The sequence below is a fragment of the Sporosarcina sp. P29 genome (genome assembly GCF_002743265.1).
Lineage (GTDB): Bacteria > Bacillota > Bacilli > Bacillales_A > Planococcaceae > Sporosarcina.
In genome coordinates this window covers 1-57,671 of record NZ_PDYX01000007.1, presented here as the reverse complement: position 1 = coordinate 57,671, position 57,671 = coordinate 1, and the positions used below count along the sequence as shown (strand labels likewise).

Annotated in this window: 57 protein-coding genes (1 of these 57 running past the window's edge); 15 read left to right on the top strand and 42 right to left on the bottom strand. The window is 40.8% G+C overall.

The annotated features are described in order from the left end of the window. The 9 genes from CSV68_RS08080 to isdC form a co-directional block, all read right to left on the bottom strand. Positions 1 to 219: the start of an alpha/beta hydrolase gene (locus CSV68_RS08080; RefSeq protein WP_099661871.1), read on the bottom strand. It extends 531 nt beyond the left edge of the window; the window shows 219 of its 750 coding nt (coding positions 1-219); its start codon is at positions 217 to 219; its stop codon lies off the left edge, out of view. A 19-nt stretch (positions 220 to 238) separates the two neighbouring features. Next, positions 239 to 859: an NUDIX hydrolase gene (locus CSV68_RS08075; RefSeq protein ID WP_099633716.1), complete on the bottom strand. Its 621-nt coding sequence runs from the start codon at positions 857 to 859 to the stop codon at positions 239 to 241. Between the two features lie 109 nt (positions 860 to 968). Continuing rightward, positions 969 to 1,742, bottom strand: coding sequence for a class B sortase (gene srtB, locus CSV68_RS08070; protein ID WP_099661870.1), 774 nt, complete (start codon positions 1,740 to 1,742; stop codon positions 969 to 971). An 11-nt stretch (positions 1,743 to 1,753) separates the two neighbouring features. After that, positions 1,754 to 2,524: an ABC transporter ATP-binding protein gene (locus CSV68_RS08065; RefSeq protein ID WP_099661869.1), complete on the bottom strand. Its 771-nt coding sequence runs from the start codon at positions 2,522 to 2,524 to the stop codon at positions 1,754 to 1,756. A gap of 6 nt (positions 2,525 to 2,530) precedes the next feature. Next, positions 2,531 to 3,496, bottom strand: coding sequence for a FecCD family ABC transporter permease (locus CSV68_RS08060; protein ID WP_099633719.1), 966 nt, complete (start codon positions 3,494 to 3,496; stop codon positions 2,531 to 2,533). 33 nt (positions 3,497 to 3,529) lie between these two features. Then, the gene (gene isdE / locus CSV68_RS08055) at positions 3,530 to 4,408 is read right to left on the bottom strand and encodes a heme ABC transporter substrate-binding protein IsdE (protein ID WP_099633768.1); all 879 of its coding nucleotides are present in this window, start codon (positions 4,406 to 4,408) and stop codon (positions 3,530 to 3,532) included. 48 nt (positions 4,409 to 4,456) lie between these two features. After that, entirely contained in the window at positions 4,457 to 5,668 is a 1,212-nt protein-coding gene (locus CSV68_RS08050; RefSeq protein ID WP_099661868.1) for an NEAT domain-containing protein, read from the bottom strand. 89 nt (positions 5,669 to 5,757) lie between these two features. Then, positions 5,758 to 7,140, bottom strand: coding sequence for an NEAT domain-containing protein (locus tag CSV68_RS08045; protein ID WP_099661867.1), 1,383 nt, complete (start codon positions 7,138 to 7,140; stop codon positions 5,758 to 5,760). Positions 7,141 to 7,142: 2 nt separating this feature from the next. Beyond that, positions 7,143 to 7,799 carry a heme uptake protein IsdC gene (gene isdC / locus CSV68_RS08040; RefSeq protein WP_233192890.1) on the bottom strand — a complete coding sequence of 219 codons (657 nt, stop codon included), beginning with the start codon at positions 7,797 to 7,799 and terminating at the stop codon, positions 7,143 to 7,145. A 337-nt stretch (positions 7,800 to 8,136) separates the two neighbouring features. Here isdC and CSV68_RS08035 point away from each other — a divergent pair, with 337 nt between their 5' ends. Beyond that, positions 8,137 to 8,625 (top strand): hypothetical protein, encoded by a 489-nt coding sequence (locus CSV68_RS08035; protein ID WP_099633723.1) that lies wholly within the window; start codon positions 8,137 to 8,139, stop codon positions 8,623 to 8,625. A 51-nt stretch (positions 8,626 to 8,676) separates the two neighbouring features. Here the strand turns inward: CSV68_RS08035 and CSV68_RS08030 are convergent, their stop codons facing one another. Further along, positions 8,677 to 9,453 (bottom strand): TatD family hydrolase, encoded by a 777-nt coding sequence (locus CSV68_RS08030; protein WP_099661865.1) that lies wholly within the window; start codon positions 9,451 to 9,453, stop codon positions 8,677 to 8,679. A 121-nt stretch (positions 9,454 to 9,574) separates the two neighbouring features. Here CSV68_RS08030 and CSV68_RS08025 point away from each other — a divergent pair, with 121 nt between their 5' ends. After that, entirely contained in the window at positions 9,575 to 10,363 is a 789-nt protein-coding gene (locus CSV68_RS08025; RefSeq protein WP_483315672.1) for a DUF817 domain-containing protein, read from the top strand. Between the two features lie 131 nt (positions 10,364 to 10,494). On the opposite strand, the gene CSV68_RS08020 is transcribed toward CSV68_RS08025, so the two are convergent. From CSV68_RS08020 to CSV68_RS08010, 3 genes are all read right to left on the bottom strand, one after another. Beyond that, positions 10,495 to 11,178 carry a peptidylprolyl isomerase gene (locus tag CSV68_RS08020; RefSeq protein WP_099633725.1) on the bottom strand — a complete coding sequence of 228 codons (684 nt, stop codon included), beginning with the start codon at positions 11,176 to 11,178 and terminating at the stop codon, positions 10,495 to 10,497. 51 nt (positions 11,179 to 11,229) lie between these two features. Continuing rightward, on the bottom strand, positions 11,230 to 11,742 hold the full coding sequence (locus CSV68_RS08015) for a YehS family protein (protein ID WP_099661864.1): 513 nt from the start codon (positions 11,740 to 11,742) through the stop codon (positions 11,230 to 11,232). Positions 11,743 to 11,816: 74 nt separating this feature from the next. Further along, positions 11,817 to 12,179 (bottom strand): winged helix-turn-helix transcriptional regulator, encoded by a 363-nt coding sequence (locus CSV68_RS08010; RefSeq protein ID WP_099661863.1) that lies wholly within the window; start codon positions 12,177 to 12,179, stop codon positions 11,817 to 11,819. Positions 12,180 to 12,304: 125 nt separating this feature from the next. Here CSV68_RS08010 and CSV68_RS08005 point away from each other — a divergent pair, with 125 nt between their 5' ends. The 4 genes from CSV68_RS08005 to CSV68_RS07990 all read left to right on the top strand — a co-directional run bounded on the left by CSV68_RS08005 (position 12,305) and on the right by CSV68_RS07990 (position 18,503). Further along, positions 12,305 to 13,423, top strand: coding sequence for an S-(hydroxymethyl)glutathione dehydrogenase/class III alcohol dehydrogenase (locus tag CSV68_RS08005; RefSeq protein WP_099633728.1), 1,119 nt, complete (start codon positions 12,305 to 12,307; stop codon positions 13,421 to 13,423). Positions 13,424 to 13,427: 4 nt separating this feature from the next. After that, complete coding sequence (gene fghA / locus CSV68_RS08000; RefSeq protein ID WP_099633729.1) at positions 13,428 to 14,261, top strand: S-formylglutathione hydrolase; 834 nt, start codon at positions 13,428 to 13,430, stop codon at positions 14,259 to 14,261. Between the two features lie 241 nt (positions 14,262 to 14,502). Continuing rightward, complete coding sequence (gene gshAB, locus CSV68_RS07995; protein ID WP_099661862.1) at positions 14,503 to 16,764, top strand: bifunctional glutamate--cysteine ligase GshA/glutathione synthetase GshB; 2,262 nt, start codon at positions 14,503 to 14,505, stop codon at positions 16,762 to 16,764. A gap of 887 nt (positions 16,765 to 17,651) precedes the next feature. Then, entirely contained in the window at positions 17,652 to 18,503 is an 852-nt protein-coding gene (locus tag CSV68_RS07990; RefSeq protein ID WP_099633770.1) for a 5'-methylthioadenosine/S-adenosylhomocysteine nucleosidase, read from the top strand. Between the two features lie 199 nt (positions 18,504 to 18,702). On the opposite strand, the gene rlmH is transcribed toward CSV68_RS07990, so the two are convergent. The 14 genes from rlmH to rpsF all read right to left on the bottom strand — a co-directional run bounded on the left by rlmH (position 18,703) and on the right by rpsF (position 32,823). Beyond that, positions 18,703 to 19,182, bottom strand: coding sequence for a 23S rRNA (pseudouridine(1915)-N(3))-methyltransferase RlmH (gene rlmH, locus CSV68_RS07985; RefSeq protein ID WP_029054359.1), 480 nt, complete (start codon positions 19,180 to 19,182; stop codon positions 18,703 to 18,705). A 411-nt stretch (positions 19,183 to 19,593) separates the two neighbouring features. Then, positions 19,594 to 20,838, bottom strand: a complete 1,245-nt coding sequence (locus CSV68_RS07980; RefSeq protein ID WP_233192889.1) for a S1C family serine protease — start codon at positions 20,836 to 20,838, stop codon at positions 19,594 to 19,596. Positions 20,839 to 20,944: 106 nt separating this feature from the next. Next, complete coding sequence (locus tag CSV68_RS07975) at positions 20,945 to 21,733, bottom strand: MBL fold metallo-hydrolase (protein WP_099661860.1); 789 nt, start codon at positions 21,731 to 21,733, stop codon at positions 20,945 to 20,947. A gap of 11 nt (positions 21,734 to 21,744) precedes the next feature. Next, the gene (locus CSV68_RS07970; RefSeq protein WP_099633733.1) at positions 21,745 to 22,557 is read right to left on the bottom strand and encodes a two-component system regulatory protein YycI; all 813 of its coding nucleotides are present in this window, start codon (positions 22,555 to 22,557) and stop codon (positions 21,745 to 21,747) included. Then, positions 22,544 to 23,878, bottom strand: a complete 1,335-nt coding sequence (locus CSV68_RS07965) for a YycH family regulatory protein (RefSeq protein ID WP_099633734.1) — start codon at positions 23,876 to 23,878, stop codon at positions 22,544 to 22,546. The genes CSV68_RS07970 and CSV68_RS07965 overlap by 14 nt, the downstream gene beginning before the upstream one ends. Beyond that, a complete protein-coding gene (gene walK, locus CSV68_RS07960) occupies positions 23,869 to 25,692 on the bottom strand; it encodes a cell wall metabolism sensor histidine kinase WalK (protein WP_099661859.1) in 1,824 nt (607 codons plus the stop codon). Before walK ends, CSV68_RS07965 begins: the two co-directional genes overlap by 10 nt. A gap of 6 nt (positions 25,693 to 25,698) precedes the next feature. Then, entirely contained in the window at positions 25,699 to 26,409 is a 711-nt protein-coding gene (gene yycF / locus CSV68_RS07955; RefSeq protein WP_099633736.1) for a response regulator YycF, read from the bottom strand. A gap of 278 nt (positions 26,410 to 26,687) precedes the next feature. Beyond that, entirely contained in the window at positions 26,688 to 28,037 is a 1,350-nt protein-coding gene (dnaB, locus tag CSV68_RS07950) for a replicative DNA helicase (protein ID WP_369802918.1), read from the bottom strand. Positions 28,038 to 28,061: 24 nt separating this feature from the next. Continuing rightward, positions 28,062 to 28,508: a 50S ribosomal protein L9 gene (gene rplI / locus CSV68_RS07945; protein WP_099633771.1), complete on the bottom strand. Its 447-nt coding sequence runs from the start codon at positions 28,506 to 28,508 to the stop codon at positions 28,062 to 28,064. Beyond that, positions 28,508 to 30,481, bottom strand: coding sequence for a DHH family phosphoesterase (locus tag CSV68_RS07940; RefSeq protein ID WP_099633738.1), 1,974 nt, complete (start codon positions 30,479 to 30,481; stop codon positions 28,508 to 28,510). The genes rplI and CSV68_RS07940 overlap by 1 nt, the downstream gene beginning before the upstream one ends. A gap of 11 nt (positions 30,482 to 30,492) precedes the next feature. Beyond that, a complete protein-coding gene (locus CSV68_RS07935) occupies positions 30,493 to 31,449 on the bottom strand; it encodes a DUF2232 domain-containing protein (protein WP_099661858.1) in 957 nt (318 codons plus the stop codon). Between the two features lie 234 nt (positions 31,450 to 31,683). Beyond that, on the bottom strand, positions 31,684 to 31,920 hold the full coding sequence (rpsR, locus tag CSV68_RS07930) for a 30S ribosomal protein S18 (protein WP_029054370.1): 237 nt from the start codon (positions 31,918 to 31,920) through the stop codon (positions 31,684 to 31,686). Between the two features lie 45 nt (positions 31,921 to 31,965). Further along, a complete protein-coding gene (gene ssb, locus CSV68_RS07925) occupies positions 31,966 to 32,487 on the bottom strand; it encodes a single-stranded DNA-binding protein (protein ID WP_099633740.1) in 522 nt (173 codons plus the stop codon). A 48-nt stretch (positions 32,488 to 32,535) separates the two neighbouring features. After that, the gene (gene rpsF / locus CSV68_RS07920; protein ID WP_029054372.1) at positions 32,536 to 32,823 is read right to left on the bottom strand and encodes a 30S ribosomal protein S6; all 288 of its coding nucleotides are present in this window, start codon (positions 32,821 to 32,823) and stop codon (positions 32,536 to 32,538) included. A 155-nt stretch (positions 32,824 to 32,978) separates the two neighbouring features. On the opposite strand from rpsF, the gene CSV68_RS07915 reads away from it, so the two are divergent. Beyond that, positions 32,979 to 33,521, top strand: a complete 543-nt coding sequence (locus CSV68_RS07915; RefSeq protein ID WP_099633741.1) for a DUF3267 domain-containing protein — start codon at positions 32,979 to 32,981, stop codon at positions 33,519 to 33,521. Positions 33,522 to 33,708: 187 nt separating this feature from the next. Here the strand turns inward: CSV68_RS07915 and ychF are convergent, their stop codons facing one another. The 3 genes from ychF to CSV68_RS07900 form a co-directional block, all read right to left on the bottom strand. After that, positions 33,709 to 34,809: a redox-regulated ATPase YchF gene (gene ychF / locus CSV68_RS07910; RefSeq protein ID WP_099633742.1), complete on the bottom strand. Its 1,101-nt coding sequence runs from the start codon at positions 34,807 to 34,809 to the stop codon at positions 33,709 to 33,711. Between the two features lie 94 nt (positions 34,810 to 34,903). After that, positions 34,904 to 35,101, bottom strand: coding sequence for a DUF951 domain-containing protein (locus CSV68_RS07905; RefSeq protein WP_083034454.1), 198 nt, complete (start codon positions 35,099 to 35,101; stop codon positions 34,904 to 34,906). Beyond that, complete coding sequence (locus CSV68_RS07900; protein WP_099633743.1) at positions 35,082 to 36,017, bottom strand: mechanosensitive ion channel family protein; 936 nt, start codon at positions 36,015 to 36,017, stop codon at positions 35,082 to 35,084. The genes CSV68_RS07905 and CSV68_RS07900 overlap by 20 nt, the downstream gene beginning before the upstream one ends. A gap of 113 nt (positions 36,018 to 36,130) precedes the next feature. Between CSV68_RS07900 and yyaC the strand changes: the two genes are divergently transcribed. Next, positions 36,131 to 36,772 carry a spore protease YyaC gene (gene yyaC, locus CSV68_RS07895; RefSeq protein ID WP_099633744.1) on the top strand — a complete coding sequence of 214 codons (642 nt, stop codon included), beginning with the start codon at positions 36,131 to 36,133 and terminating at the stop codon, positions 36,770 to 36,772. Here yyaC and CSV68_RS07890 read toward each other — a convergent pair. From CSV68_RS07890 to rpmH, 11 genes are all read right to left on the bottom strand, one after another. Beyond that, entirely contained in the window at positions 36,683 to 37,387 is a 705-nt protein-coding gene (locus CSV68_RS07890) for a DUF554 domain-containing protein (RefSeq protein WP_099633745.1), read from the bottom strand. The genes yyaC and CSV68_RS07890 overlap by 90 nt on opposite strands. Before the next feature lie 71 nt (positions 37,388 to 37,458). Next, on the bottom strand, positions 37,459 to 38,292 hold the full coding sequence (locus CSV68_RS07885; protein WP_099633746.1) for a ParB/RepB/Spo0J family partition protein: 834 nt from the start codon (positions 38,290 to 38,292) through the stop codon (positions 37,459 to 37,461). After that, positions 38,285 to 39,046, bottom strand: coding sequence for a ParA family protein (locus CSV68_RS07880; protein WP_099633747.1), 762 nt, complete (start codon positions 39,044 to 39,046; stop codon positions 38,285 to 38,287). The genes CSV68_RS07885 and CSV68_RS07880 overlap by 8 nt, the downstream gene beginning before the upstream one ends. Before the next feature lie 194 nt (positions 39,047 to 39,240). Then, the gene (gene noc, locus CSV68_RS07875) at positions 39,241 to 40,113 is read right to left on the bottom strand and encodes a nucleoid occlusion protein (protein WP_099633748.1); all 873 of its coding nucleotides are present in this window, start codon (positions 40,111 to 40,113) and stop codon (positions 39,241 to 39,243) included. A 77-nt stretch (positions 40,114 to 40,190) separates the two neighbouring features. After that, complete coding sequence (rsmG, locus tag CSV68_RS07870) at positions 40,191 to 40,913, bottom strand: 16S rRNA (guanine(527)-N(7))-methyltransferase RsmG (RefSeq protein WP_099633749.1); 723 nt, start codon at positions 40,911 to 40,913, stop codon at positions 40,191 to 40,193. A gap of 51 nt (positions 40,914 to 40,964) precedes the next feature. After that, the gene (gene mnmG / locus CSV68_RS07865; protein WP_099633750.1) at positions 40,965 to 42,854 is read right to left on the bottom strand and encodes a tRNA uridine-5-carboxymethylaminomethyl(34) synthesis enzyme MnmG; all 1,890 of its coding nucleotides are present in this window, start codon (positions 42,852 to 42,854) and stop codon (positions 40,965 to 40,967) included. A gap of 30 nt (positions 42,855 to 42,884) precedes the next feature. Continuing rightward, positions 42,885 to 44,270, bottom strand: a complete 1,386-nt coding sequence (gene mnmE, locus CSV68_RS07860; protein ID WP_099633751.1) for a tRNA uridine-5-carboxymethylaminomethyl(34) synthesis GTPase MnmE — start codon at positions 44,268 to 44,270, stop codon at positions 42,885 to 42,887. A gap of 453 nt (positions 44,271 to 44,723) precedes the next feature. After that, positions 44,724 to 45,521, bottom strand: coding sequence for an RNA-binding cell elongation regulator Jag/EloR (jag, locus tag CSV68_RS07855; protein WP_099633752.1), 798 nt, complete (start codon positions 45,519 to 45,521; stop codon positions 44,724 to 44,726). Continuing rightward, positions 45,518 to 46,294, bottom strand: coding sequence for a membrane protein insertase YidC (yidC, locus tag CSV68_RS07850; protein ID WP_199168421.1), 777 nt, complete (start codon positions 46,292 to 46,294; stop codon positions 45,518 to 45,520). The genes jag and yidC overlap by 4 nt, the downstream gene beginning before the upstream one ends. 94 nt (positions 46,295 to 46,388) lie before the next feature. Then, positions 46,389 to 46,727, bottom strand: coding sequence for a ribonuclease P protein component (rnpA, locus tag CSV68_RS07845; protein WP_099633753.1), 339 nt, complete (start codon positions 46,725 to 46,727; stop codon positions 46,389 to 46,391). Positions 46,728 to 46,858: 131 nt separating this feature from the next. After that, entirely contained in the window at positions 46,859 to 46,993 is a 135-nt protein-coding gene (rpmH, locus tag CSV68_RS07840; protein WP_029054388.1) for a 50S ribosomal protein L34, read from the bottom strand. A 505-nt stretch (positions 46,994 to 47,498) separates the two neighbouring features. On the opposite strand from rpmH, the gene dnaA reads away from it, so the two are divergent. From dnaA to CSV68_RS07805, 7 genes are all read left to right on the top strand, one after another. Then, the gene (dnaA, locus tag CSV68_RS07835) at positions 47,499 to 48,848 is read left to right on the top strand and encodes a chromosomal replication initiator protein DnaA (RefSeq protein ID WP_099633754.1); all 1,350 of its coding nucleotides are present in this window, start codon (positions 47,499 to 47,501) and stop codon (positions 48,846 to 48,848) included. 171 nt (positions 48,849 to 49,019) lie between these two features. After that, positions 49,020 to 50,156 carry a DNA polymerase III subunit beta gene (dnaN, locus tag CSV68_RS07830; protein WP_099661857.1) on the top strand — a complete coding sequence of 379 codons (1,137 nt, stop codon included), beginning with the start codon at positions 49,020 to 49,022 and terminating at the stop codon, positions 50,154 to 50,156. A gap of 120 nt (positions 50,157 to 50,276) precedes the next feature. After that, positions 50,277 to 50,516, top strand: a complete 240-nt coding sequence (gene yaaA / locus CSV68_RS07825) for a S4 domain-containing protein YaaA (protein WP_099633756.1) — start codon at positions 50,277 to 50,279, stop codon at positions 50,514 to 50,516. Further along, a complete protein-coding gene (gene recF, locus CSV68_RS07820) occupies positions 50,506 to 51,624 on the top strand; it encodes a DNA replication/repair protein RecF (RefSeq protein ID WP_099633757.1) in 1,119 nt (372 codons plus the stop codon). Before yaaA ends, recF begins: the two co-directional genes overlap by 11 nt. A gap of 48 nt (positions 51,625 to 51,672) precedes the next feature. Next, positions 51,673 to 53,595, top strand: coding sequence for a DNA topoisomerase (ATP-hydrolyzing) subunit B (gene gyrB / locus CSV68_RS07815; protein WP_199168423.1), 1,923 nt, complete (start codon positions 51,673 to 51,675; stop codon positions 53,593 to 53,595). A gap of 69 nt (positions 53,596 to 53,664) precedes the next feature. Next, entirely contained in the window at positions 53,665 to 56,199 is a 2,535-nt protein-coding gene (gyrA, locus tag CSV68_RS07810) for a DNA gyrase subunit A (protein WP_099633759.1), read from the top strand. A gap of 142 nt (positions 56,200 to 56,341) precedes the next feature. Continuing rightward, positions 56,342 to 57,454 carry an HD-GYP domain-containing protein gene (locus tag CSV68_RS07805; RefSeq protein ID WP_233192894.1) on the top strand — a complete coding sequence of 371 codons (1,113 nt, stop codon included), beginning with the start codon at positions 56,342 to 56,344 and terminating at the stop codon, positions 57,452 to 57,454. Here the strand turns inward: CSV68_RS07805 and CSV68_RS17410 are convergent. Then, positions 57,441 to 57,671, bottom strand: a 231-nt coding sequence (locus CSV68_RS17410; RefSeq protein WP_233192888.1) for a hypothetical protein, incomplete at its 5' end; no start/stop codon positions are given. The genes CSV68_RS07805 and CSV68_RS17410 overlap by 14 nt on opposite strands.

Below are 57,671 nucleotides of genomic sequence, written 5' to 3'. Positions count from 1 at the left end.
GAAAATAAAACCTATATTTTTCTTATTTGAAGTAGGTTCAAACACCAGCTCTTTACCATTCTCAACGGTTACATCTGAATCTGATTGTATATTTTCTTTCGCGTAAGCCTGCGCGGTATAATAAGAACTAGCGAATAGGAAGAAACCAACTGCACTCATTAACAGGAGAATTGCTAGCCCGACGAACAGCTTGAATTTCCACGTCCTCTTTTGTTTCATACTTGATCCTCATTCCGGTTTATTTCTTCACGATATCAATGAAATGTTTTAACACTCTAGCCGTTAATCCCCAAACTGTATAATTACCATATTCATAAAACCATTCTTCAAGCGAATGACTTCTGAACTTATACTGGTCTCCGTTCATAATTTTTTCAAAAGGGAAATTATCTGGCGGGGCTATTTCAATCGATACCAAATGCATATATGGCTCATGTTCCATCAGCCATTTGAGCGGAATGGTAAACACCTCTTCCACTTCTTCTTTATTATAACTTCGAATAATTTCATGATAGTCAATGACCGCCACAAACGGATAGACGACGAATGAAGGCGATGCAATATATGGGCTTAACTCCTCTATCATCTGTACCGTCTTCGGATCAATTCCGAGCTCTTCATGCGTCTCCCGTAAAGCTGCTTCCATAGGTGATGCATCCGTTATGTCGATTTTTCCACCAGGGAAACTGATGTCGCCCGGCTGTTTCCTCATCGTGAAAGCACGTACCTCAAACAGCACATGCCATTCGCCTTCCGCTTCTACTAATGGAATAATTACAGCGGAACGGAATGCAGTATCTTCTCCAATGAATAAAGATTTATTTTCATACAATTTATTTTGCAGTCGATCCAAGTCCATGAAGTCCCCCACCTCATCGTTTTATCCTATCGTATCATTACCAGACGAATCGTTAAAGAAATTAAAGGAGCTACCCTGTAAGAGCAACTCCTCATTCTATCCATATACGTTAGCGCTTCACTAATTTGCCTTGCACTACATAGCGTTTATCTTTACTATTCACCGAGTTATTGCAAGTCGATAATGTAACAATTCGATCGTCCGCCCCTACTTCAACTGGCATATCAATTAGAGAACGTGACTCGACTTCCCCGAGAAATTCTGAAAATTTTTCGGTCGTCTGAAAGTCTGTCTCAATATAATAAAAGTCGATCGTCGTTTCGTATGCTGCAAACACTTCAATATCATACCCCTCATACAATGTATCCATGTAAATAACCGGATGTTCATCTGCATAGTCTTGATCACCAAATTTCTTCAAGCTACCAAACATCGTATCGTTTCTCATCGCATGACCATAAAGGACCGTGTTGTGGCTCATATTCGTAATATCATTCCGGTAGTCCATGAAGACACTGCCTGCACGACTACTTTCTCGTGCGAAGTTACGATTTAAATAAAAGTCGTTGTCTGTAGCCTGCAAGATGGGGTTATGCAAATTGGTACCTTCCACTGAAATCCAACCCACGATATCTTGATTCACTTTATTTAATTCTTCAAACTCTGGACGCATCGAATCATCTTCCAAGAGATCTTCTTTGGCGTCTCCCGTTACCGCAACCTGAGCTGTATTTTCTAACGCCGTCTCATACATCTCTTGCGTTTCCTTCAATGAGCTGGCTGATTCCACGTATGTATATACATACTGCACGAGTAAATAGCCTGAGTAGAGAAAGACTGCCAGATAAATGAAAGGCATCAGTTTCGACAGGCGTTTTTTCATCAGCTTACCTCCTAAATACCAAGCGACAACATATAAAGACCTAATTCGTCATCTTCCTTGAAGATAGCGTTGACTCCATATACTTCTTTGATGATATCCTTTGTAATGATTTCACGCGGCGGACCTTCTGCAATGATTCGACCATTCTTCATCATAATAATCTCATCACTGTATCGAATCGCCTGATTGATATCATGCAACACCATGACAATCGTCAATCCATAGTCTTCATTTAGTGATTTCACGAGCTCCAATAATTCAATCTGATAATATATATCCAAATAAGTTGTTGGTTCATCCAGGCACAGTATTTCTGACTGTTGTGCCAGTGCCATCGCAATCCATACACGCTGACGCTCTCCACCCGATAATGCTTCTAAGTCATTATGGCGTTTGTCAGTTAGATTCGTCACGGATAACGCCCAATCTATAGCCTTACGATCCTCTTCCTGGTTCCGCTGTAATAACGTTTTATGTGGCAACCGACCAAAGCTGACTAGTTTTTCAATCGTCAAATCTTTTGGCACTTCATTCTGCTGATACACAATCGCTAATTTCTTCGCAAATTCTTTTGGCTTAAACATCACTAAATCACGATTCTCCAGTGAAGCCGTTCCTGAAGTCGGCATATTACTTCGTGAAAGTACACTGAGTAATGTCGATTTTCCACAACCATTCGGCCCGATGATTGTCGTCACTTTCCCTTTAGAAATAGACGTCGAGACATCATCCAAGTGATTGGTGATATTATCATGCGATACAATAATGCGCTTCATTTCCATAATAGGTCACTCTTTTCGCAGTAAGAATATTAAGAACGGTCCACCGATGATCGCCATCAGCGTCGAAGCAGGTATTTCAAGCGGAGCCACAATCGTTCTACCGAGCGTGTCAGCCAGCAAGATAATCAACGCCCCTAAAAGCGCTGTGAACGGTATGAGCACCTTATGGTCATAGCCAACTAATCTGCGGGCAATATGCGGTACAAGTAATCCGACGAATGAGATCACACCCGCCACTACGACCGAAATCGCTGCTAATAAAACTGCCACTGCCGCAATGAGTAAACGGGCACGCGCGACATGAAAGCCAATACTTTTTGCCGTCTTATCTTGTAGCACTAATAAATTACACCAGCTATACAATGCAAATGCCAGAACCAATCCGATAGTTCCATATGTCGCAATGGTCGATACATCGCTCCACGTACGCATCGTTAAATTCGAACCAATCACACTTGAGGCTGAGACATTCAACGAACCCCCAAAGCTAATAAACGCTTCGGTGAGACCTGTGAACATCGCGTTAATCGCAATTCCCACAAGAATTAATTTTAACGGGCTAAGACCTGATTTCCATGACAATGCAAAGACGAGAAAACAAGCGAAAGCCCCACCCATAAACGCAAATAAAGGCGTCATGAAAAAGAGCGCCGGAAAGAACGAAATAATGAATAACTGCACAAATGCCGCACCGGAAGATATCCCGATAATCCCCGCATCCGCAAGGGGGTTACGCATGACAGACTGCAACAAGACACCCGATACCGACAATGCCGCGCCTGCAAAAATTGCCACTATCATTCGTGGAAAGCGCAAGTCACGAATTGCTTCTATCTGACTGTTGTCCTGTTCAAAAAGCGCACCGAAAAATTCAAAGAATCCCATTTTAATACTGCCTGTCGTAGCCGAATATACGATGGTTACAACAAGCAGCAGGGAAACGATTACATAACTAGCAATTCTTTTTCTCATGACGGCCTTCCTTTTCAAACGAAATTCATCGAGTTATCGATAGAAAATCTTCATTAGCTCACTTAATGCTTCAGGTACTTGCAATGAAGCCGTTGTGCCGAATAGCTCTTCTTCCAAGTCATAGACTTTACCATTTTTCACCGCGTCAAAATGCTTCCATACATCATTTGTTTGAAACTCTTCATTAAACATTTCCACGACCTCATCTGGCATACCATGCGATAAACGTAAGATAATATCTGGATTACTATTATGAAGATACTCAGTATTGGACGATAAGTACTCAGGATCCTGACCTTCCATGACATTTGTTCCACCCGCACGTTTTACGAGATCACCCGCATAGGAGTTTTCCGTCGCGACTAAGTAACTGCCTGGGATACCTAATAATATCAATACACTTGGTCCTTTACGATTTGCCGCCACTACTTCGGCCGCTTCAATCTTTTTCTGTAAGTCCCCTACTAATTTATCCGCTTGAGTTGTACGATCATAGCGCTCTCCAAGACCTTGGATTTCTTGTATCATCGAGTCCACACTTTGGAAGTTTAAAAATGTTGTCGGGATATTCAATTGTTCAAATCCCGCTTCGAGGTCATATTCCAATGTAGATACGGATAAAAAATCTGTTGGATCCATTGACTTCACAATTTCCATATCCGGTGTCATAGCATTACCGATAGTTGGAAGCCCATCAAAGCGGCTCGCCATTTGTTTTTCTGTTTCAGGAATGGCGATGGCATCTATATCTAACTTATCTAGAATGTCTGCGATGACTACAGTGCCCGCAATAATTCGCTGATCACTAGTTTCTGCGGTTTCACTTTTCTCCGCAGTATCTGCTAAAACAGCTTTCTCTTCTTTATCATTGCCGCACCCTGCGATTATTGCTGCTGTCATAACTGCCAACATTAGCAATACATATCTCCACTTTTTTTGCACGATGTAATCCTCCACTCATTATTCATTACGCATAACATGATTTTTCTTCAGTAGTCGACGTATCAATAAGACACCCGACAAACTACATAATGTGAACAGTATTCCCATTTTCATTATATCAAAGGGAATCGTTTGTTTATCTTGTACAGGGGGTTCCAGTTCTTGCGGTTCGCTTGCTACTTGCGTGACGACCTCAGCTGGTTCTTCCTTCACATCATCCACCGTACGATCAAATTCCAATTGCACTTCAGGAAGATGAGGCGGTAACTCGTCTTGCTTTTGTACTTTTTCTACGGTCGACTTTTCTATCTTCTTTTCTTTTTCATTCGTGGTTTGTTTAGTTGGAGTAGTGTTTTTTTCAGGTTGCTCAGTTCGCTTAGTCAATGAAGATATTGCTTTGTTATCTGAAGGTACTTTGCTCAAATACTTCGCTATCTGTTGCTGACTGTAAGCAATTTGTAAAAACTCTTCCTGTACATGCGAGTTCTCAGACTCCTTCACTTTCAACCAGATACGGGTCCCTTTCTGGAAATCTTCTACTTCAAACTCCACAATACGTGACTTGTTTTGCGATATCACTTTTGGTTCTACTAAATTCCCTTGTTGCTCTACTGTGAAGCCTTTAACCTTACTCGGTTGAATAATCTCTAACTGGGCAAAATATTGATTGTCACGTGTTACAATGCGCAGTACTGGATTGACGTATTCATTCATTGCCGAAGGTTTACCGTCTGACAGCAATCGGTAGTGTATCGTATCATCACCTGACTGAATGGACTTCACTGGTTGAACGTGTTCAAATGCCGGTAAGGACTGCTCCTCGATCAACACTTCATATGAAAAGGATTGCAGTGCATGTTCTTTAGGCAAACGATATGTGCCCGTAAGTTCAATCTTGTGTTGCACATCCTCTATATCAAACTGAACTAAGTTTTCTGCTCGATCCAGTCGCGTGCTCGTTTTGATTCCTTGTTGCACGGCAGTGATTTGCGTTAGGATGTGATCATTCTTCGCCGCAATGGATAATGTATAGCGATCTTCCTTAACAGTTAACGTAGCCTGCTTAGTAAATAAAACATTTGTATCCTCGGCTTCATGTGATAAAAAACTTAGTTCAACTTGATACACATCATTTACGACTTCTTTCCGTTCGTTTGCGGTTACAGAATGAAAAGGAAGCCACGCAGAGATGAGTAGCAAAAGTAGAGGAAACAAAACCATTCTTTTCATTTCAGACGTACACTCCTTTACATATCATGTAAAACGACAGGAACTTCCTCCCGCTTTTGAAAAGCGAAAGGAAGTATCTGTATTTGATCTTATTTATTCATAAATTCTAATGAACCATATAGAATTTTAGCCATTTGTGTACGTTGTAATGAACTGCCTGAGCTGATCAAGACTTTACCGTTTGACTGAGGAGCACCTGTCATGATTTTTTCTGCATATAATAATGCAAATGCTTGCTTCGCTTCAGGATCTGTAATTGCTTTTCCATCTGCATAGAACGGAAGAGTTGTATCCCCTTTTTTGATCTCTTTACCTTCTGCAAATTGAATCGCACGGTATAGCATCAAAGCTCCTTGCTGACGAGTCAATGTATCGTTCGGGTTGAACTTTTCATTAGATTGTACAATTTTTGCTTCTGCAAGGGCATTGATTGCGCTTAGTCGTTCTTTATCCGTAATTTTATCTAAATCTTTAAATCCTGCATCCTTAGTCGATTCTAAGTTTAATGCACGTGCAACCATCAATGCGAACTGTGAACGTGTGATGTTGTTGCGTGGGTTAAACTTGTCCGCGCTTTTTACAATACCTTTATCAAGCAATGCAAGGATCGCTTCTTTGTTACCGTCTTTGTCGATATCTTTAAACGGGTTTACAGTTGGTTTAGCACCATCAAGGCCAATTTGCACTTTGTGGTTTGAATCATATTTGATGGGTCCTTCATTTACTATAACGTGAAGATCCGCATTTACTAACTTCGTTAGATCCGCTACCTTGAATGTATATGTGCGTACGCCAGTTGATTTATCATCTGTTGCTACAGATACATCCTTACCAGCGATTTTGAATCCGTGGATATAGCCACCTTTAGGGAAAGTTACTGTTACTTCATTACCGTCCGTTACTTTCTTTACAGACGCAACCGGTGACATATAAGTATTCATAATAGACTCTTCATTCGTTCCATCCTTAAAGACCTTAACGCTTACATCCTCAATTACTTCTGCTTCATAATCAAATTCATACCACATGTCATGTCCTGGAACTTGAACGTGCATCTTTCCAGAGTTGACCTTATTTAACTCGACCGGAAAACTGTACAATACAGATCCATCTGTGTTCTCAACTCCTGGTGTGGTAACAAATTCATTGCCTTGCTTTGTTTGCACTTCTGAAATCATGAATGCTGACTTAGCGATGACTGTCAGATTTGCAAATGTCTTACCCTCTTTTTCTACAATTGTTACTTGAGGCAAAACATGTTTGCTAATCGCAGGTTGCGGTTCAGTTGTACCCGATTTATAAATCTTCAAATCAACTGCTTTATCCACCGCTACCAACTGTGTCAAAGCCGATGCCGCTCGGTCGCTCGTGCTAATCGGGTTAGCCGATGCTGCTGTTGGAATAGCGATTGAAGCTGCTAATAATGAAGCAAGTACTACTTTCGTTGCGCGAGATGAAGTTTTTTTCGTCATAATTATTGTTCCCCCTGTTTTCTCTGGAATCTAGTTTTATACAATAAAAATGCAGAACCTGCTAATACAAAGATTAATAGGTACGGCGTTGAGTCACTGGTTTGTGGATTCTTAACTGGTACTTGAGTAGTTGGTTTTTTTGTGACTGTACTGGTACTAGTGTTGGTATTTGTGTTCGTGTTAGTACTAGGTGGTGGGGTAGTAGTAGTTGCAGGTGGTTTTACTGCCGGTGGTGTCACGGCACTCTTGTCCTCGAATACTAAATCAACTGTATACTCGTGGTGGTAATTAATATGCTCTACGTCCACTTTCATTGGAATCTTCACTGGCTTTGAAATATCACTTACGCTAAACTCTACAACACGTGTATCTGCCTTTAGATCTTCATTGACTACTTCTGCTCCGCCTGCAGGCTCAAACTTCGTAATCCAAGAACTGTTCTTCAGCGTAAGCTGTACGATGGCAGAACCATTCGTTACCGTTACGAGTGCCGGTTTTTGGAAGTAATCATTCGCAATAGATGCGTTAGTGCTGTCCGGCTGATTGACTTGGTAATTTAATTGCTGGGTACCGTCTGCTATTTTAGCGGATGCTTGCGGCAGACCTATTGTCAGCACGAAAAAACTTACAACTAAAAAGTATAAAAATGCTTTTCTCACTTGGACATAATCCCCTCTCACTTGTTCATTTTCATACTACATAAATCCACCGATTGATTTCCAGCCACTGGATATATTTCCACTTCTAAATTATCTCATAAATTGCCCCATACATGAATCATAGCAACTTACCATCTAGTAGATTATGACAAACATGTGACGTTTATAACATACAAATGAGAACAATTATCATTTAATATATCCTGTTTTGTCAGTAATGTCAATCGATTTTTGGAAAATTATTTCAATTTGAACTGTGTATCTTTCCATTAGTCACTAAATTGAAAGCCCTGCATAGTCTAGATAGATATGATTTATGGACGAAAGGGGTATTACGATGAATCTTCAGTCTTTTAGTGGTGTCGTCATGGTAATAAATGATTTCTATACGGGGCAAACTAGTGACGCGGGTTGCTACCTATTGATGACAGTAGATAATGGTCAAGGAAATGTCGTCAACTTTGTAGTGGAGCCGACAACTTATTTCGTCAATCACGTGAAAGTTCATGTAGGTGATCGCGTTACAGGATTTTATGATGCTGATGCTGCCACACCAATGATCTATCCGCCTCAATTTAGAGCGGTGGTTATGTCCAAAGATTCTAGGCGTGAAAACGTCAAAGTCGACTACTTCAATCGTCGCTTGCAAAGTAGTGATGGAACGCTTCAACTTAACCTGTCTCCACAAACTGAAATACTTTCGACGAACGGCCAGTATTTCACAGGAAATATAGCAGAGCGAAACTTGATAGTTATATATGGGGCCACTACAAAAAGCATCCCTCCACAAACTACACCACATAAAATCATTGTCATTTGTTTATGAGTTTTGTACTTAGAGAATATAGAGACACGTGGCTTGACGCGTGTCTCTATTTCATATGGAAAAGAATTGTTGTGTCGTCTTATGGATTTTTTTATATGCTTCTTCAACAGGTATACCTTTAATTTCAGCGATCCTATGCATACTTCTGTGGATCATAGAAGGATGTGTTAACTTTCCTTTGAAAATATGTTCAAAAGGCCACGGTCCATCTGTCTCTACCATTAACTGAGTTAACGGAACTTGTTTAACAATATGCTGAATCTTTTCTCGATACGTAACTTCCGGAGTTACCGATACTACATAACCGTTCGAAACAATTCGCTGCAATATTATATCGTCTCCTTTGAACCAGTGAAAGTGTGCTTTCGTAATTGAATACCGCTCTAACATCTCACACACCCTATCCGCATCTTCATAAACGGCATGTAATGTAATTGGCAAGTTATATTCAGCCGCCTTCCGAATAAAGTATTCCAACATATTTTTATATAGCGCTACGTCCACATTAGGTTGTTCTTGTCGCAAATAATAAGGTAGCCCCACTTCCCCAATTGCCGTGAGACAATCTGCATGGTCATCGATCAATCGAAGAATAGCTGAAAGCTCACTTTCACTCGGAAGAGCTTGTTCGGGATGATAACCTATAGCAGGTTTGATGCGTCTATCTCTCTTTGCAAACTCCATTTGCTTAACGGAAGATGTAAAATCATTTGATACCGCAACTATTGCCGTCACATCATGTACTTCTAATTCGCTCAAAATTTGAAGCCGCTCTTCCTCTTCATACATATCCAAATGAATATGTGCATCAATTATCTGTCTACTCAAAACTGATCACTCGCTTCCACTATACTGCTATGTTTCACGTGAAACATTTATCCTTAAATGAACCTAAACTATTATCTGAGCGTCATACTAATTTCCATTATGAATAAGTAGGCGGTGACATATGAAGGTATATATATTCCATTTGAAAACAATGAACACTACCCGACAACTCTTGAATTTCGGATGGCAACAAGCTTTAGCTTGCGTTTTTCCTGTTATCATCTTCATCTCACTGGCACTTACACAAATTATACCTTTACCTTTCCTGCCACGATACGACTGGCTACTCCTCATTTTTATCGGAACTCAGTGGTGGATGGTACGATCTGGAATCGAGACACGTGATGAACTGAAAGTGATTACGTTATTTCATATCATTGGTCTAACTTTAGAGATATTTAAAGTACATATGGGTTCCTGGTCTTACCCTGAAGAAGGTTTTTTCAAAGTTTTCGGTGTTCCTTTATACAGCGGCTTCATGTATGCGAGTGTGGCAAGCTATTTATGCCAAGCTTGGAGAAGATTACACGTCACCCTAATTCAATGGCCACCGCTCTGGGCAGTTGTTCCGCTTGCCATCGCAATATATGGAAACTTCTTCACACATCACTATTGGATCGATATTAGATGGTGGTTGTCCGCGTTCGTACTAATTATTTTTTGGCGTGCTTCGGTTAGTTATTGGGTATGCGGAACACAGTACCGTATGCCCTTATCTCTATCATTTATATTAATCGGCTTTTTCGTTTGGGTAGCTGAAAATATTGCTACTTTCTTCGGGGCTTGGAACTATCCCAATCAAAGCGAGACATGGCATCTCGTTGGTATAGGTAAATTAAGTTCTTGGTTATTATTAGTCATCGTCAGCTTCCTCATCGTAGCCACGTTAAAACAAATAAAAAAGAAATAGATATGTATATAGTAACAGGCTAATACTTCTCTATGTACATTCTCTCGGAAGAGTGTATTCCACGGGAAATAAATGAATATGCACTATGAAAAACGCAGCAGGCTCAATAGCCTACTGCGTTTCGTTACTGATTAATGTGTAGTTGGTTTAGGGTAGTCAAAGCCTTTTGTATCTACTTCAACTGTCTTCATTTTCTGCTCTTTTATAGGCTTATCCATAGCATCTGTTTCATTAGCTACAATAGCATCCACGGTCTCCATGCCTTCCGTCACTTTACCGAAAGCTGCATACTCGCCATCAAGTGAAGTGTTGTCGTCCGTCATGATAAAGAATTGTGACCCTGCAGAGTTCGGCTCTTGCGTACGTGCAGTTGAAATGACACCACGCTCATGCTTCATATTATTTTCAAAACCGTTTGAAGAAAACTCCCCATCAATAGAGTATCCTGGTCCACCTGATCCATCACCTGAAGAATCTCCGCCTTGAATCATAAAGCCTGGAATTACACGGTGGAAAATCAAACCATCGTAATAGCCATCTTCAATTAAAGAAATGAAGTTTGCTACTGTATTCGGTGCAACAGTCGGCTCTAGTTCTAAGACGATCTGCTCATCGTTTTCCATCGTGATTGTCACGATAGGGTTCTCTTTTATATCTGCCGAGTAATCAACCGCTGCTTCTTTAGGTTGCTCTGTAGGTTCTTCTTTTGGTGTCTCCGCTGTTTTTTCTTCAGTTGCTTTGCCACACCCTACTAGAAAAATGGCCAATGCCATCACACTTATTAGGAAATACCATGCTTTATTACGCTTAAACATATGTTTCTAACACTCCCTATTATTTTATATCTGCAATTACCTATAAATCATTTACTGCTCACGGTAGCGTAATGCTAATCCTTTTAGGAAGTTTCGAGCGTATCGATCGCCACACGGTTTATAATTTCGGTGGCCTTCTTTACGAAGAACAGCACTCAATTCATTTTTAGAAATCGTAACACCTGCATTTTCTAATATATCGAGCATATCTTCACTTGTGAGAGATAATGCAATTTTAACTTTCTTCAGCAAAATGTTATTGACATTCCGATGGCCTTCCTCTGACATGAGGAATGGTTGCGGACCGTTTTCAGCATTCTCCGGTACTCCTCTTTTGGAGCTGATTAAACCATTTAGAAATGACTCTAACGTGATATTGTCGATTTCCTTGGCATATTCATTCATCTGCATTTCATCCGTGCTATCCTCATTTGTTTTCGTTAGCATCTCTTTAACTTCTGCTCTGTTTGTCTTTAGTCCGCCTAACGCAAACATTTCTACAACTGCTGAATCTTTTAGATCCAACGCATAGCGTAATCTACTTAAAATATCATTATTATTCATGTAATCACCTGTATCCTCTCTAGTCTATTGCCGTGATTCTTAGTATAGCCTGATTCGTTATAATTTGTCTTCATTCAATCGATTGAAGTTGCTTCTGTCTCATTTTCAATTGTTTGTATAAACTGATCACCGAAATCACAAATCGATGTAACGACTGGTTCCAATAATAAACCGATATCACTTAATTTATACTCCACTTTCGGTGGCACAACAGGATAGACGTAGCGTGTAATGATTTTGTCCTCTTCCAATTCACGTAACTGTCTGATTAGCATACGTTGATTCGCATCAGGAAGCTTTTTCTGCATCTCGCTTAGTCGTAATGGCGATTCGTGTAGCAAGCACCAGATAATTGCAATTTTCCAACGTCCGCCTATGACGGATAGAGCTAAATCCTTACTAGTGAAATACTGCTTATCTTTATAATGAATGACCATATTGCTTCACTTCTTTCTATACTATTCATGTTCATAGTGACAAAAGAGTCAGTATTGCATGGTGAATTATAATATGTAATGATAGAAATGTAAACACTATAAAGTAATAGAAAGAAGGGCTTCATTTGAAAAGTAGAGCAGCTGTAGCATTCAAACCTGGAGAACCACTTAAAATTGTAGAAATCGATGTAGAAGAACCAAAAGCTAATGAGGTATTAGTCAAAATTCTTTACACTTCTGTCTGTCACACAGACGCATATACATTATCCGGCGATGACGCAGAAGGAGTATTTCCTGCTGTTTTAGGTCATGAAGGCGCTGGTGTCGTAGTTTCAGTAGGTGAAGGTGTCACTTCTGTTAAACCTGGTGATCACGTGATTCCACTATACACACCTGAATGTGGGAAATGTAAGTTCTGTCTATCCGGTAAAACTAACCTATGTGGCGCAATTCGTGAAACACAAGGTAAAGGATTAATGCCTGACGGTACTACACGCTTCTCTTACAACGGAGAGCCTATCTATCACTACATGGGAACAAGTACATTCAGTGAGTATACTGTCGTGTCTGAAATCTCCCTAGTGAAAGTAGAAGACCACAACGTACCTCTTGATAAAGTGTGTCTATTCGGATGTGGCGTCACTACGGGTATTGGAGCTGTTCATAAAACAGCGAAAGTAGAAGAAGGTGCTGTTACGGCTGTCTTCGGTCTAGGAGCTATTGGTTTAGCCGTTATTCAAGGACTTAAGCAAGCTAAAGCAAGCCGCATCATTGCAATCGATCTCAATGAAGATAAATTTGAACTGGCGAAGAAGATGGGCGCAACCGATTTCATCAACCCTTCTAAATTCGACAAGCCAATTCAAGAAGTCATTGTAGACATGACCGACGGCGGTGTAGATTACAGCTTCGAATGTATCGGTAATGTCGAAGTCATGAAAGCTGCTCTTGAATGCTGCCATAAAGGTTGGGGGGAGAGCATCATCATTGGTGTCGCGGGTGCCGGTAAAGAAATTCATACACGTCCATTCCAACTAGTTACAGGTCGCGTATGGCGCGGATCTGCATTTGGCGGAGTAAAAGGAAGAACTGAATTGCCAGGGATGATTGATGACTACATGGACGGTGAAATTGATTTAGATTCGTTCATTACACACCAACTAAACTTTACCGATATCAATGAAGCATTTGATTTACTGCATAAAGGTGAATCAATTCGATCAATACTAACATATGGAGAGTGAGATCATGAATGTAGAACGCGTTGAGCAAAGACGATCTTTTGGTGGGGAACAAAACAAGTACAACCATTATTCAGAAGTCCTCAAGTGTGATATGACATTTAGTATCTTCTTACCGTCAAATACAGAGCAAAAAGAAATACCTCTTATTTGGTTTTTATCGGGATTAACATGTACGGATGATAACTTCAGTCAAAAAAGTGGTTTCCAAAGCTTGGCTGAAAAACATCAAGCAGCAGTAATAATTCCAGATACATCACCACGCGGAGAAGACGTAGCAGATGATGAGGCATTCGACCTTGGACAAGGTGCAAGCTTTTATCTAAACGCAACACAAGAGCCATGGGCAACGCATTATCAAATGTATTCGTATATAACGCAGGAGTTAAGTGAACTTGCTGCTACTCTTGTGCCTAACTTCTCAGGTAACGAAAGCATCATGGGTCACTCGATGGGTGGTTATGGAGCATTGATGATTGGAATGAAGAATGCAGATCGTTTTAAAGCGATTTCCGCGTTCTCTCCGATTTCAAGTCCAAGTGATGTTCCTTGGGGAATCAAAGCATTTACGACGTACCTAGGCGAAGACAAAGCGACCTGGAAAGAGTGGGATACTGCTGAGCTAGTGAAGGAAGCAGGTATTCCCCCCATTCTTATTACGCAAGGAACTGCAGATGGCTTTTATCCCGAGCAGTTGAATGAGAAACCGTTCCTTGAAAATGCGAAGCAGCATAATCAGGCAGTGGAATATAACAAAGTAGATGGCTATGACCATAGCTATTTCTTCATCTCTTCTTTCTTGGAAGAACACTTTGATTTCCATATGAAGAACTTGGGATAACTTGAATTCATGTAGATAGTTGAAGACTGTAGAAGGGGGTGCTTACTATAGGCCGTGGTAAGCCACGCCTATGGGAATGCGTCCCCCTGCAGTGTCTATCAACGTTACATCTTCCTATTGCATTCACCTACATTGACGAATGTCCACATTGTTTATGATGTGGATGTTTTTGTTTTTAAGAGCATATGAACTAAGATAGAAGGAACGTATTAAAATCTATTACATAGGAGGGACAGTTACGATGGATCTAAAGAAAATGTTAGCCGATGAACGTGTGAAGCCGTATGTTCTGAAAGCTCGGTACGGTATTGAAAAAGAAGGCCAACGCGTGGATCTGGCAGGAAATTTAGCGAAGACAGATCATCCTGCAAGCATTGGAATGGCAGATGAACATCCGTATATTCAGCGGGACTTCTCGGAAACGCAAATGGAATTGATCACGCCTGTCCTGAACACACGGGACGAATTATTTAATTATCTATCAGCTATCCATGACGTGGCATACCGCTCCATGGGCAAGGGTGAAATGTTATGGCCATTAAGCATGCCACCTGCACTTCCCGAAAAAGAGGAAGATATCAAGATTGCCAAATTGGAAAACTTCGAAAATGTTCTGTATCGACGCTCGTTGGCTAATTCATACGGTCGCCGGAAACAAATGATTTGCGGGATCCATTTTAACTTTGAATTCAGTGATGAATTGCTCGAGAAGCTATTTGATTTACAGTCCGAGATCGATAATTATCAGTACTTCAAAACAAACATTTATTTAAAGCTCACTAGAAATTACTTATACTACCGCTGGCTTGTGACGTACTTTTACGGTGCCTCCCCTACTAGTGATGAGAACTTCTATGGTTGTGATGACCAGCCTAATGAACCGGTTAGAAGTATTAGAAGCAGTAGATTTGGCTATGTGAATCACGATGAAGTGAAAGTTTCATTCAGCTCAATAGAGAGGTATATTGAGGATTTATCTTGTGTTGTAAATAGAGGTTTGCTTGTGGAAGAAAAAGAATTCTATACCGCAATGCGCTTACGTGGAAGCGAGCGTGTAGAGGAGTTCTTGACTGAAGGTGTTCGTTATGTAGAGCTACGAAATATTGATTTGAATCCTTTTGAGACAAATGGAATCAGCTATGAACAAGCGGAGTTCTTACATATTTTCTCCCTGTATCTTCTACAGAAAGATGAACATCCAGAAAGTGATGAGTATGGAAAGATAGGCGATGCGCGGAATGATGTCGTTGCGCTTGAGCACCCATTATCACATACAACATTTGAAGCAGAAGCGTATGAGCTAGTTGATGGTATGGAAAATATGGCTAAAGAATTGGGCATCCCTGTTTCCGACTCGTTATTTAGCAATTTGAGAGCTATGCTAGAAGATCCTTCGAAGACCCTAGCCGGTAGATTGTATACGGAAAGCCAAAAAAGTAGTCAACATCAAGTAGCTTTGGAAATGGCAAGAGAAACCTACGCCAATCTATGGGAAAAACCGTATGAGTTAACGGGCTTTACGGATATGGAATTGTCTACGCAAATCCTCATGTTTGATGCATTTCAACATGGTATCGAAGTAGAGATTTTAGACCGTCAAGATCAGTTCTTGAAGCTGAAATTACGGGACCATATAGAATTTGTCAAAAACGGTAACATGACAAGTAAAGATACGTATGTCTCCACTTTGATTATGGAAAATAAAACGGTCACGAAGAAAATTCTTCATCAAGAAGGTTATCGTGTGCCAGGTGGTGACGAGTTCAGTAATATAGAGGAAGCTTTGCGTGCCTATGAGATGTTCGCTAAGACACCATTTGTTGTGAAACCAAAAACAACGAACTACGGAATCGGCATATCTATCTTTAAAGATGGCGCCAGTTATGAGGACTACGAGCAAGCCATCACACTTGCATTCGATGAAGACTCGTCTGTCTTGGTAGAAGAGTTCTTAGACGGCACAGAATACCGTTTCTTCGTGCTACACGATAAAGTCCTTGCCATTATGCTCCGCGTTCCTGCAAACGTCACAGGAGACGGCACACACTCGATTAAGGAACTGGTTGAAGAAAAGAACCGTGATCCACTAAGAGGTACAGACCACCGTACGCCATTAGAACTTATTCAGCTGGGCGAACTAGAAGTTCTCATGCTGAAAGGTCAAGGCTATCAACTGGATTCAATCCCTAAAGATGGTGAAATTGTCTACTTACGTGAAAACTCCAACGTTAGTACTGGTGGAGACTCAATTGATGTAACCGATCTGTTTTCCGATGATTATAAGAAGATTGCAGTAGAGGCAGTAGCCGCTCTAGGCGCAAAAATCAGCGGAATTGATTTCATCATTGAAGACCTCGATGTGCCAGCAGCGAATCCAGGTGCGTATGGCATCATTGAAGCGAACTTTAATCCTTCGATGTATATGCATATTTACCCTTATAAAGGTGAAACACGTCGAGTGACGACAGATATATTATATTACTTATTCCCTGAACTGACTTAAAAGTCATACAAAATGAAACGGCCCCTTTCCTTTTGCAGAACATCTGTCTGCAATATAGAAAGAGGTCGTTTTTCGTATAAAGAGTAATTCACTTAGGATACGGTTCTCTAAATATTTCCATACCACGGGACCTGGGTTGATGCAGGTTCATGCAAAGCCAAGTAATATAACTCTTTTTTTCAGTTATCTTCTAAAATTACTTTTTCGGGATAATTTTACATACAGCATAACTTAAAATTCTCTTACGGCACGCTTCGTTATTTCTTGTGTCTTTGGCTTTCCATGTTGATAACACTACTCCCCCAACTGTAAACAGTGAGCCGACAATTTCCGCCACCGATTAATGATTTATATAATTAAATTAAACCCATTATCATCGCTACAACAAAGTAAATTCCTATAATCGTACCAATAGTCCCCTATACGAGTTGTTAACTTTTCAGTTTAAAAAATTCTAGAAAAAATCCTCCTACTACATAAGTATTTCACTAGGAGTTGTATACAAATGATAGTAATTTAACTCGAATCGTTCGTTATTTATAACATATTCTTGTAAATATACAATTTTTGAGAGCAGGAAATCACCCGATGACGTACAATTGAAATATTAATTAAATAAATGTTCGTATACTGATTGAAAGCATAAAAAACCTTTGATATAATCAAATCGTATTCATTGTAATAGCACTTTTTACTACCTTCCACATAAAAAAGGCAATAGATAATAAGACTCTACTAATACATAGTTCATTTATATCGTCATACCTTAACCACTATTTGTTACTAGTTAGACTAATAAAATCTATAATGCACAGGGAAAAGTAGATAGCTAAGGAATACTATTCGATTGAAATTATTTCAGAAATGAGGAGTTTTCTTTGAAGAACATGAAGTTAGTTGGTTTTATTGTATGTATGGTTTTCCTAGCGACAATAATTTCGGGCTGTAACTCGGCTACTACTAGTACAGCAGATACTGAACAACGTCCGATCATTGTGCAGGGACCCATGCCTATTGAAGCTGAGAAGTTTGCTGAAAAATTAAGCGACATGGAAGTTGAAGAGTCGGGGAACTTTATTTTTTATAAAGGAACTATCGATGAATACCCTGTAATTGTTACTAAGACTAGTAAAGGGATGGAAAACACTGCAGCCGCTACTGCATTAGCAATTGAAAAGTACGACCCAATTGCTATTATTAATCAGGGAACTTCAGGCGGACATGATCCGAACTTACATGTATTTGACATTGTCTTGGGAAAACGAACCGTCAATATTGGTTCTATGAAGACTGAGTCTGCCGAAGAAAACGAAGGAATGAATCCATCATTATGGAAGCCGATGGACCTTATGGCTTCTGAAGGCAGTGCCGGAGAGGATCCTGATGCAGAGAAGATTCGCTACTTTGACGGCGACGATGAATTATTAGCAGCAGCCAATGCGGTTAAAGACCAATATAAAAAAGGTAAAGTTGTTGAAGGTACTATTGGATCTGCGGATCTTTGGAATAACGAAGTCGACCGCATAAACTGGTTCCATGAAAAGTACGGTACTTCTGTTGAAGAAATGGAAGGTGCTGCCGCAGCACAAATCTCGGATAGTTACAATGTTCCTTTTTTAGGTATACGTATTCTTTCAAATAATAAAACTAATAACGGTCAGTATAATCCAGAAACTGCTTCAGCCAATCAAGACTATGTATATCTCGTTTTAAAAGAATATATCTCCAATTTAAAATAGATGATTCTAAAATGTAAGTAAAACTAGAAGAGAAGGGTTTGTTCCATAGACCCTTCTCTTCTAGTTTTTAGCGTTTAAATAGCTCAGGCAGTATAATCAAAAAGTGTGAGATGTATACATATCCTGCTATAAAAAGCGAATTGGAATGAGAGTATGTGATTTTCTAATTCCATAACCTAATCTTCAACTTTTTTGATGTCTATTTATGATAAGGCTCTCCCTTAATAATCCGAAACCCGCGATAAATCTGCTCCACCAATACCAACTTCATCAACTGGTGTGGAAACGTCATTTTAGAAAACGATAATTTCTCATTCGAACGCTGCAATACACTACTATGTAAGCCGAGCGATCCGCCAATCACAAAGACAATCTTGCTTTTTCCATAAGTCATCAATGAATCGATACTGGCTGCGAATTCCTCGGAAGTTTTCATTTTCCCGTCGATTGCTAGTGCAATGACATGCGCGTCTGGTGCAATTTTCGCTAAAATTCGATCGGCTTCTTTCTTTTTAACGATTTCCATGTCGGCTTCGCTTAGTGTTTCAGGTGCTTTTTCGTCTGCTACTTCGATTAATTGCATTTTTGCATAACTGTTCAAACGTTTTGTATACTCTTCTATTCCTTGTTTCAGATACTTCTCCTTTAACTTACCCACGGTCACAATTGATATATTCACAGTTTATCCACTCGCCCTCTGAATGTTATACACAATACTTATACACATATCCACAATCTTATCTACATATTGTGTTCGATTATTTGTTCTGTACTACATGTCAATTTCTCTGATTATTGTATCACACTTTTGTGGATAACTTTTTATCTGCTTTATAATTTGAAGAGGTTTATCTAATTCCCAGAAAAAATGAAAATACCCCAACCTATTGACCTGTAAGGGATTAACCCTTGTCACTTTAGTTTTATTTATTATTTTTGAAACATTTTCTTTTACACAATATTATACACATTATTTCGATTTTATCCACAATTGGATAACTTCATAAAAAAATCAGGCATCGTAGCGCATTTTCGCTAGATGCCTGATGTGGACTGAAAGTTATTCGCTATGTGGACAATGTACTTTCTCTTAGAATGTATTTCCGTCTTTCAATACCATTTCCAAGTCCAGTTTCTTTCCATCTCGATAGACTGTAATTTTCAATGGATCGCCAATTTCTTTTTTATTATACAAATACTTACGTAGACTGACCATATCCGTCACTTTCTCTTCATCCAGCTGAACAATTGTATCATACTTCTTCACGCCAGCTTGTATTGCAGATGAATTCGGCATGACATCTGTTACGACGACACCTTCCGTTACTTCTTCAGGCAACTTCAACGTCTGTTGCTGTTGCTGAATGGGGATTTGTTGGAGATCAAGTAACGATACACCCATTGTCGGACGATTTACTTGTCCTGTTTCTTCTAAGTGCTCAATAATCGGTAATGCAATGTTGATTGGAATAGCCAGTCCGATTCCCTCTACTGTTGCTTCAGAGATCTTCATGGAGTTGATTCCGATCAATTGACCTGCCATGTTAATTAAAGCACCACCGGAGTTACCTGGGTTGATCGCAGCATCTGTCTGTAAGACGTCTGCTTGCCAATCGACATTTCCATCTTTGTTTAGATCCATTGGAATGGATCGGTCTTTTCCAGAGATTACACCTACCGTAACGGATCCTGCAAAACCAAGTCCTAATGGGTTACCAATTGCAATAACTGATTCCCCACGTTTTAATGCATCTGAGTCACCGAATTCTATCACTGTATCGACGTGCTCTGCATCAATCTCGACTACAGCCAAGTCCGTCCATAGATCACTGCCGATTAATTTCCCTTCAACCTTCGTACCATCATCAAAACTAATTTCGAGTTGTTCGGAATTTTCTACGACGTGGTGATTGGTAACAATATATGCTTTGTCGCCTTCTTTTTTATACAGGACACCAGAACCCGATCCGGCTTCTTGAGTAGACGTTGTGGAAGACCAGAAGTCTTGGACTGTCTGGATATTTGTAATACCAACAACCGCATTTGCGACGTCACCTACCACATCGGTAATTTCGCTTGAGATGTCCATTGATACTTGCGCATGTTCCGAGTTAGTCGTGTCTTTCGTTTGTTTAGACGTTGCAACATCGACGTTACTTGATGAGCCAGTTGCGTACATCGTGACTAAAAACACGATAAACCCACCCAATAGTGCGCCAAGTAAGCCTGGCCAAAAACTGCCTCTACGTTTTGGGTTACGTTTCGGTTCTACCGGTGGAATCGGTTGTTGCCATTCCGTTTCATCTTTTCTTCCTTCTCTTCTTTCATCATCCATTCGCATTTCCTCCTTATCGGTAAGTATTCCTACATGTACTGTACCCCAATAACTCTTTGTAAATGCAAAAAGCCTCACTAATTTAGCAAGGCTTTTCGCATTTACTTCAGACTAGCACAAGCTCTGTAGATTCTGATGCATCCGTATCATGCAAGTGAACAAATTCCCCTGCACGAATGCCGCAATCTTCGAGGGTCTGTGCTACGCTCATGCGCGCCAAGTCTTTCATATTGTTATCTAAGCTAAGATGAGCTAAATAAATATGCGCTTCTTTTTGAGCTACTACTTCACTCATTGCGACAGCAGCATCTTCATTCGATACGTGGCCTACGTCACTTAGTATACGACGTTTGATAGACCATGGATAACGTCCCATCTGCAGCATGCTGACGTCGTGATTGCTTTCGAATACAAAGCTGTCAGCTCCGTGGATATGACCCTTCATACGGTCGCTGACGTAGCCTGTATCCGTAATAATCGCCAGTTTGCGGTCACCTTCATTGAACGTATAGAACATTGGGTCGGCTGCGTCATGGGATACAGCAAATGACTGGATATCCAGTGAGCCAAATGTTTTCACCGTTTCCATGTCAAAATGGAAACGCTGATCAACGGGAATCTCTCCTACTAGTCCGTCCATCGCCTGCCACGTTTTAGCGTTGGCATAAATAGGCGTTTTATATTTCCGGGCGAGTACGCCGATTCCTTTAATATGATCACTGTGTTCATGTGTGACGAAAATGCCGTCAATTTGTTTCATCGAGCGATTGATCGATCCAAGCAAACCTTCAATTTTCTTACCGCTCATGCCGGCATCTACGAGAAAAGCGTGCTCTTCTGTCTCTATATATAGCGAGTTGCCTGTACTACCACTCGCCAAAATGCTAAATCGCATGTGGAAAACTCCTATTCTGTTGGTTCTTCTAACATATCCGTTTGGAACTCAATGACTTTTCCTTCAATCGCATTGATGAAGTAATGTTCTATCGTTCCATCCTTCAATTTTACCTGAACATTCCACGTCGGTGCAAATACTTGAGTTTCTGTCAGCTGAACAAGTGTCGAATAACCCGATTTGACTTGCATAACAGTGGAATCGGGTTTCAGATAGCCACGTGTAACAAGTGAGGAGACCGCATCGTCTTGCGACAGTAAATCCTTTTTATGATTAAAACTCAAGAACTCGTCGAGCATACGTTGTTCGTAATGCGTGACTTCGCCTTCTTTGTCCCAGTGTATGATGAGCATGGCGTTTGGACTGTAGAAGATGGTTTCGTTCTTTACCCGTTGAAAGAATACGGCGCTCCGCTCTTCTTCGTCCACTTCCCAGAGCACGTAATCCTGGCCATTGAGCACATACTTCTTTAAGAACTCATCAAAATCATAATCGCCTTTCTCCTCAATTACTTTTACATCTTTTTTCATGTGGGATAGTAATCGTGATTTTTCGATTAAGACAACCGATTGATCACTTAACTCTTCTAATTTCTCAGTAGGAAAGGTGGCAAGATGGGCCGACAAATACGAAACATCTTTCTTATTGAAAGGAATAGGATCATACGTAATATTCTCTAGTGCTAAGGTTTCTTCAACTGAAGTTTTACCGAGAATCTGCATATTTCCGACACCCATTTGCCTGTCCAAATACAGCCAATACAGAAAGACATTGAGAATTGAAAAGACGATGATAAAGATTGTTTTGGTTCTATTCCAATCCAATCATACCACCTCCTTGCAATTCTTCTGGAGTGAAGCGTAACCAGTTATCCTTAATGAGATAATACCAGCAAGGCTGTAAAATAATTAATTCATCATCAATATCATGAATCATATAATAGCCTGGAGTGATTTCCTCGATCATATCAAAATCTAGTTCTTCTGATTCTCGTAAAGCATTCGCCACTTCTACCCCTGAAGGTAGTTCCAGCTTCTTTTGTTCCTGTTCAATTTCCACATCTAAAGTGTAGTATGGGCGTATATATTTGAAGACGCGATCATCTCCCCATGTCTCCGTAATTTCACTCATCCCTGATTGATCACTAAAGACGGGCAATCCATCGACATATAGCTGGAAACGGACATAGCGGGAATATGGATTCATATAGGCATAGCGGAACTCATCCGTCCAACCACCATGTTCATTAATGAAATCGATAGTATTCAATAACAATTCTGAAGGGAGCATGAAATCCTGACTTTCCACTGCCGGCATGACATAATTCAACCTTTTGATCTCGGTATCGATATTCATGAAAGCATGATCATCTCCATATTCTTCATGCGTTGAGTCGACTTGATTACGCCGTACAGCATTGGGGTCACTGAATAACGCATCACGGAAACGTAATGGTTTGATCTCTTCTTGATAATACGTCTTCCCTATAGCGATGATAGGATCTTTTGGTACAGCAAGAAATGGTGCGTTGCCACGATCGATTTCCGTATACTCATCGAATGATTGACCGACATCCACTACGTTGCGCAGGAAGCTAGTTTTATTCGGTAGCGTCACTTGCATCTGATAATGTAAGCCGCTCATTTCACTGAGTAAATGAATAACTGGTGCTTGAGTCGATTGACTCCAATCAATGATTAGACGATTAAAGCTGGCTTCTGGAATATTTATGTCATCTACTAATAATACATTGTCATATACTTGCATGGGTACTTCACCCGTGAAGTAGAACGTCATTTGGCTTGGTTGCCGTAAGATTTGTGCAATATCAAACTTATTCATGTCTTGTCTTACTAGTTCAAGATCAGATAAATCCCATGTATTCATTTCTGTCAGGATCCTGTCAATCTTTTCGGTATCCGTAGAGCCCAGTATCTGATCTTTTAAATTCGTGATGATTTTATATGGCTTAATGATTTCATCGATTGTTTTCTTCTCAGAAATGGATATATCGACAGTCTGTAGTTTTTCCATTGGCTCGTAATTCGGTGAATAGTTCCAAATTGCAAAAGTGAATAGGACACTCAGTGAGACAAGCAACAACAATACGATGGATTTAATTGGTTCAATGTATTTCAATCCCACTCACCGTCCTCTTGTTGTTCAAATGGCAACTTGAAGAAGATCGTCGTTCCTTTTCCTTCTTCACTCTGCGCCCAAATATCTCCTTTATGTGCCACAATCATTTCTTTAGCAATAGCAAGGCCGAGGCCAGTTCCACCAAGTGCACGGGAACGAGCTCTATCTGCACGATAGAAACGGTCGAAAATTCGATTGACATTGGATTTAGGAATCCCCATTCCATCGTCCGAAATCATTACTTTAATATAATCACCTGAGACCGTTACACCGAAGCGAACTTCTCCGCCATCCGGCGAATACTTCAAGGCGTTAGAAATGATATTGTCTAGTACTTGCGTTAATTTGTCGGTATCGATCTCCACGAATAGGCTACTTGAATACAAATTCCGTGTGAATCGTACATTTTGCGACTTCGAAAACTCAAAGCGCTCAATAACAGCGTTGAAGAACCGGTTAAATTCCACCCATTCTTTATTCAATTCATATTCTTTACTGTCCATACGTGAAAGTTTCAGTAAGTCATTCACAAGACGGATCATTCGCTCGGTTTCATTTTGCGTAACATGTAAGAAATTCGGAGCAATCTCCTCATTGCGCCAAGCCCCTTCCGCCAATGCATCAAGATAACTACGCATTGTAGTAAGTGGTGTACGCAGTTCATGTGAAACATTTGAAACGAACTCACGACGTTCCATATCAATCTTCTCTTGCTCCGTATTATCATGCAATACGACAATTAAGCCGTTTACGAATCCTGTTTCACGCTGGGTAACAGAAATAGTTGCCCGTAAAATATATGCTTGATCTTCTGTACTAAAGTCCAGTGGAATCGATTCTCTCATCTGGATCAATTCCTCAAACGTATACTCATCGTCTATACCCAGAATGCTAGCGATAGGTCGATTGATGACAAGGTCATTCGTTACACCGAGCATTTGTAATGCCGAGTCGTTAATTAAGCTAACTCGTCCTTTGCGGTCAGTTGAAATGACACCATCTGTCATGTTTTCTAGAACCGAGGCTAACTTTCGCCTTTCACTCTCAGTAGTGGACTGCGATTCTTGCAGCTGGTTAGTTAAGTGATTGAATGCGATGGCCAGCTGACCCATCTCATCCGATCCATACACTTTAACCTTTCGTGTGAAGTTCCCTTTGGCCATTGCCTGAGCTTGTCGCCGCATGTCTGAAATTGGTCGGGTAAATGCCCTGGCAATAAAGATCCCGACTATTATTGTAATAGTTAGAGACACAGCGGCCGCCCCTGCCAATATTCGATTGATTTCTTCAATTTGTTGAAAAACCGATTCAATATTGGCTTCCACATAGAGCGACCCTACAATTTCATTGCCGTTAAAGATCGGTTTGGCTAAGGAAAGGACGCGATTATGAGATTGTGGATCAACCATCACGACATCTTTCATCGTCTCTGATGTAATAGTTTTTCTTACATTATCATTAGTCGAATGTTGGCCTACCCTCATTTGATTGTCGAATGAAGATGTCGCCAGAATGCGATACTTGGGGTTTATAACCTGTATTTCAATAATGTCATCTGAAGTGAACTCGACCAAGACATTTTTTAAGCTTTGTTCTAGTGTGGGATCACTGTCTTTACGTTTTTTTGTAATCTCTTCCCGCACACTGAACTCGACTAAATCCATACGGTCTACAATCGAATTCGTAAAGTTATCTTTTAATGTTTGTTCCAATTCACGAGCAAAATACAGCCCGATAATTTGCATGGACACAAGTATAAGCAGGACATAAATCAAAACAAACTTAACTTGAATCGACCGAAAAAAACCTACCTTATGCATAAAGGCTTACTCCTGTTCCGGATCGCGCAAGTAATAGCCTACACCACGTCTCGTGACGATCCAGCTTGGATGACTCGGCGTGTCTTCAATCTTTTCACGAAGACGTCGAATCGTTACATCGACTGTTCGTACATCTCCGAAATAATCATAGCCCCATACGGTTTGTAGTAAATGCTCACGTGTCATCACTTGACCAATATGTTTAGCTAGGTAATACAGTAATTCAAACTCACGATGCGTCAGTTCAATTGTAACTCCACGCTTTTGAACATAGTATGCATCAGGTTGGATAACAAGTTGACCTACCGTGATATCGTTTGTTTCTTCTTCCTGGTCTTCCGCTATAGTTCTTGCGTGACGACGCAGGTTGGCTTTAACTCGAGCAATTAATTCTCTTGTGCCGAATGGCTTAGTGACATAATCATCTGCGCCTAGTTCAAGTCCTAAGACTTTATCGATTTCCGAGTCTTTGGCTGTCAACATAATAATAGGGAAATCATACTTTTTCCGTACTTCTCTACAGACTTCCATGCCGTCTCGTTTAGGGAGCATGATATCAAGTAGCATAAGGTCTGGCTGGATCTCTTCTACACGGTTGATAGCATCTTCACCGTCGTATGCGCAAAAGACGTTAAAGCCCTCCTTTTTCAAATTAAATTCTATGATGTCTGCGATGGGTTTCTCATCGTCTACAATAAATATCGTTTTATTTTGCATGATTTGTTCCTTTCTCACCGTAATTGGCGATTAAATTTTCAGCTATTTTTTCTTTCCATGACTAAATTAAGTAATGTGAAATTGTGTGGTACATGGAACACTAATCTATCTCTTCTATGGTTACAGCCTGATTCTAAAGCTGAAATATATCTTTCCATATCCTTTAACTCTATCACGATTTGTGTAAAATCGCACTTTTTCAGATGGGGGCGGCTTGCTTGGAACGATGAAAAAACAGCGCGTCCTTTTCTACAGTGGTAGAAGAAGAGCGCGCTGTTTTATTCATAAGACGGAGGCGATTCGTGCTGACTCCAGTCGATATTAAGGAATTTATTGTATTCCTTTGCAAATGCTAACGTTACCGTACCAGTTGGGCCGTTACGTTGCTTGGCAATAATGATTTCAATCATATTTTGCATTTCGGTTTCTTTATCATAGTAGTCTTCCCGGTAGAGGAAGGAGACGATATCGGCGTCTTGCTCAATACTTCCTGATTCCCGAAGGTCAGACATCATAGGGCGCTTATCTTGGCGTTGCTCTACACCCCGTGATAGCTGGGACAGCGCAACGACTGGGATTTTTAGTTCACGAGCTAATGCTTTTAATGAACGAGAAATCTCAGATACTTCTTGCTGGCGATTGTCGCTGCCACGGCCGCTTCCCATGATCAGCTGCATGTAGTCAATCATCACCATACCGAGACCGTGTTCTTGTTGCAGACGTCTACATTTCGAACGGATTTCATTCACTCGCAGACCTGGACTGTCATCAATGAAAATTCCTGCATTTGATAACGACCCCATAGCCATTGTCAACTTGCGCCAGTCGTCAGCTTCAAGGTTTCCTGTACGCAGTACTTGTGCGTCAATGTTACCTTCTGCACATAACATACGCATGACAAGCTGTTCGGCACCCATCTCTAAACTGAAGATCGCGACGTTCTCTTCTGTCTTCGTTGCCACGTTTTGCGCTACGTTCAACGCAAACGCGGTTTTACCAACAGAAGGACGAGCCGCCACGATAATCAAGTCATTACGCTGGAAGCCTGCCGTAATCTTATCCAAGTCACGGAATCCGGTTGGAATTCCTGTTACATCACCTTTACGTGTATGCAATAATTCAATATTGTCATACGTCTCCACTAATACATCTTTAATATGACGGAAGTCACCCGCATTTTTCCGATTGGACACTTCCATCATTTTCTTCTCGGCTTCACCAAGTAAGGCTTCTACTTCGTCTTCCCGTGTGTAGCCGTCTTCCACAATGTCAGTTGCAACGCGGATCAATCTGCGTAACAAAGCTTTTTCATCAACAATATTTGCATAATAGACGATGTTTGCAGCAGTCGGAACTGCGTTGGCAAGCTCTGTAATATACGAAATGCCCCCGACGTCTTCGAGCTCATTTTTTACTTTGAGCTCTTCGGCGATTGTCACCAAATCGACTGGCTGACCTCTGTCATTCAATACAAGCATAGTTTCAAAAATCTTTTTATGCGCGATCCGATAGAAATCTTCCGGCATCAATATTTCAGATGCGGTTATCAGTGCCTGTGGTTCTAAAAATATTGCACCAAGAACCGACTGCTCTGCTTCGTTGTTATGCGGAGGTGTGCGCTCGATCATCTGGTTCAAGCTATTATCTCCTTATCATTCTTCTGTAACATGCACTTTAAGTGTAGCTGTTACATCAGGGTGTAATTTGATCGGAACATTTGTAAAACCAAGTGCACGAATTGGCTCAGGTAATTCCATCTTACGGCGATCTACTTTAATTTTGTTTTGCTTTTCTAACGCTTGTCCAATCTGCTTGGACGTAATAGAACCAAACAGACGACCATCTTCACCCGTTTTCGCCTGTAGCTCTACAGTCAACTTTTCAACTTGCTCTTTTAATTCTTTAGCTTCTGCCAATTCTGCAGCTGCATCCTTTTTCTGGCGATCCTTCTGGCCTTGCAATTTACTTAAATTACCTGGAGTCGCTTCAACTGCTACATTATTTTTCAATAAAAAGTTTTGTGCATATCCAGTTGAGACCTCTTTCACTTCACCTTTTTTACCTTTTCCTTTAACATCTTTTAAAAAAATAACTTTCATCATTCATTTCCCCTCTCTACGTATTGATCTAGTGCGTCCTTTAACATCGTAATTGCTTCATCCATCGTGTCTACACTTAACTGGCAAGCAGAATTTGTTAAATGACCGCCACCACCCAACTCTTCCATAATGACTTGAACATTCAATTCGCCCAATGAGCGGGCGCTAATACCAATTCTTCCATCATCACGCTTTGCTACGACGAATGATGCGGAAATACCTTGCATAGTCAATAAGATATCAGCTGTCTGCGCGATCAGTACGGAGCTATGAACAACATCTTCTAGACCTCTCGCAATCGCAATATCTCCATTACCCGCAAATTCTACGGTTTCAATTAGTTTTGATCGTTCAATATATGTCGCAATATCTTCTTTTAGTAAACGCTGTACTAGTACGGTATCGGCACCATTCGTTCGCAAATAGGAAGCGGCTTCGAATGTGCGAGAACCTGTCCTAAGTGTAAAGCTCTTCGTATCCACTACGATACCTGCTAGCATCGCTGTCGACTCTAACATTGTCAACTTCTCATTCTTTGGCTGATACTCCAGTAATTCCGTCACAAGTTCCGCTGTGGAAGATGCATAAGGCTCCATATAAACGAGCACGGTGTTATTAATGAATTCTTCGCCTCGTCGGTGATGGTCAATTAATACAACCTTCTGGGCCTTATCCAGTACACGCTCATCTATAACCATACTTGGCTTATGTGTATCGACAATAACGACCAACGAACGCTCCGTCATCAATTCCAACGCCTCTTCAGGCATCACCATATGGTCATATAATTCTTCATCTTGCTGTACTTCATCCATCAAACGGCTAACACTAGCATCGAGCTGATCAAAATTAACGACGACATAGCCTTCAACACCATTCATCCTTGCCATCTTACGTACACCAATCGATGCACCTATCGCATCCATGTCAGGCATTTTATGACCCATAATGAACACACGGTCACTATCTTGGATTAAATCACGTAGTGCGTGTGAAATGACACGTGCGCGTACACGTGTACGTTTTTCAACAGGATTTGTCTTACCACCATAGAATTTCAGTTTCCCATCATGGTGTTTAATCGCTACTTGGTCACCGCCACGCCCTAGAACTAGATCCAGGCTCGACTGAGCTAACTCACCAAGCTCTGTAAGCGACGTAGTACCTGTCCCTACCCCAATACTCAACGTAAGTGAAACACTGTGTTTAGATGTGTTCTCACGAATCGTATCGAGCAACGCGAACTTAGTCTTCTCCAATAGTTCTAGTGTACCTTCATTGAAAACAGCCAAGAAGCGCTCAGAAGAAATTCGTTTTACGAAGATCCCATATTCATCTGCCCATTGATTGACCAATGAGGTAACGAGTGAGTTCATCTGGCTTCGTGTCTGGTCGTCCATTGTCTGAGACAATTCATCATAGTTATCGACCAATAAAATCCCAATCGTCGTTCGATCAGCATAGTAAAGGGATTGTATCTTTAAGCGTTCTGTTACGTCAAATAGATAGATCAATTTCTCTTCCGGTTTATAGTACACGCGGTACGAGCGATCATTCAATACGATGACATCTTGCTCACTGTCTTCTCTAATGACTTGACGAAATGCTTCATTCATTTCGTAGAGCTGTGAACCAATCCAAGTCTTGTCGGGATATATCGAATTGATAAATGGATTGACCCACTCTACTAATTGCTTATCATTCAGCAAAATAATCCCAATTGGTAATTCCAGCAACGCTTCTTCTCCTACCCTTTTCATCCGGTAGGATAAGGTTTCAATATATTTCTCTGTTTCCAGATAGTTCTCATTCTCTACTTTCCAAGCGGTACCTAGAGCAAGCGCATAAGCAACTGCAAAAAACAGTCCTACCCAAAAGTTTAATAACATTAGTAGTACGGAACCTACCGCTCCGAGTAGAGACAAGAATGCTAACGGAATTCGTATCCCACGTTTTTTATAAAATAAATTCAATATCTCATCTCCTACGCTCTCTTGTCTTTATCTATCCATGTACGAATGTTAATGGCGATATCCAAAACACCCAACATTACGGTGAAGGGACTGAGGAACATGGCGAATAATGTAGCTAGCACGTTGACGATTATTGGAAGCTTCATCTTACGCAATGCATAGTAAATTAACGCCAAACCTTGTAAGAAGAATAAGAATCTAAAGATGAGAATGGCATTTGCCTCCATTAGATAAAACGTCGTTCCTTGTTCCGGCTGCGACAAAATGGAAATCAACAGTAATGCTAGATAGGCTAGTACCGTTGCAAATGGAAGACGCATGTTAAGGAAGGAAGCAAACTTAGGAACTTCAAAACGTAAACGTGTTGCAACCGCCAAAATGGGCATAACAAACATGTAGGCAGTTACAAAAACAGACAAGATGAACAGAGAAGGCACAATGGTTTGGTAATACGTAAATGCCTCGGCCACAGTTCGCTCAATTTCTCTTGTTGAATTTCCCATTCCGGATAGAATGACAAGTGCTTCCTGCTGTATAGCTGAAAATTGTTGCATCAACTGTTCAATGGGGTTGATTTTCATGAACCACACAGTGCCTAGATACATTAGACTCAATGAAATGAGCAATGTGACACCGGTTGCCATATATACATAAAGTTTCGTCTTGCCTGTTCGTACGGTATCACCGATAACGAATCCAACAGCACTTAAGACAATTGCTGCTGGTATGGAAAGCAAGCCACCAATCAATAATGTGATAAGCCATGTACACATCGCGACCATCAGCGTAGAGACACGGTCATAGCGCAAACGATAAATCGTAATGGGCAATGGAACGAGTAACAATGTCAATAAGCCGAGTAATGGTACGTATAAAGTCATTGCCAGTAATATGGCGAAGAGTGCTACCATCATCGCACCGTACGTAATTCTACTTGCTTGATCTTGCATATCCACGCCCCAATTCATTCACTGCTTCTTTTGCCACCTATTGATTATAAAGGGACAAAGTGTTGCATTCCTTAATTCATATAAAGCTGCAATCATCCTTCTAATTGTATCACGATTCGACGTGAAATCAAAAATACAGGCAGTTGCGGTTTCCAGTAAAGTGGATGCGCAATGGACTATGGATTGTATGATTTTCCAGATAAATAAAAAACCGCCACTGACTGAGTAACTCAGTCAGTGGCGGTTTATATATTACCGCTCTTCAGATACGAACGGAAGAAGTGCCATGATGCGTGCACGTTTGATTGCGACCGTCAATTTACGTTGGTATTTAGCGCTTGTACCAGTAACTCGACGAGGCAACATCTTTCCGCGCTCAGAGATAAACTTCTTCAACAAATCTACATCTTTATAGTCGATGTGAGTAATGTGGTTAGAAGTAAAATAGCAAACCTTACGGCGTTTGCGACCTCCACGACGTGGTGCCATAATTGTTGTCCTCCTTCCTATTTACGTATTAAATGAACCGTTCTATCAGAATGGCAAGTCGTCATCTGTTACTTCAATCGGACCGCCGCCTGGCTGGAATGGATCATTATCAACACGTGTCATATTTTGCTGATTCGGTTGGTAGGATTGCTGGTTATTGTATCCTTGTCCTTGGTCTTGAGAAGGTGCGTTATAAGAAGGAGCTCCACCACCATAAGATGGCGTTTGCTGACGTTCTGTATTGGCACTTCTTGGTTCCAGGAATTGAGTACTATCCGCAACAACTTCTGTCGTGTAAACACGCTTACCGTCTTGACCTTCGAAGCTGCCCGTCTGTATACGGCCATCCACTCCGGCTAGACTTCCTTTTCGTAAGTAATTCGCGATATTCTCAGCCTGTTTACGCCAAGCTACACACGTGATGAAATCCGCTTCCCGTTCTCCTTGGGCATTAGCGAACGCACGGTTCACTGCCAGTGTAAAACGTGTTACAGCAATTCCAGTTTGTGTATACTTCAGCTCAGGATCTTTTGTTAATCGGCCAACTAAAACGACACGGTTTATCATTCAGAATCAAACCTCCCTCATCATAAATTTATTAGATTTTATATCAGATTACGCATCTACACGAATTGTCATATGACGAATGATACCTTCGTTGATGTTCGCTAGACGTGTAAATTCATCGATTGCTTCAGCACCAGCGTTAGCAGTTACTAATTGGTAGTAACCTTCACGTAAGTCGTCGATTTCGTAAGCAAGACGTCGCTTGCCCCACTCTTTCGACTCGATGATTTCCGCTCCGTTTGAAGTTAGGACAGTATCAAAGCGTTCAATCAACGCTTTTTTCGCGTCATCTTCAAGAGTTGGGCGCATAATGTACATAATTTCGTACTTTCTCATCAATAGTCACCTCCTTATGGACTTGGGCCCTACTTTTACAAGTGGGCAAGGAGTAAGTAAATTTAATATTACTCACATCAGTACATACTATCACATCTCAATTGGAATATCAACCATCAATATACTATACTAAGTGAATTAAGGGGTGATTTCGCATGGAAGAACAACAGCCTGTGATTGTTGAGCTCGATTTACAGAAAATAGCGAAGCAAAGTCTTTGGCTCACTTTCCTACCGCTTATAGCACTTTTGATAATTCGTGGTCTGCTACAAGGAGGATTATCTATGTCATTTTCGGTGTGGTATGTTGTCTATACTTTGGTTGGATACATTTTATTGATTGTTATACATGAGTTTTTCCATTTGCTTGGTTTTCGTATTTTTTGTAATGTGCCGTGGAAGAATATGGCGTATGGTGTCAATTTGAAGATGGGTGTTGCCTACGCTACCACGGATCAGTTGATGGACAATAAAGGAATCCGCAAAGCGTTATTGTTACCGTTTTGGATGACGGGTGTGTTGCCTGCTATTCTTGCGTTGTATTTCAATGATGGCGTACTGTTGCTGTTAGGTGCGATGCTAATCGGCGGAGCAGCAGGAGATTTTGCGATGTACAAGGAGTTAAAGAAGTTTCCGGATGATGCACTAGTGAAGGATGATCCGGAGTTGCCTAAGTTGTATATTTATCCTGCTCAATAAAATAAAAAAGCTGGCAGTAGGATTGGAATGGGGGTTTGCGCTTCGGAGGGGACGCTTTTCCGAGTTGCAATCCCCTCGTACTCACCCATTAACTTACTCTTTCACTTCCTCTGCAGGTCTTCAATCAGACCTCTTTCAAATCAAGAAAAAGGCTGATTCTCACGAGGAGAATCAGCCTTTGTTTGTATTATACGTTGAAACGGAAGAGCATAACGTCGCCGTCTTTAACGACGTATTCTTTACCTTCTAAACGGACCTTACCAGCCTCTTTTGCCGCTGTCATGGAACCGTGCTCGACTAAGTCGTCGTATGCTACCGTCTCCGCACGGATGAATCCGCGTTCAAAGTCGGTATGGATTACGCCGGCACATTGTGGTGCTTTCATACCTTTACGGAATGTCCATGCGCGAACTTCTTGTACGCCTGCTGTGAAGTACGTAGCAAATCCAAGTAAGTTGTACGTTGCTTTAATTAATTGATCAAGACCGGATTCTTTGATGCCTAGCTCTTCAAGGAACATTTCCTTCTCGTCGTCTTCAAGCTCCGCCATCTCTTCTTCAATTTTCGCACAAACTACGATTACTTCTGCATTGTCCTTCTCTGCAAAATCACGAACTTGTTGGACGTATGGATTGTTATCTGCATCTGCAATTTCATCTTCTGAAACGTTCGCTACATACAACATCGGTTTAATCGTTAACAAGTGCATGCCTTTGACTACATCCAACTCATCAACTGTTAATTCTACAGAACGGGCAGCCATTGCATTTTCAAATGCATCACGTAATTTGAGTAGAATCGGCTCTTCTACCATCGCTTCTTTATCTTTTTGCTTCGCCATTTTGGAAACTCGGGCTAAACGCTTATCTACACTTTCCATATCTGCCAAGATCAATTCCAAGTTAATGACTTCAATATCGTCGATTGGATTTACCTTTCCTGATACGTGTGTAATGTTTTCATCTACGAAACAACGGACTACCTGACAAATCGCATCTACTTCACGAATATGTGAAAGGAACTTGTTACCAAGACCTTCACCTTTACTTGCACCTTCTACAATCCCCGCAATATCGGTAAATTCGAATGCAGTTGGCACTGTCTTTTTCGGTGTGACGAGCTCAGTCAATTTGTCTAAACGCTCATCTGGTACCTCAACTATTCCTACGTTCGGGTCAATCGTACAGAACGGATAGTTCGCCGCCTCTGCTCCTGCTTTTGTTATCGCATTAAATAAAGTTGATTTCCCTACGTTCGGAAGACCTACAATCCCAGCTGTTAACGCCATTATTCCCACACCTTTCTTATCTATCCAAAGCTTACATTATTCGTTAGTCAACCACTTCATTATAAGGATAATGCGGTGTATTGTCCACGTGTTCTCAAGACTCGTTCTTCAGCAGAACTTTTTTCATCTTCTTAGCAAATTCATTACGTGGGATCATGACGCTGTGTCCACAGCCTTCGCATTTTATTCGAATATCCGCGCCCATTCGGATGATTTTCCAAGCATTTGTGCCACATGGGTGTTGTTTTTTCATCTCCACCACGTCATGCAAGTTAAACTCTTTGTCCGCCATCGTATGAATCCCCTTCCTTATGTTCTTCACGTATTACCATTCGTGGATAAGGCATTTCAATTCCATTCAAATCCATGAATTTCTTTAAGTCCTGTCGAAGTTTACGACCTACGTTAAAATTAGCAACCGGCTCAGTCTCCGCGGCAATACGCAGCAAGATCCTTGATGGTTCCATACTTTGTACGCCCAACACTTCCGGTACGCCGATCACCTCTGAATAGCGCTCTCTCGGTAATTTCCCAAGGAATCCTTTGATTAATTCCTCTGCGTGGTCGATATCTGTTTCGTAGGATAATGCTAGATCAAGCAAAACCATGGAATTCGTGACGGAGTAATTGACGACTTCACCTATTTGACCGTTAGGTACTGTATATAACTCGCCACCATATAATGCAATTTTCGTTGTGCGAAGACCGATTTCCATAACCGTACCTTCACCTGAATTAATACGCACATAGTCGCCGACTCCAAATTGATCTTCAAAAATAATGAAAAAACCAGAAATGACGTCCTTTACTAAACTCTGGGCACCAAAACCGACGGCTAGACCTAGTACACCTGCACCTGCAAGTAGACCTTTTGCGTCTATCTTGAACTCTGTCAGAACGGCTAGTATAGCGGAGAAATAGACAATGTATTTTAATGCGTTTTCTAAAAGTTTGATCATGGTCTTTTCACGTCGTTCTGTTTTGCGCATCGGACTTTTCAACTTAATAGCGAAGAATCGCCTTATTAATACTTGCCCTACTTTTACTACCACGCCTGCCACCACAATAATCAAGAGAATGCGAATAGCAAAAATTCCGGTAGAGAGCCAAAAGTCAGCACTGAATATCGTATCTTTTACTTGTTGAATTGCTGCTTCTAAACCTTTTAGGCTTTCTTTCGCTTCTTCTGTAGCAGAAGTAGATGCCATTGAAAGAAATCCTCCTTTCGTATAAACCCTTACCCCTCAGGATATACTGCACAGCAATACATGCGCAGTATGAATTTCAGCGTAAATATAACACAAAGGACTGGTGTCTCCCTATGTATACAGCCGAACCCTCTTCTTATCATTACCGAATTTCTAGTAAAGAAACCGGTGTCGTGTGGAAATTGAGCACTTATTTCATGCAACATATCCCATTTAAACAACAACCAATCATTTTTTATTGCATCGGAACTGATCGTTCCACTGGCGATTCTCTCGGTCCTTTGACAGGCTCCTACTTGTCAGAGCTAAGTCTCTTCCCTTATACAGTAGTCGGCACGTTACAAGAGCCACTACACGCTCTGAATCTACAACAACGTATGGAGCTCACAAGCACATTATACCCCGAAGCGTTTGTAGTGGCGATCGATGCCTGTCTAAGTAAAAAGGACTCTGTTGGTGATCTATTGTTTCATAGCGGTCCGATTGCACCAGGGAAAGCCGTAGGAAAAGAACTTCCCCTAGTTGGTGATGTATCTGTTAAAGGAATCGTCAACGTAGGCGGCTTCATGGAGCAAGCAGTTTTACAAAGCACTCGTCTTCATCTACCGTTCGAAATGAGTCGTATGATTGGTAGAGCCTTACAATTAGCACATCATCGTCAACCTTCAAAAAGCATATACAATCGTAACGATGACCGCAACTACCGCAATACCTGGGATAAAGTTGGCTACCCGAATTTTCGTCAAGCCGATTAAATTTAATCCAATAGCCGCAATCATCAAGCCACCTGTAGCCGTCATTTCAGAAATAAATAACTGCATTAGTTCATCTGGAACAAACCGACTGAGTATGGTGGAAAGAAAGGTTATACTACCTTGGTAAATTAATAGAGGAATTGCTGCAAATGCAACACCAATACCTAATGTGGAACTAAAGATGATTGAAGTGAATCCATCTAATATTCCTTTCATTATTAACACACTATGATCGTTGCGGAGCCCACTATCAATAGCTCCAATGATAGCCATGGAACCTACGCAAAAAAACAGCGTAGCCGTAACGAATCCTTGTGCTATTCCCTGCCCTTCTTTTTTAGCCGGTAACTTCTTTTCAATCCAGTGCCCCAATTGGTTAACTTTTTGATCAAGATCAATCCATTCACCAAGAATTGCGCCTATCACAATACTAAGAATGACAATGACAATTTGTGTTGTTTCAAATGTCATTTGTAATCCGATTGCTACTACAGCCATCCCTATTCCGTACATGATGGTTTCCTTCATTCGTTCAGGTATTCCATATAAAAACCTTCCGATTAATGTACCGATTATAATCGTCAATACATTAAACAGTGAACCAAACAATATCATGTAGTCACGTCCAAGTTCTCTTCAAGAATAAAACCTATTTTGCATTGAAAGCAAAATAGGTTTGTGTATCATTACTCAGCGTTCAATAATTCGAGAATACGTTCAAAATCTTCATCTGAGTGAAACTCGATTTCGATTTTGCCCTTTTTCTTCGTCTTCTTTATAGTTACGTTTGTACCGAATTGTTCACGCAGAGTGTTTTCCTGTGCCTCAATAAATATATCTTTTTTCTTTTCCTTCTTCGTTTCACGTGGAACATCTTCATTTAACTGTTGAACCAGTTTCTCCAATTGACGAACATTTAACCCTTCCGTCTTGGTCTTTTCGGCAATAGCCAAGATTTGCTCTTTTTTACGCAACCCAAGAAGTGTACGACCGTGTCCCATTGAAAGTATTCCGTGGGAAATGTCTTTCAAAACTTTCTCGGGTAACGCGAGTAAACGGATATGGTTAGCGATATGCGGTCTACTCTTGCCTAATCTAAAGGCAAGTTGCTCTTGTGTTAACTTCAGACTTTCCATTAGGTTTTGGTATGCCTCTGCTACTTCAATAGGAGATAAGTCTTCACGCTGCAAGTTTTCAAGAATAGCCATTTCCATTGATTGTTCATCTGTTAAATCACGTACAACAGCTGGAATTTCCTTTTTGCCTGCTAGTTCGGAAGCACGGAATCTTCTTTCCCCTACAACGATTTCATACTGTGTACCAACACTTCTCACGATGATGGGTTGCAGAACACCATGTTCCTTAATCGATTCGCTTAATTCATTCAACGACACTTCATTGAACTCTTTACGCGGCTGGTACGGATTAACTTTAATGCTTTTCAGACGAATAAGCTCTACCTTTTCCAATGTTTCACGAGGAAATAATGCATTAAGACCCTTACCTAGACCTTTACTCATTCTCCACCACTTCCTTTGCCAGCTCTGAGTACACTTCCGCACCTTTAGATCGTGGATCATATAATATAATTGGTTTACCATGACTCGGTGCTTCACTTAAACGGACGTTACGCGGAATGATCGTTTTATACACTTTGTCTTGGAAGTATTTCTTTACTTCTTCAATAACTTGAATGCCTAGATTGGTCCTAGCGTCAAACATCGTCAGTAATACCCCGTCAATATAAAGTGATTCATTTAAATGTTTCTGGACCAGTCGAATCGTGCTGAGCAATTGACTAAGTCCTTCGAGCGCATAGTATTCACACTGTACAGGAATAATGATTGAATCCGAAGCCGTCAATGCGTTCAACGTCAAAAGGCCAAGAGATGGAGGACAATCAATAATGACGTAGTCATAGTCATCTTTAATATCTTGAATCGCGTGTTTCATACGAACCTCACGTGATATCGTAGAAACTAGCTCAATTTCAGCTCCTGCAAGTGAAATGGTGGCAGGAACGATTTCGAGATTTTCAATTTCGGTTGGCAGAATCACGTCACGTACGGGTACATCATCAATTAACATATTATAAATACAGTCTTGTACATCACCTTTGTTAACACCGACTCCACTCGTCGCATTTCCTTGTGGATCTGAATCAATTAAGAGCACTTTTTTGCCTAAATGGGCAAGGCATGCACTTAAGTTTACAGAAGTCGTCGTTTTTCCGACGCCTCCTTTTTGATTTGCTATAGCAATAATCTTACCCACTCTTGCACCTGCTTTCTTTCCTATTTCGATTGTCTTACTAGTATACCAAAGTTTTACTGGTTGCTTCCTATGTTTGAAATACCTGACAAAGAATATCTTCTATGTGGTCTATTTCAGTTTATCATCTTCACTGTACGAACTCTATTGATATATAAGAAAACTCTTGCTAGTAAATCAGCAAGAGTTTTCATTCGTCACTTTTTACTTATTTTTATCGTAATGGTGTAGTATTCTTCAGAATCCATTTCCTCAGATGCTACTTCAATCCCACTCTTAGATATCAGTGCAAGAGATTCTCGCAACGTGTTTACCGCAATACGAACATCCTTACTCACGGCTTTTTGTCGGGGCCCGCGTCTTCTTGCAGGCTGCACTTTCTCAACTGATTCCGTTGGGTACATGATTTCTTTAATCCTAGCTTCTAAATCTTTGACGTTATATTGATTTATTTTGATTTCTTCCAACACTTCCATCTGAAGAATTGGTTCTTTTAACGGTAACAATGCACGTGCATGACGTTCAGATATCTTTTTCTGTAAAATTGCCGTTTGAACTGGTTCAGGTAACTTCAACAAACGCATCTTATTCGCAATTGTAGACTGTCCTTTACCGAGTCGTTGTGCCAATGCTTCTTGTGTTAATTCATGTAGCTCTAACAAACGTTCATAGGCATGTGCTTCTTCAATTGCCGTCAATTCTTCACGCTGCAAGTTCTCGATTAAAGCAATTGAGGCGGTCTCTTTATCATCCAAATCCCGCACAATTGCCGGTACTTCGGTCCAACCTAGCTTACGCATCGCCCGATATCTTCGTTCCCCTGCGATAATTTCGTATGATCCGTCATCTTTTGTTCGAATGACAATAGGTTGAATAACGCCATGTGTATGAATTGTTCTAGCTAGTTCTTCAATTTTTTCTTCATTAAAAATTGCCCGTGGCTGATATTGATTCGCTGTAATTGAATCAATTGCAATTTGTGCTACCTTCTCCAGATGATGAACTTTCACTTCTTCAATCGTAGTCATCTTTTCTCCCCCACCAAAAAAACGCGAAAAAGTACTTTTCAACCTCTGCACCACCTTTTCGAAACTATTCCCTTTTTATCTCTTCTAAAAAATTGTTTCACGTGAAACATTTCCCACAGTTAGTCTGCTGTAATCGGTGTTTTATTAGGTACGCCCGGTTTTCTAGGATACTTCTTAGGTGTCTGCTTTTTCTTTTCAAATACAAAGATGTGACGTTCACTATTTTCTTCCGGTAATAAGAATTCATGTTCATTCTGTAAAACTGCCCCAAGTAGTTTTACAGCACGAGTAGCGTCTTTCATTTCTTCAGATGCAGCTGCACCTTTCATAGAAACAAAGAGCCCTCCTTGTTTAGCAAGAGGAATGCAAAGCTCCGACAATACCGATAACCGTGCTACCGCGCGTGCAGTTACTACATCAAACTGTTCACGGTACTTCGGGTTACGACCGAATTCTTCTGCTCTTGCATGGACAAACGCCACATTTTCAAGCTTTAATTCCCCAGCCAAATGATTTAAGAATGTAATACGTTTATTCAATGAATCTACAATAGTCACGTGGAGATGTGGGTAAATAATCTTCAACGGGATACTTGGAAAACCTGCACCAGCACCTACGTCGCAAACAGATTCATACTTCGTGAAGTCCACGTAAAATGCACTTGTAATGGAATCATAGAAATGCTTTAGGTATACGGACGGCGCATCTGTAATTGCCGTCAAGTTCATCTTTTCATTCCACTCAACTAGTACTTCAAAATAGCGTTTGAATTGTTGCTTCTGTGTATCGGACAATTCAAAGCCTTTCTCTTGCAGAGCTTCGTAAAACTGTTGTTCCGTCATGTTCTCATTCCTTTTCAAAAAGACTGACGCTACTAAGCGCCAGTCATAGACTCAACCGGATACTTTTGCGATTTTCCCTTGTTCAATATAGACAAGCAAGATTGAGATATCTGCAGGGTTGACACCAGAAATACGTGATGCTTGCGCAATCGACAATGGCTGTACCTCTTTGAGATTTGCCTTTGCTTCTTTCGCAATGCCTGAAATCGCATCATAATCAATGTTTTCTGGAATCCGCTTATTCTCCATCTTTTTCATTCTCGCCACTTGCTGCATGGACTTTTCGATGTATCCTTCATACTTAATGAATATCTCTACTTGTTCCGCCACTTCTTCGTTAATTTCTTCAAGAGGTGGAACCACTTTACACAATTCGCTATACTTCATTTCCGGCCGCTTCAGTAAATCAGCCGCCTTCATTGGTTCTCGGAGTGCTGTTCCATTCACTGCGGCGATGATCTCCTGGATCTCTTCGGTAGGTTTCACTGTTACTTTACGTAAATGATCAATCTCCGCGTCGATTTGTGCTTTCTTCGCCAAAAACTTCGTGTGGCGCTCTTCACTAATCATTCCGTTTTGATAACCAATCTCCGTCAAGCGCATGTCAGCATTATCATGACGAAGCAAGAGACGATATTCCGCTCTTGATGTCAAGAGACGATAGGGTTCACTTGTACCTTTAGTGACCAAATCATCGATAAGTACACCGATGTACGCATCACTACGTCCAAGAACGACCTCTTCCTTGCCAAGTACGTTGCATGCAGCATTGATTCCCGCCATCAATCCTTGCGCTGCGGCTTCTTCATATCCAGAAGTTCCATTGATTTGGCCAGCCGTGTACAAGTTTTTGATTTTTTTCGTTTCCAGCGTAGGCCATAATTGTGTTGCAATGATAGAATCGTACTCAATAGCATAGCCAGCACGCATCATTTCAGCCTTCTCAAGCCCCGGTACACTCGCAATTAAACGATGCTGTATATGTTCGGGAAGACTTGTTGACAATCCTTGCACATATACTTCTCTTGTATTACGACCTTCAGGCTCGAGGAAAATCTGGTGACGTGACTTGTCCGCAAAACGTACAATTTTATCTTCAATGGATGGACAATAGCTAGGTCCTTTTCCTTTAATCATGCCCGAATACATCGGAGATAAATGAAGGTTTTCATTGATGATTTCATGCGTTTCCGGAGTTGTATACGTTAACCAACATGGCAGCTGATCCGTAATGAATTCAGTCGTTTCATAGCTGAATGATCGCGGTACATCGTCTCCTGGCTGAATTTCTGTCTTGCTGTAATCGATCGTATTGCTGTTAATACGTGGCGGTGTTCCTGTTTTAAATCGAACCGTCTGTAAACCAAGTTCTTGCAAATGTTCCGCCAGTTTAATGGATGGCATTTGATTGTTCGGTCCACTCGAGTATTTGAGATCTCCGATGATGACTTCCCCGCGTAAAAATGTACCTGTTGTAATAATGACAGTCTTTGCACGGAAAATGGCACCAATCTGTGTCACTACGCCTTTTATTTCGTCATCTTCTACGATCAATTTCTCGACAACTGCTTGACGAAGTGTCATATTTGGTTCTTCTTCCAGTATCCGCTTCATTTCTTGCTGATACAGTACTTTATCCGCTTGTGCACGTAAAGCACGCACGGCCGGACCTTTCCCTGTGTTCAATAAACGCATTTGAATATGTGTTTTGTCTATGACCTTTGCCATCACGCCGCCAAGTGCGTCTATTTCCCGCACTACGATACCTTTTGCAGGTCCTCCTAATGAAGGATTACATGGCATGAAAGCAATCATGTCTAAATTCATTGTTAATACTAGTGTCGATGCGCCCATCTTCGCTGATGCGTAAGCTGCTTCTGCGCCTGCGTGTCCAGCTCCAATGACGATACAATCGAACGTGCCTGCTTCAAATTGTGGCATGTTCGTTCATCCTTCCCATTTATAAAATCATTATTTTCCGAGGCAGAACTTTGAGAACAACTCTTTAATTAAACTATCTTGAACGGTATCTCCGATGATTTCACCGAGAATTTCCCATGTGCGTGTAACGTCTATTTGAATCATGTCGATAGGAACTCCTACTTGTGCTGCTTGTACCGCATCATCAATCGTATTACGTGCCTGCTTTAGTAATGAAATGTGACGCGCGTTGGATACATACGTCAGGTCATTGGATTCCAATGAACCTTCAAAGAACAGTGCAGCAATCGCTTCTTCCAATTCGGTAATACCTTGCTCTTGCAGTATCGAAGTAGTAATCACTCGATCTCTTCCTGCTACTTCATAAACTCGCTCCAGATCAATCTTTGTTGGTAAATCTGTTTTATTGACGATGACAAGCATGTCCATTCCAGCAACGGCTTCAAACAATCGCTCATCCTCATCTGTTAACGCTTCTGAACTATTCACCATTAAGAGTATGAGATCCGCTTCTTTTAGTACCTTTCTTGAACGTTCCACTCCAATCCGCTCGACAATATCTTCCGTCTCCCGGATTCCAGCAGTATCGACAAGACGCAGAGGAACCCCACGGACATTGACATACTCTTCTATAATATCACGGGTAGTGCCCGCGACATCAGTAACAATCGCTTTGTTTTCCTGCACTAAGCTATTAAGCAATGATGATTTTCCAACGTTCGGACGTCCTACTATTACGGTAGACAATCCTTCACGCAAGATCTTTCCTTGTGATGATGTACGCAATAACTCATCGATCTCATTCTTTACCCACGTTCCTTTTTCAATCATCAAAGGAATCGTCACTTCTTCTACATCATCATACTCCGGGTAATCTATATTAACTTCCACTTGTGCAAGCGTTTCGAGTAGTGCCTGTCGCAATTCACCAATCAAGTGAGATAGTTTCCCCTCCATCTGATTGAGTGCAACGTTCATGGCTTTATCTGTTTTGGCCCTGATCAAATCCATAACTGCTTCGGCCTGGGATAAATCAATCCGGCCATTAAGAAATGCTCGTTTAGTAAACTCGCCGGGTTCTGCTAATCTAGCCCCCTCTGTCAATACCAATTGGAGTACTCTATTGACTGAAGTGATGCCTCCGTGACAGTTGATCTCCACAATGTCTTCGCGCGTGAAGGTCTTTGGTGCTTTCATGATCGACACCATGACTTCCTCCACTAATTCTTCAGTGGCGGGATCGTGCAAATGTCCATAATGAATTGTGTGCGATGGTTGTTCGCAGAGTGGTTTCGCCGCTGGTGACTGGAATATACGGTCTGCAATCTTCCATGCGTCATCGCCGCTCAGACGAACGATGGCAATCGCTCCTTCTCCCATGGGAGTGGAAATGGCGGCTATCGTATCAAAATGCAAGTTTTTCACCTTCCTGGCTTCGTTGTGCACATGTGCATATCTTTTATAGCGAATACTACTTTCTAACAACCTATATTATCATAAATCGTCGGAATCTCCTAGCACACGAATTTAAAACATGTGGATAAATTCAGGAATTTTGAACCAAGCGTCACGGTAATTTATCATGTGCTAGCAGTCGACAAAGAACACTGTCGTTTCAGGCTTTCTAGTGTAGAAAGTTTCTTAAAGAAAAATTTAAGGTGTGAAAATAGAGCCGAGATATGGAAGTGATTTGAGGGTGGAGATTCGCACTCTATGCAGCCGCGTTTAGAGAGTCTACCTTGTGTCACCGCCAGCCTCTCGACTCCCTTACATAGAAAGTAGTTTACATTCAGTATTGTACGTTGATGGTAAGTCTCTATGGCATAAATGCATTAAAAAACCTCGCAGAAAGTTTCTACGAGGTTAGTCTTATTCAATTCCTTTGATGACAATGTGTCGGTATGGATCTTTTCCTTCGGAGAATGTCTCAATATCGAGTCTAAGTGACAATGCGTTATGAATGACCTTTCTCTCGTAAGAAGGCATAGGCTCAAGTGCGACCTGACGTTTTGTACGTACTGCCCGGTCTGCCATGCGGTCTGCCAGTTGCTCAAGCGATTGTTCGCGGCGCTCACGGTAATCTGCAACATCTATTCTAACAATTTTGAATTGCTTTGTTACCTTATTGGCTACAAGTTGCGCTAATTGCTGGATCGCATTAAGCGTTTGTCCTCTTTTACCTATTAAGAATGCTGCTTTTTCACTTTCAAGCTGGAAGTTGATGTACTTTCCTTTTGTTTCGTACGTAATGACCAAATCTTCAATACCCATTTCTTTGGCCATGTCTTCAATATACTGCTTTGTTTCTTCAATAGCATCTTTTTCATTGTAGATTTTGGCTTCAGGTATTCTTTCAGCTTCCTGTACATCCATAACGGTTTCTGATTGCTCTTTTTTAGTTTGAGGCTGTTGAACAACTTCTGTTTTCTCAGTAGCCGCAGTTACAGGAGATAATACTGCGCCGTCATCTGCCGGTTTAGGAGTTGGCTCCGACTTTTCTAAGACAGTTACAAGCACTTCTGCTTGTTTCACACCAAAACCAAGAAAACCTTTCCTGCCATTTTCCACTACCTGTACCTCAACTTGATCTTTTGTTACACCCAGGTCCTGTAAAGCTGATTCAATTGCTAGCTCAACGGTTGCTGCCCTTTGTGTAAGTTGTTTCATTTCTTTTTCCCTCCTGTTTTCACTACTTCGACGTTTTTCGGCTTATCGAACGGCTTATAGATGAAAATGTTTTGGAGCAGTGAAATGATATTTCCGACAATCCAGTATAAAGCAAGTGCTGCTGGCAAGAATGAACCAAATACCATGATCATAAACGGCATGATGTACATCATCATTTTCATCTGTGGGTTATCCATTGCGGGTCCTGTACGTAGAACCGTTAATTGGAACAATCCAGCGATGACGGCAAATAAAATACTCGGTGAACCAAGAGCGACGCCTAGGAAGTTGCCCAACTCAATCGTTGGTGTGGCATTCATCCGGCTGATCGCGTGGTAGAAACCAATAAATATTGGCATCTGGATAATAACCGGTAGACATCCTGCAACTGGATTAATCTTTTCGTTGATCATAATCTGTTGCATTTCTTCTTGATACTTTTTCTGTGTAACAGCGTCTTTTGATTTATATTTCTCTTTTAACGCTTTAAGTCTTGGTTGAATTTCCTGCATACGTTTTGAACTTTTTGTTTGTTGAATAATTAATGGAAGCAATGCAGTACGAATGATCGCCGTAACGACGATAATCGCTAGTCCGTATGTACCTAGCCATGTTTTAAATTTCATAATCAATGTAACAAGTGGCCAAACAAGATATTCGTTCCAAATTCCTGTACTCTCTGCTGTGATCGGCTCTCTAAATTCCGAACAACCCGCCATGAAGACGGCGACAACAACAAGTAATGAAAGGAACACTAATTTCTTTTTCAACATTTTTTCCCCCAAACAGTCGCAAGATCATTATAAAAGTTTTTTTCAGTGTAACATGATGGCTTTATTCGTTCTACATCTAAGTAAGACTTTAATTTCACTTAAACACTTTTGCGATCTTTAGAACATGTCGCAGATTTTTTTTGGCCGTATGGAAATCGAGCGTGGCAGCTTGATTTCTCGCGATAATAACATAATCTAAATCAGGTTTAACTTCATCTTTCATTTCTAGGAATGATTGTCGGATATAGCGTTTGATTCTATTACGTGTAACAGCATTACCGACTTTTTTGCTGACGGATAGGCCAATTCTAAACTCTTGCTGATCTTCCTTCTTATAGGTATAGACAATAAACTGTCGATTAGCAAAAGACTTTCCTTTTTTAAATACCGTTTGAAATTCTTTATTTTTTTTAATTCGCTGGTTTTTTTTCATAATTACACCTGCTTTAATTTTCTACCGTCATAATCTGCTGGTCCACTATCTGGTCCACTATATAGAAGAGACCTGATAGTCACTTGGAATCGCTCTAATAGCTAAAAAAAAGACCACTGATGTCAGTGGCCTTATGCTGAAAGAACTTTTCTTCCTTTACGACGACGAGCTGCTAAAATTCTACGTCCGTTTTTCGAACTCATTCTTTGGCGGAAGCCGTGGACTTTAGCGCGTTTACGTTTATTTGGTTGGAATGTACGTTTCATTTCGTAAGACACCTCCTGCTTTGATTGTCTCTTTTCCTACTATGACAGTCTTGAATAGTATAGCGATTCAGTAAAAGAATGTCAATGCTTTTCTATTTCTTCGTTTCAGATCCGCACGTAATAATGTTCATTCACACTAAATACTTATCCACAGAGCGGCAAAGTTATCCTATGGATGAATTGTTGATGGTAAAAATTACGGATTTTTTAATCCGGCAATTGTCGACAAGTTTTTCACATATCCAGCCCTGTGGATAACCACTTTATGCACAGTTAATGGGATTGTGCATAAATCATCGGACTCCTTGTCAATATTCAGTTTCCCTGTTACAATTAAAAAGCTTTTGTTGTGTATATAATTTACAGCCAAAATCTTATCCACATATGTGAATACAGTGTGGATAGTTTTTTCAACATGTTTCGATAATTTTTATCCACAGCCCTGGATACTGTGCATAAGCGGATTCCGGGCTTTTTAATATTTTATTGTAAAGGAGGCACACGATTGGAAAATCTATCGAGTTTATGGGAACAAGTATTAAAGAATATCGAAGCTCGTGTTTCGAAGCCTAGTTTTGAAACGTGGTTAAAATCGACCAAATTATTAACGTATGAAGCTGAACATGCAACTATTTCTGTTCCAAATTCATTCGCCAAGGATTGGCTTGAAACACATTACGTACATTTGATCACTGGGATTTTATCTGAACTGACAGGTGAGGATCGAATCGTTGAGTTTATTGTTCCACAAGACATGGCAGAGAACGATATTAAATTACCGAAAACACAGCCAAAACCAGTAGAGAAAGCACCTATGGTCAACTCTGCAGGTATGCTGAATCCAAAGTACACGTTTGATACATTCGTTATTGGATCAGGGAATCGTTTTGCCCATGCTGCTTCACTGGCAGTTGCCGAAGCGCCAGCGAAAGCCTATAATCCTCTCTTTATATATGGAGGAGTTGGATTAGGAAAAACACATTTAATGCATGCGATTGGCCATTATGTACTGGAACAAAACCCTGCCTTAAAGGTCGTCTACTTATCATCTGAAAAATTCACGAATGAATTTATTAACTCTATACGAGACAATAAAGCCGGTGATTTCAGGGATCGTTACCGCAGTGTAGATGTTCTGTTAATTGATGATATTCAATTCTTAGCAGGAAAAGAACAAACGCAAGAAGAGTTCTTCCATACATTTAATACATTGCATGAAGAGTCAAAGCAAATTATCATTTCCAGTGACCGTCCTCCAAAAGAGATACCCACACTGGAAGATCGTTTACGTTCCCGTTTTGAATGGGGACTGATTACAGACATAGCACCGCCTGATTTGGAAACTAGAATTGCAATTCTACGGAAAAAGGCGAAAGCAGATGGTCTAGTCGACATTTCAAACGATGTCATGCTGTATATTGCTAACCAGATTGACACCAATATAAGAGAGCTCGAAGGCGCACTGATCCGCGTTGTTGCCTACTCCTCTTTGGTAAATGCAGATGTCACCACTGACTTGGCAGCTGAAGCGTTGAAAGATATTATTCCAAATTCCCGACCGCGGATTATATCCATTCTAGACATCCAAAAGGCAGTCGGTGAGCACTTTAATATTAGATTAGAAGACTTTGTAGCAAAAAAAAGAACTCGAGCTATTGCATTTCCGCGTCAAGTCGCGATGTATCTATCAAGAGAGCTGACAGATTCCTCATTACCGAAAATTGGTTCAGAGTTCGGTGGCCGAGATCATTCAACTGTTATTCACGCGCATGAGAAGATTTCCAAGCAGCTTGATGTAGACAAAGCATTGCTTCAAGATGTCCAAGATATTAAAAAGGTTTTAGGAAGAGCCTAATGACCTGTGGATAACTGTGGACAAGTAGTGCACGGTCGTCCACTTGTTATGCACATGTGGGAAACTATGATTCTCATACATTCAAAAGGCTTTTCCACATATCCACAGGCCCTACTACTATTACTACTATATTTAATTACTTAATTATTATTATATAAGCGAGGTATTGATATGCAGTTTGAAATTATGAGAGATAGATTATTGGATGGATTGAGCGATGTTATCAAAGCGATCAGTTCAAAAGTGACAACACCTATTTTGACAGGTATCAAATTAGAAATTACTGAAAAGGGATTGACGATGACTGGAAGTGATTCGGATATTACGATATCCACTTTCATTCCAGTAGAAGAGGATGGTACACAAATCATTCAAACGATCCAACCAGGTACACTGGTATTACAAGCAAAAGTATTCAACGAGATTATTCGTAAGCTCCCAACAAATGAAGTAATGATTGAATTACGTGATGGAATGAAAACGCATATTCGTTCTGGACAGTCTGAATTTCATATTATTGCCCAGAGTGCTGATGAATATCCCATTTTGCCAGATGTAAAAAATGCGGAGCGTTTTGAAATGCCTGCAGACTTGATGAAATCACTTATTAGAGAAACTGTATTCGCAGTATCCCAACAAGAGACACGTCCTGTTCTGACAGGTGTTCAGTGGATTATGAAAGAACAAGAGCTATATTGTATTGCAACGGATAGTCATAGATTGGCTAGACGGATTGTGACACCCGAGATTCAAGCAAGCTCACCATTCAATGCAGTTATTCCAGGTAAAAGTCTTCAGGAACTAAGCAAGATATTGCCTGACGACACTACTTCAGTAGAAATTTTCATTGCGAATCAGCAAGTATTGTTTAAGCTCCACAATGTCTTGTTCTATTCAAGACTACTGGAAGGCAATTACCCAGACACTTCTCGTCTGATCCCGACTGAATACAAAACGTCTATTACGATCAATGGACGAAATTTGTTGCAAGCAATTGACCGCGCATCTTTATTAGCTCGTGAAGACAGAAATAATATTGTGCACTTCTCAACGGACGGTAGTCCACATGTGCAAATCTCTTCTAACTCGCCGGATGTCGGAAATGTAGAAGAGTTGGTAGAAGCTGTGCATATCGAAGGTGAACCTTTGAAAATTTCTTTTAGTGCAAAATATATGATGGATGCCTTGAAAGCAATCGATGGCCAAGATCTTAAGATTCATTTCACTGGCAGCATGCGCCCATTCATCTTGAAGTCAATTGATAGCGAAGCAATTTTACAATTAATCTTACCGGTTAGAACGTTTTAATCTGTAACTATAGAAAATATCTCGTAATAGGGTAGTCAACATGTTGGCTACCTTTTTACTTATTGCAAAAAGTTAGGTAAACTAGAGGAACAGAATACTTTATGAGGGATTGAATAAAAAATGGAAACAGTACAGTTTAATACAGAATACATTACGCTAGGCCAGTTATTGAAAATGACGAATGTTATTAGCTCAGGTGGAATGGCTAAATGGTTTTTAGGTGAAAACGTCGTGTACGTAAACGGTGAACCAGAACAACGACGCGGTAAGAAATTATATGACGGAGATGTGGTAAATATCCCGGGTGCAGGAAAATTCAAACTGTCAGCGGATGAATCTGGACAGTCGGATGCATATTGATCGACTTAAATTAACAAACTATCGAAATTATGAGTCTCTGGAATTAAACTTCTCTCCTACGATGAATGTACTGATCGGTGAAAATGCACAAGGGAAAACCAATGTCATGGAGGCTATTTACGTATTAGCGATGGCAAAATCCCACCGTACATCAAATGATCGAGAACTTATACGTTGGGAACAAGAGTGTGGTAAAATAGAAGGGGATGTCCAACGCAAATTTGGATATATGCCGATAGAGCTGACGATTTCCAAAAAGGGAAAAAAGGCTAGAGTTAATCATTTGGAACAAAACCGTTTAAGTATGTATGTCGGTCAGATGAATGTAGTCATGTTCGCGCCTGAGGATTTGAATATCGTAAAGGGCAGCCCACAGCTGCGCAGGCGTTTTTTAGATATGGAAATTGGGCAGATCTCGAGAGTCTATTTGCATGACTTGGTCAATTTCCAAAAGATATTAAAGCAACGCAATGCATTGTTAAAAGCGAATCGAGGTAAATTGGATCTCCAGGATGTTATGTTCGATATTTACACCGAGCAGTATATTCAAGTGGCAGTTCAAATTATTCGAAAACGTTTTTATTTTATGGAATTGCTACAGAAATGGGCAAATCCGATTCATCAAGGAATTTCTCGTGGTCTTGAAACACTAGAAGTTTCGTATGGGACTTTAAAAGACCTACATTATGGGCAGACTGCTCAAGAGATGGAGACGATTTTTGCCGATCAGTTAAAGAGTGTGCGAAGACGCGAATTAGAACGAGGACTTACACTGGTTGGTCCACATCGTGATGATTTGCAGTTTTTTGTCAATGGGTACGATATTCAGACATACGGATCACAAGGTCAGCAACGGACGACAGCCCTTTCTTTGAAACTGGCGGAAATCGAGTTAGTAAAACAAGAAGTGGGTGAAACTCCGATTTTATTGCTTGATGATGTGTTATCGGAATTGGATGATTACCGACAGTCACATTTGCTGAGTACAATGCAAGGACAAGTACAAACATTTGTGACAACAACCAATATTGCGGGAATTGATCATAATACGATCCAGGAAGCGGCTATTTTTGAAGTGCATGACGGATCGGTTTTGCGTCGAGAATAAATGGTTGCGGTTTGATAGTTTTGGAAAGGAAAGGTGAACACCTTGGCAATGGAAGAGAAGGATACGCAGACAGCTTATGATGCAAGTCAGATACAAGTATTGGAAGGTCTTGAAGCGGTCCGTAAACGTCCTGGTATGTATATTGGGACAACGAGTTCAAAAGGGCTTCACCATCTCGTGTGGGAAATAGTAGACAATAGTATTGACGAAGCTCTTGCAGGTTATTGCGATCATATTGAAGTAACAATAGAGAAAGACAACTGGATTAAAGTATCCGATAATGGTCGTGGAATTCCAGTCGGCATTCAGGAATCAACGGGTAGACCAGCCGTTGAAGTCATCATGACTGTACTCCACGCAGGCGGTAAGTTTGGTGGCGGTGGTTATAAAGTATCCGGTGGTTTGCACGGCGTAGGATCTTCAGTCGTTAATGCTTTGTCAGAGAAGACAGAAGTCTATGTTAAACTGGATAAAAAATTATATGCAATTGAGTTTTCTAGAGGCCCTGTCTCAAAGGAGCTCGAAGTCATTGGCGAATCGGATGAAACAGGTACTACAATCCGTTTCAAAGCAGATTCTGAAATCTTCACGGAAACAACGGAATACGAGTACAGCATATTAGCAACACGTTTGCGTGAACTTGCATACTTGAATCGTGGTTTGCGTATTACCATTACCGATGAACGTGGTGAAGAACCTGTATCGGAATTGTTCCACTACGAAGGCGGAATTAAATCATACGTCCAGCATTTGAATGCAAATAAAGAGCCGATCTTTGAAGATCCAATTTATACAGAAGGCGAACGCGATGGTATTACTGTTGAGGTCGCTATGCAATACAACAGCGGCTACGGTGAAAATTTATTGTCATTTGCGAATAATATTCATACGTATGAAGGTGGTACACACGAGCAAGGTTTCAAAACTGCATTAACTCGTGTAATTAACGACTATGCACGTAAAAATGGCTTACTGAAAGAGTCAGAAGACAATCTAACGGGGGACGATGTACGTGAAGGACTAACGGCTATCGTCTCCATCAAACACCCTGATCCTCAATTTGAAGGTCAAACAAAGACAAAATTAGGTAACTCAGAAGTTAGCACAATTACAAATTCACTGTTTTCCGAAGCACTGCAACGTTTCTTAATTGAAAACCCAGTAGTAGCGCGTCAAGTAGTTGGTAAGAGTACGATGGCGGCAAGAGCACGTATGGCTGCGAAGAATGCTCGTGAATTGACACGCCGTAAATCGGCATTGGAAATCTCCAGTTTGCCAGGAAAACTATCAGATTGTTCTTCAAGGGACCCGGCTATCAGTGAATTGTATATCGTTGAGGGTGACTCTGCGGGAGGATCTGCGAAGAATGGTCGTGATCGTCACTTCCAGGCGATCCTGCCATTACGCGGAAAAATCCTCAATGTAGAAAAAGCACGTTTGGACCGTATTCTTGGGAACGCAGAGATTCGTATGATCATTACAGCACTTGGTACAGGGATCGGCCCTGAATTCAACTTGGCTAAAGCACGTTATCATAAGCTTGTGATCATGACAGATGCTGACGTGGATGGCGCCCATATCCGTACGTTACTATTAACTTTCTTCTTCCGTTTCATGCGTCCGCTAATTGAAGCCGGCTATGTATATATTGCACAGCCACCACTTTATCGTGTACGTTCAGGAAAAAGAGAAGAGTATTGTTATGACGAAGAGACGTTACAGGAAATTCTAAGAAGTATGCCTGCCTCACCAAAGCCAGATATCACACGATACAAAGGTTTAGGTGAGATGAATCCCGAGCAACTATGGGAAACAACAATGGATCCTGATAAACGTACATTCTTGCAGGTCCGTATGGATGATGCAGTAGAAGCTAATGAAACATTTGAAGAACTAATGGGTGATGAAGTAGAGCCACGCCGAAAGTTCATTGAAGATAATGCGGTTTACGTACAAAATATCGATACTTGATTACACGTGAATAGATTATTTAGCAACGATTGAACTTATAGACGTAAGTGGTGAAAGGAGCTTGACAACATGGCAGACTTGCCAAAAGGCGGAGTGCAGGAAATAAATATTAATACAGAAATGAAAACCTCATTTCTGAACTATGCGATGAGCGTTATCGTCTCTCGTGCGCTTCCAGATGTTCGAGATGGTTTGAAACCCGTACATCGCCGCATTTTGTATGCTATGCATGATTTGGGCATCACTGCGGAAAAACCGCATAAAAAGTCGGCACGTATCGTAGGGGACGTTATTGGTAAGTACCATCCACACGGTGACAGTGCAGTATATGACACGATGGTACGGATGGCTCAAGATTTTAGTTATCGCTACATGCTTGTAGATGGACATGGTAACTTTGGTTCTGTTGATGGTGACGGAGCAGCTGCAATGCGTTATACGGAGTCTCGTATGTCCCGTATTGCAATGGAATTATTACGTGATATCAATAAAAACACAATCGACTTCCAGGCAAACTATGACGAGCAGGAAAAAGAGCCTGCCGTCTTGCCAGGTCGTTATCCAAACTTATTGGTAAACGGTACATCAGGAATTGCTGTAGGGATGGCAACAAACATCCCACCCCATCACCTAGGTGAAACAATCGACGCTGTACTTGCTTTGGCAGAGAATAGCGCAATCACAACTGAAGAACTGATGGAAATCATTCCAGGTCCCGATTTTCCAACTGGCGGTATGATTCTTGGGCGTAGTGGTATTCGTCGTGCTTATGAAACGGGTCGAGGTTCATTGATCATCCGCGGAAGAGCAGAAATTGAGACGGCTGCAAATGGTCGTGAAACGATTATTGTCCATGAAATTCCTTTCCAAGTAAATAAGGCGAAGTTAATCGAGAAAATTGCCGAGCTCGTACGCGATAAGAAGATTGACGGCATTACACACTTGGCAGATGAATCAGACCGTACCGGTATGCGTATTGTTATCGAAGTACGACGAGATGCCAATGCCAACGTATTACTGAACAATCTGTATAAACAAACTGCCTTGCAGACTAGTTTTGGGATCAATATGCTAGCTCTTGTAGACAAGCAACCAAAAGTATTATCCTTGAAAGAAATTTTATATCACTACTTAGAACACCAAAAAGTAGTCATTCGCCGTCGTACACAATTCGATTTGAATAAAGCGGAAGACCGCGCACATATCTTGGAAGGATTACGTATAGCGCTTGATCATATTGATCGGATCATTGCCTTAATCCGTGCATCTAAGACAACGGCTGAAGCGAAAGCGAACTTGATGGAAACGTTCGAGCTATCTGATCGTCAGTCTCAAGCTATTCTAGATATGCGTCTGCAACGTTTGACTGGACTGGAACGAGACAAAATCGAGTCCGAATACCAAGAGTTGCTGACACTTATTGCTGAATTACGTGCGATTTTAGCGGATGAGCTGAAGTTAATTGAAATTATCCGTGAAGAATTAAGCGAAATTAAAGAGCGTTTTGCGGACGAACGTCGAACAGAGATTATGCTTGGCGGTTCTGAAATGCTTGAAGATGAAGACTTAATTCCAGTGGAAAACTCCATTGTGACATTAACTCACCAAGGATATATTAAGCGTCTGCCTGCTAATACGTATCGTAGTCAGAAACGTGGTGGTCGTGGAATCCAAGGTATGGGCACGAATGAAGATGACTTTGTAGAGCACTTACTCAATACATCTACGCATGACACGATTTTACTGTTTACGAGCAGAGGGCGTGTATTCCGTAAAAAAGGCTATGAAGTACCTGAATACAGCCGAACTGCCAAAGGATTGCCGATTATTAACCTGCTTGACTTCCAAAAAGGTGAAAAGGTTACGGCAATGATTCCAATTGATGAGTTTACTGAAGATCATTATTTATTCTTCTCAACAAAACAAGGTGTTATTAAACGAACGTCGATTATGGACTATGCCAATATTCGTGCGAACGGTTTGATTGCATTAGGATTGCGCGAAGATGATGAATTAATCTCCGTTAGATCAACTGATGGAACGTCAGATATTGCGATATGTACAAAACACGGCATGATGATTCGCTTTGACGAAGAAAGTATCCGTCCACTCGGCAGAACTGCTGCTGGTGTACGTGGTATTAGACTGCGTCAAGAGGATGAGGTAATTGGTATGGATATCGTAGATGCAGGAGATGACATTCTGGTAGTTACTGAAAAAGGATACGGTAAACGTACACCTGAAAGTGAATACCGATCTCAATCACGTGGTGGTTATGGATTGAAAACAATGCATATGACGGATCGAAATGGCGGTATTATCGCGATGAAGTCGGTTAACGGTGAAGAAGATTTGATGTTAATTACGATTCACGGGATCTTAATCCGTATGTCTATTGGCGATATCTCTATATTTGGTCGATCTACACAAGGTGTACGACTCATTCGATTAGCTGATGATGAACGCGTAGCAACAGTTGCAAAGGTAGAAAAGAATGAAGACTCTGAAGAAGAGCTAGATGATGAACTAGAAGACCACCTAGAAGTACTTGAAGAAGTACAACCAGATTCAGACATAGACGCTGGAACAGACTCAGAAGAATAAAGAAAAGTTATTGAAGAGGCGTAATACGTCACTTCAATAACTTTTTTTGCTTTTAGTAGGAAAATTTACTTATATATCTATCCAAATAATTGAGAGTATTATATGATAATAGATAGAGCGAAGAGGAAATTAGGTGAGAGTGATGGATGTTTACAAAGAAGTAAGTGAGCTAAGACCGGGTAGTTTTCTAAAAGAGGATCTATACGCCAATACAAGAAACCCTATTATGGTCAAAGACACCAAGTTAATGCTAGAGCATTTTGAAATTCTCCATTCATTCGGTATTACCCGTGTGCTGGTTGAGTCCAAGGCACTCAGTAAGACAGAACAAGGACCAACAGAGCAACTAACGGAAGTAAGATTAACGCCAGCGGTAGAGAAGCTAATGAACCAAATTGCCCCTCCGAAATCGAGGTCTTTGGAAACGCTCTATGATGAAGCAATAGAATCTTACAGAAAAGAATTTATCAGTTATAGATCAGGCAAGAAATTGGATGTTGCCGTCGTGCGGACAATTGTTTTACCTGTCATTCAAGCGTTTTTAGAGAACAAGGAATATGTTAGAAGACTAAATGAGTTTTCTACATTGCAAAATTATCGCGCCCATCACTCTATCAGCGTAGGCATTCTAGCAGCTTTAATAAGTGAAGCAATGGGGTATCCAAGAGGGCAAGTGCTTCAAATTGGTATAGCGGGCGTACTGGCAGATAGCGGTATGGCGAAAATCGATGAAAACATTATTGACAAAGTAGCCTTTTTAACAAGTGAAGAGTTAAATGAAGTGAAAAAACATGTCATTCATAGTTTCCAAATGGTCAATGACTCTTCATTAGTACGACAGGAAATGAAAATAGCAATTTTACAGCATCATGAGCGCTTTGACGGCAGTGGTTATCCAAGAGGACTAAAAGGACAGGAGATTATGCAAATCTCTCAAATACTCTCAGTGGCGGATGTGTATCACGCTATGGTATCCGAAAGACCGTACAGGCAGAAGGAAAGTTCTTTTAAAGTAATCGAGTTAATGAGGGAAGAGGAATTTGGTAAGTTTGATATGAAGGTAATAGAAGTACTTCACGAACTGATCAACAAGCTGGCCATTGGAACAAAGGTGAAACTAACGACTGATGAGATAGCGGAAGTCATTTACTTACACCGTGATTTCCCCTTGCGTCCTATCGTTAAGATTCTGGATACAGGTACACATATCGATCTATCATCTAATAGAAAGATCTCCATCGTTAAAATTTTTTAATAGAATAACCACTTGAATAACGTAGGAAGTAAGAGAAATTATGCGGGTATGCGTCACTACTGTACAATAATGTAGTAGTTTCATATCCGTTTAATGTTGTAGGTACGGGTTTTCTAACGTTTATTAAAAAGAAATGATAAAAAAGCTTGCATTCCCGCAAAAGCGGTGGTATATTTATAAGCGTCGCATCAAGCAGTTGCGAAAACATCAAACTTAA

Bases quoted from the DNA above. Each gene is read 5' to 3' on its own strand.
- CSV68_RS08075 (WP_099633716.1), bottom strand. From the start codon at position 859: ATGGACTTGGATCGACTGCAAAATAAATTGTATGAAAATAAATCTTTA.
- srtB (WP_099661870.1), bottom strand. From the start codon at position 1,742: ATGAAAAAACGCCTGTCGAAACTGATGCCTTTCATTTATCTGGCAGTC.
- CSV68_RS08065 (WP_099661869.1), bottom strand. From the start codon at position 2,524: ATGGAAATGAAGCGCATTATTGTATCGCATGATAATATCACCAATCAC.
- CSV68_RS08060 (WP_099633719.1), bottom strand. From the start codon at position 3,496: ATGAGAAAAAGAATTGCTAGTTATGTAATCGTTTCCCTGCTGCTTGTT.
- isdE (WP_099633768.1), bottom strand. From the start codon at position 4,408: ATGTTGGCAGTTATGACAGCAGCAATAATCGCAGGGTGCGGCAATGAT.
- CSV68_RS08050 (WP_099661868.1), bottom strand. From the start codon at position 5,668: ATGAAAAGAATGGTTTTGTTTCCTCTACTTTTGCTACTCATCTCTGCG.
- CSV68_RS08045 (WP_099661867.1), bottom strand. From the start codon at position 7,140: ATGACGAAAAAAACTTCATCTCGCGCAACGAAAGTAGTACTTGCTTCA.
- CSV68_RS08035 (WP_099633723.1), top strand. From the start codon at position 8,137: ATGAATCTTCAGTCTTTTAGTGGTGTCGTCATGGTAATAAATGATTTC.
- CSV68_RS08025 (WP_483315672.1), top strand. From the start codon at position 9,575: ATGAAGGTATATATATTCCATTTGAAAACAATGAACACTACCCGACAA.
- CSV68_RS08020 (WP_099633725.1), bottom strand. From the start codon at position 11,178: ATGTTTAAGCGTAATAAAGCATGGTATTTCCTAATAAGTGTGATGGCA.
- CSV68_RS08015 (WP_099661864.1), bottom strand. From the start codon at position 11,742: ATGAATAATAATGATATTTTAAGTAGATTACGCTATGCGTTGGATCTA.
- CSV68_RS08010 (WP_099661863.1), bottom strand. From the start codon at position 12,179: ATGGTCATTCATTATAAAGATAAGCAGTATTTCACTAGTAAGGATTTA.
- fghA (WP_099633729.1), top strand. From the start codon at position 13,428: ATGAATGTAGAACGCGTTGAGCAAAGACGATCTTTTGGTGGGGAACAA.
- gshAB (WP_099661862.1), top strand. From the start codon at position 14,503: ATGGATCTAAAGAAAATGTTAGCCGATGAACGTGTGAAGCCGTATGTT.
- CSV68_RS07990 (WP_099633770.1), top strand. From the start codon at position 17,652: ATGAAGTTAGTTGGTTTTATTGTATGTATGGTTTTCCTAGCGACAATA.
- CSV68_RS07980 (WP_233192889.1), bottom strand. From the start codon at position 20,838: ATGGATGATGAAAGAAGAGAAGGAAGAAAAGATGAAACGGAATGGCAA.
- CSV68_RS07975 (WP_099661860.1), bottom strand. From the start codon at position 21,733: ATGCGATTTAGCATTTTGGCGAGTGGTAGTACAGGCAACTCGCTATAT.
- walK (WP_099661859.1), bottom strand. From the start codon at position 25,692: ATGCATAAGGTAGGTTTTTTTCGGTCGATTCAAGTTAAGTTTGTTTTG.
- yycF (WP_099633736.1), bottom strand. From the start codon at position 26,409: ATGCAAAATAAAACGATATTTATTGTAGACGATGAGAAACCCATCGCA.
- dnaB (WP_369802918.1), bottom strand. From the start codon at position 28,037: ATGATCGAGCGCACACCTCCGCATAACAACGAAGCAGAGCAGTCGGTT.
- rplI (WP_099633771.1), bottom strand. From the start codon at position 28,508: ATGAAAGTTATTTTTTTAAAAGATGTTAAAGGAAAAGGTAAAAAAGGT.
- CSV68_RS07935 (WP_099661858.1), bottom strand. From the start codon at position 31,449: ATGAATTGGGGCGTGGATATGCAAGATCAAGCAAGTAGAATTACGTAC.
- rpsR (WP_029054370.1), bottom strand. From the start codon at position 31,920: ATGGCACCACGTCGTGGAGGTCGCAAACGCCGTAAGGTTTGCTATTTT.
- ssb (WP_099633740.1), bottom strand. From the start codon at position 32,487: ATGATAAACCGTGTCGTTTTAGTTGGCCGATTAACAAAAGATCCTGAG.
- rpsF (WP_029054372.1), bottom strand. From the start codon at position 32,823: ATGAGAAAGTACGAAATTATGTACATTATGCGCCCAACTCTTGAAGAT.
- CSV68_RS07915 (WP_099633741.1), top strand. From the start codon at position 32,979: ATGGAAGAACAACAGCCTGTGATTGTTGAGCTCGATTTACAGAAAATA.
- ychF (WP_099633742.1), bottom strand. From the start codon at position 34,809: ATGGCGTTAACAGCTGGGATTGTAGGTCTTCCGAACGTAGGGAAATCA.
- CSV68_RS07905 (WP_083034454.1), bottom strand. From the start codon at position 35,101: ATGGCGGACAAAGAGTTTAACTTGCATGACGTGGTGGAGATGAAAAAA.
- CSV68_RS07900 (WP_099633743.1), bottom strand. From the start codon at position 36,017: ATGGCATCTACTTCTGCTACAGAAGAAGCGAAAGAAAGCCTAAAAGGT.
- yyaC (WP_099633744.1), top strand. From the start codon at position 36,131: ATGTATACAGCCGAACCCTCTTCTTATCATTACCGAATTTCTAGTAAA.
- CSV68_RS07890 (WP_099633745.1), bottom strand. From the start codon at position 37,387: ATGATATTGTTTGGTTCACTGTTTAATGTATTGACGATTATAATCGGT.
- CSV68_RS07885 (WP_099633746.1), bottom strand. From the start codon at position 38,292: ATGAGTAAAGGTCTAGGTAAGGGTCTTAATGCATTATTTCCTCGTGAA.
- rsmG (WP_099633749.1), bottom strand. From the start codon at position 40,913: ATGACGGAACAACAGTTTTACGAAGCTCTGCAAGAGAAAGGCTTTGAA.
- mnmG (WP_099633750.1), bottom strand. From the start codon at position 42,854: ATGCCACAATTTGAAGCAGGCACGTTCGATTGTATCGTCATTGGAGCT.
- jag (WP_099633752.1), bottom strand. From the start codon at position 45,521: ATGAAACAACTTACACAAAGGGCAGCAACCGTTGAGCTAGCAATTGAA.
- yidC (WP_199168421.1), bottom strand. From the start codon at position 46,294: ATGTTGAAAAAGAAATTAGTGTTCCTTTCATTACTTGTTGTTGTCGCC.
- rnpA (WP_099633753.1), bottom strand. From the start codon at position 46,727: ATGAAAAAAAACCAGCGAATTAAAAAAAATAAAGAATTTCAAACGGTA.
- rpmH (WP_029054388.1), bottom strand. From the start codon at position 46,993: ATGAAACGTACATTCCAACCAAATAAACGTAAACGCGCTAAAGTCCAC.
- dnaN (WP_099661857.1), top strand. From the start codon at position 49,020: ATGCAGTTTGAAATTATGAGAGATAGATTATTGGATGGATTGAGCGAT.
- yaaA (WP_099633756.1), top strand. From the start codon at position 50,277: ATGGAAACAGTACAGTTTAATACAGAATACATTACGCTAGGCCAGTTA.
- recF (WP_099633757.1), top strand. From the start codon at position 50,506: ATGCATATTGATCGACTTAAATTAACAAACTATCGAAATTATGAGTCT.
- gyrB (WP_199168423.1), top strand. From the start codon at position 51,673: ATGGAAGAGAAGGATACGCAGACAGCTTATGATGCAAGTCAGATACAA.
- gyrA (WP_099633759.1), top strand. From the start codon at position 53,665: ATGGCAGACTTGCCAAAAGGCGGAGTGCAGGAAATAAATATTAATACA.
- CSV68_RS07805 (WP_233192894.1), top strand. From the start codon at position 56,342: ATGGATGTTTACAAAGAAGTAAGTGAGCTAAGACCGGGTAGTTTTCTA.